The following is a 55,444-nucleotide window of genomic DNA, read 5'->3' as shown; positions in this document are numbered from 1 at the left end:
GACCGGCGCAGAGCGCCAGCGCCGACTTGCCCGTGCCGGCCCGGCCGCCGAGCGACACGATGCCGACGTCCTGGTCGAGGAGGAGGTCGAGCGCGATCCGCTGTTCGGCGCTGCGGCCGTGGATGCCGAAGACCTCCCGGTCACCGCGCACCAGGCGCACATTGCCGTCGGCGGTGACCCGGCCGAGCGCCTTGCCGCGTTCGGACCGGAGGACCAGTCCGGTGTGCACGGGCAGTTCGGCGGCTTCGGGTACGTACAGCGTCTCCTCTCCGTAGAGCAGGTCCACCTGCTCGGCGGCGAGGGGCAGTTCCGACATCCCCGTCCAGCCGGAGTCGGTGATGGCGAGTTCGGCGCGGTACTCCTCGGCGAGGAGGCCGACCGAGGACGCCTTGATGCGCAGCGGCAGGTCCTTGGAGACGACCGTGACGTCGTACCCCTCGGCCTGGAGGTTGCGCGCGACCGCGAGGATCCGTGAGTCGTTGTCCCCCAACCGGTAGCCGGCGGGCAGTACGCCGGGATCGGAATGGTTGAGTTCGACGCGCAGGGTCCCGCCCAGATCCCCGAGCGGGATCGGGGCGTCCAGCCGGCCGTACCTGGTGCGGAAGTCGTCCAGCAGGCGCAGGGCCTGGCGGGCGAAGTACCCCAGCTCCGGGTGGTGCCGTTTGGCCTCCAGTTCCGTGACCACGACGATCGGGAGCACGACTTCGTGCTCGTCGAACCGGGCCATGGCGTTCGGATCGGCCAGCAGGACGCTGGTGTCGAGAACATAGGTGCGCCTGTCGAGCATGCGGCGCTTCGTGCTGGTCACCACGGAAGGACGTACCCCCTCGGACGAGGTTGGGGTGCGACGGCGTCGCGGAGCATCCCAATGGGAGAGGACGGACCGGGCTGCGACCCCGATGCACGAGCCGAGCGCCGGCCCTCCGCGTCGGACGCACTGTATGTACGGTCCTTCGTGTGCAAAGGGCCTCCCGGGCGAGCGGACTCCATGCCGCTCACTTGGACACGACGTCCGCCTGGTTGGTGACCGGACGTCGACCTGTCTGGGGTATTCCCTCGAACACGCGAAGCCATGCCGCCCTGGGGCGGACGGGTGAGCTGGGAGTGGTGCCCCGGGCACACGGGTTCGGGCACACCACCCGCACGGTTCCGTCCTCAAACGCCGGACGGGCTTGATAGGGCCACGACGGGGGCGGGCGTCCTGTGAGCCCGGCGGGCGGCGTCAGCCGCCGTAGCGGCGGTGGCGGGCCGCGTAGTCGCGCAGGGCGCGGAGGAAGTCGACGCGGCGGAAGGCCGGCCAGAAGACTTCGCAGAAGTAGTACTCGGAGTGCGCGCTCTGCCAGAGCATGAAGCCGGACAGCCGCTGCTCACCGCTGGTGCGGATGACCAGGTCCGGGTCGGGCTGGCCCCGGGTGTAGAGGTGCTCGGAGATCAGGTCGGTGGAGACGATCTCCGCGAGCTCCTCGAAGGACGTCCCCTTGGCGGAGTGGTCCAGCAGCAGCGAGCGGACCGCGTCGGCGATCTCCTGGCGTCCGCCGTAGCCGACGGCGACGTTGACCAGTATCCCGTCGACACCGATCGTGGCCTGTTCGGCCTCCTTGAGGACGGTCTGGGTGCGGGCGGGCAGCAGATCGAGCGTGCCGACGTGATGGACGCGCCAGCGCCCGTCCGCTGCGAGGTCGCGCACGGTGTTCTCGATGATGCCGAGGAGCGGCGTCAGCTCGGACTCGGGCCGGTCGAAGTTGTCTGTGGAGAGCAGCCAGAGTGTGACGACCTCCACATCGGTCTCGCTGCACCAGCCGAGCAGCTCCTGGATCTTGTCCGCGCCTGCCTGGTGCCCCTGCGCGGCCGTACCGCCGGACGCCTTCGCCCAGCGCCGGTTGCCGTCGAGGATGACACCGATGTGCTTGGGCACCTGGGTGAGGTCGAGGCGGGCCTCCACCCGGCGCGCGTAGAGCCCGTACACCAGGTCGCGCAAGTTCACTGAGTTCACCTCTCGGTTCTGTGCGGGCCCGCCCGCCCCATGGCCCGGGGGCCCGGGTCGTCCCCCTGGGGGATCGCCGCACCGTTCCGCAGAGTCCATCGCCCCGCCGTGCCGTGGCAGTCCCCGAGGCCGCCACATTACTGCGCAGGCGGCACACCGGCCCAACCGAGCCTGTCACAAGTCCGTGATAGGGAGAGAAACGTGACTGATTCTCCCTACCTCTACCGGGCCGCCGATTCGCGCTACGACTCCATGGAGTACCGCCGAACCGGCCGCAGCGGTCTCAAGCTCCCGGCCATCTCCCTCGGCCTCTGGCACAACTTCGGCGACGACCGCACGCTGGACTCCCAGCGGGCGATCCTGCGCCGCGCCTTCGATCTCGGGGTGACCCACTTCGATCTGGCCAACAATTACGGGCCGCCGCCCGGCTCCGCCGAGCTCAATTTCGGCAAGATGTTCCGGCAGGACTTCGCCCCTTACCGCGACGAGCTGATCATCTCCACCAAGGCCGGCTACGACATGCACCCCGGCCCTTACGGCGAATGGGGCTCCCGCAAGTACCTGCTGTCGTCGCTGGACGCCTCGCTGAAGCGGATGGGGCTCGACTACGTCGACATCTTCTACTCCCACCGCTTCGACCCGGACACTCCGCTGGAGGAAACGATGGGGGCGCTGGCCTCCGCCGTGCAGCAGGGCAAGGCGCTGTACGTGGGTGTCTCCTCGTACAACGCGGAGCAGACCGCGCAGGCGGCCCGGCTGCTCAAGGAGATGGGCGTGCCCGCCCTGATCCATCAGCCGTCCTACTCGATGATCAACCGCTGGATCGAGGACGACGGGCTGCTCGACACCCTGGAGGCGGCCGGCATGGGCTGCATCTCCTTCGTGCCGCTCGCGCAGGGCCTGCTCACGAACAAGTACCTGACGGGCATCCCGGAGGGTTCGCGCGCCACCCAGGGCAAGTCCCTGGACCCGGGCCTGCTCTCCGACGAGGTGCTCCGCCGGCTGAACGGGCTGAACGACATCGCCCGCCGGCGCGGTCAGTCGCTCGCCCAGCTGGCGCTGAACTGGGTGCTGCGGGACAGCCGTATGACCTCGGCGCTGATCGGCGCTTCGAGCGTGAAGCAGCTGGAGGAGAACGTCGCGGCGCTCGCAGGACCGCCGCTGTCCGCCGAGGAGTTGAAGGAGATCGACGACTTCGCCGTGGACACCGCGGGCACGAACATCTGGGCCGGACGGAGCTGACGGGACCAACGGGGAAGGCCGACGGGGAGGGCCGACGGGGAGGGCCGACCGCGCGGGCCGGTGCGCGGTCGGTGCGGGGGCCGGTGCGCGGTCGGTGCGCGGTCGGTGCGGGGGCCGGTGCGCGGTCGGTGCGCGGTCGGTGCGGGGGCCGGTGCGCGGTCGGTGCGCGGTCGGTGCTGCGGCCTCGTGCGGGCCGGAGAGCCTGGGCACAAAAAACGGGCCGGTCCGTGGGGGGGATACGGACCGGCCCGAGGGGGGGCTTCCACCATAACCCTTCGTAAGTGATGCTGCGTGCCACGCCACTCCAAAATTACTCTCCGGATTCATCGGACTCCGGTGCGAGCACGGTTCTCCGGTTGACGTCCCGCCGATCGCTCAGTGGCCGCCGACCGGCTTCACGCAGCCGGTTCCTTCGAGGTACCGGCCGTGGGCCTCGGCCGTGACCAGCCCGTTGACCGGGCCGTCGAGCGCCCCCTCCAGACAGATCGGGCCGAGTTCGACGATGAACGTGCTGCCGTGCGGGCCGAAGATTCCGGTGGTGATCGCTCGGGGGGCGTATCCCAGACCGGTGAGCGCCTCACGGAGCTGGGACTCGGTGGTCTTGCGGCCCTCCGCGATCCCGGCCAGACCGGCCTTGACCTTCTTCACCTCGGCTTCGCCCCTGGCCCGGTCGGCCGGGGTCAGCTCGGCGGTGGACTGGAAGGCGTGGTTCTCCCGGTATTTCGAGGCGTCGCCGCCGTCGACCGGTTCGTCGTAGGGGGAGGCGACCCCGGAGCGCGGGCCGCTGCTCGCGCCTGGCCCCTCCGCCGCCCCGGACCCGGCCCGCTCCGTGCCGCAGCCGGCGAGCGCGGGGACGAGGACGAGCGCCGCCGCCGCCGCGGCGAGGATCCGGGCGGTACGTCTCGCAGAGGTCATGGGCCGAGTATGGGACAGAACCTGACCTGACGGGGCGCTAGTTTCACCGTCATGACGAGCCGAACCGCAACCGTGACCTGGACCGCCGCGAACGCCCGCCGGATGGCGCGCCAGGGACTCACCGCTCCCGGCCGCCTCGCCCCCGCCGACGTGGTCGGTACGCTGCCGGCCGCGCACGCCCAGGTGCTGTCGGCCGCCGAGCTCTCCGTCGGGCTGCGGACGACGGGCGTGACCCGTGCCGATGTACGCGAAGCGCTGTGGAAGGACCGCACCCTGGTCAAGACCTTCGGGCCGCGCGGCACCGTCCATCTGCTGCCGATGGCCGAACTCCCGCTGTGGACGGGCGCGTTGTCCGCGCTGCCGACCGGGCGCAACCCGTTCGCCAAGGACGCCCGGATGACACCGGAGCAGGTCGAGGCGGTGCTCGCCGCGATCGAGGAGGCGCTGACCGGGGCCGAGCTGACCGTCGACGAGCTCTCCGCGGCGGTGGTGGAGCGGGCCGGGGCGTGGGCGGGGGATCCGGTGATGCCCGCGTTCCAGGGGATGTGGCCGCGCTGGCGGCAGGTGATGCATCTGGCGGGTCACCGCGGCGTGCTGTGCTTCGCACCGGATCGCGGCCGCAAGGTCACCTACACCCGCCCCAACGTCGTACCGCTCGACGGACCCGAGGCGCTCGCCGGTCTCGTACGCCGCTATCTGCACGCGTACGGACCCGCCACGCCCGCGCACTTCGCGAAGTGGCTGGCGCTGTCTCCCGGCTGGGCCGCGGAGCTGTTCGCGGGAACGGCCGCGCGCGGGGAGATCGAGCAGGTGACGTACGAGGGCGGGCGGGCCTGGGTGGTGGCGGGCGACACCGACTTCTCGGCGGAGCCGGTCCGGGGGGTGCGGCTGCTCCCCTATTTCGACGCGTTCGTCATCGCGTCCCGGCCGCGCGAGAAGCTCTTCCCCGGTGCGGCGAACACACGGGCGCTGGCGGGCGGCCAGGCGGGGAACTTCCCGGTGCTGCTGGTCGACGGCACGGCCGCCGGGGTGTGGCACCAGCGGCGTTCGGGCCGCCGGATCGCGGTCACCGTGGAGCCGCTGGCGCCCCTGACGGCCGGGCAGTTGCGGGAGCTGGAGGCGGAGGTGGCACGGGTCGGTGAGGTGCTGGAGGGGAACGCGGCGCTGACGGTGGGCGAGGTGACGGTGGGGGCGCACGCGTAGGGCGGATGCGTAGGGGACGGCGCGCTCAGGTGGTCGCCGGTGCGCCACGGTGGCCCCTGGTGAAGCGGATCGCCACGGTGTCGCCGCCGACGACCACGAAGCTGCCGCCCTCGCAGCGGATGACGGCCTCGTACACCTCGCCCCGCCCGTCCCCGCGTTCCTCGGTGCGGGTGACGGTCCAGCCGCCGTCGGGGGGCTGCGGCAGGTTCGGCACGGCGGCGAACTCCCACTGTCCCGACGGTACGCACCAGCCGGGCAACCGGGGCCAGGTGCCGGCGCCGACATGCAGGGTCCCGTCGGAGGCACAGGTCAGGAGCACCGACTGGCCGTCGGCCAACAGGAATTCGACCGCCTCCGGCTCCCCCATCCGCCCTTCCGGCCGGTAGAAGACACCGAGCACTCCGACGATCCGTACGCCTCTGAGCCAGTCGGCCCTGCCGTGCTCCGGGACACACGGCGCCTCGTCTTCGTTCCCCACCCACATGGCCGGTTCCCTCCCGTGCGCTCACAGCCAAGGGTCGCACTCTTCGGGCGAAAACAGAGGGGCGCGGCCTACTCCGGTTTGCGGGCCTCGATCAGGAATCGGGTGGTGTGGGCGACGAACGGCCCCTCGGTCTCGATCCGGTGGTGGAGTTCGGCCAGTCGCGACCGGTACTCCTCGACGGTGAAGCCCGGCACCATCCAGATCACCTTGCGCAGGAAGTAAACGACGGCGCCGATGTCGAAGAACTCGGTGCGCAGGGTCTCCGCCCGCAGATCGACGACGTCCAGCCCGGCCGCCTCGGCCGCCGCCCGCGCCTGCTCGGGGTCGCGGGAGCCGCGTACCTCGGGGGGCTGCGGGCCGAGGAAGTGCTCGACGAGCTCGAAGACGCTGGCCGGGCCGACCTGTTGCGAGAAGTACGTGCCGCCGGGGGTGAGCACCCGCGCGATCTCCGTCCACCAGGTGGTCACCGGGTGCCGGCTGACCACCAGGTCGAAGGCGTTGTCGCCGAACGGCAGCGGCGGCTCGTCCGGGTCGGCGACCACGGCGACGCCGAGCGGGTGCAGGAGCGCGGTGGCGCGGGCGATGTTCGGCGGCCAGGATTCGGTGGCGACGGTGAGCGGCGGCAGCTTCGGCACGGACTCGAGGACCTCGCCGCCGCCGGTCTGGATGTCGAGCGCGGCCCCGGCCCGTCCCATGCGGTCCGCCATGGCGCGGGCGTAGCCCCAGGAGGGGCGCTGTTCGGTGGCCCGGCCGTCGAGCCAGGAGAAGTCCCAGCCGTCGACGGAGACGGTGGCCGCCTCCGAGACGAGGGCTTCGAATCGTGCACGTTCTGCTTCGGCTGCCGCTTCTTCGGGTGCTCCGGACATACGGGAATGGTGTCAGCCGGATGCCGGGCGGCGCGACCGCATTACGGCGGGCCGCATTGCGGCGGGCCGGAGTGCGGCAGGCCGCATTGCGGCAGGCCGCATTGCGGCAGGCCGGAGTGCGGCAGGCCGGGGTACGGCAGGCCGGAGTGCGGCGGGGTCAGGCGGCCAGTGCGCCGAGCAGCATGCCCAGCAGCGCGCCCGTGATCATGAACGGGCCGAACGGGATGCCGGTCTTGCGCCCGGCCCGCTTCAGGACCATCAGCCCGAACCCGTACACCGCACCGAGCAGGAACCCGGCGAAGCCTCCGGCGAACACCACGGCCCAGCCGTACCAGCCGAGGGCCATGCCCAGCGACAGGGCGAGCTTGACGTCCCCGAAGCCCATTCCGTTCGGGTTGACGAGGAAGAGCAGGAAGTAGAAACCGCCGAGGGCGGCTCCGCCGAGCAGGGCGGACAGCCAGGATCCGGCGTGCTCGGGGAGCAGCGCGGCGGCACCGAGGAGTACGGCGACGGCCCCGGCGGCGGGCAGGGTCAGCCGGTCGGGCAGCCGGTGGACGCGGCGGTCGATGGTCGCCAGGAGTACGGCGACGGGTGCCAGCAGCAGCCAGACGGCCAGTTCGGGGCGGAGCCCGGTGGCCGCCGCGAGGAGCGCGCAGGAGAGTGCGGTGACGACGGGGGCGAGGACGCCGGGGGCGTAGCGCACGGTGGGCGGCGTGCGGTCCGGCGCGTCGCCCGGGTCTCCCGGCGCGTCGCCCGGGGTGGTGGTGACCGGCACCGCCGCACACTGCGCGCACCGGGTGGAGCCGAGCCAGCCGCGGACGGCCCCGGTCAGGGCGTGGCCCTCGGGGCAGGCGTCACGCCAGGGGTCCTCCGGTTCGACGGAGAACCGGTAGGCGGCGCGCGGGACCAGCAGTCCGGCCGCTGCGCCCCAGAGTGCGGCGAGCACTGTCAGCATGGCGTCCACGGAGCCGACCCTAGGCGGGCGCCGGGCACGGGTCATGGGCCCTGGGGCCCACTGCGCACCGTTCCGGACCCAGCGGCCGCCACCTGGCGCTACCTTCATCGCCATGGGTCAATGGCGCAATGGCAAGGGGACGTTGACGGTCACCGACGCGCAGGGTGGGCAGGGGGAGGAGAGACCGCTGCGGATCGCGGCCTCGTACCGGACCCGGAGTCGCGGGCTGCTCGGGCAGGACGGGATCGACGGCGCCCTGCTGATCACCCCGTGCGGGAGTGTGCACAGTTTCCGGATGCGGTTCACCATCGATGTGGCCTATCTGGACCGGAAGTTCAGGGTCGTGGCGGTCCACACGATGAAGCCCGGCCGGCTGGGCATGCCCCGGCTGCGGGCCCGGCATGTGGTCGAGGCGGAGGCCGGGGCGATGGAGAAGTGGGGGATCCGGCCGGGGGTCCGGGTGGCGATCGTCCAGACGGAGGAGAGCCGGGGCTGAGGGCGCCGGGCGGCCGGGGTTCGCACTCACGGCCTCACCCGCGGCAGAGAGCGGGTGAGGTCGTTACGGCGGGCCGGAGCCGAGCAGCGTCCATGCCCCGTAGGCCGCCGAAGCCACCGCGAGCACGGCGACGACCGTCACCGTGCGGGCCGTGGCGCGCAGCCGCAGCAGCGCGACGGCGGCCGGGAGGAGCAGCGGGAACGCGGGCATCATCAGCCGCGGCCTGGACCCGAAGTACCCGGAGCCGATCAGCGCGATGACGACGACGGCTATGCAATAGGCGAGTACGGGGAGCGGCTGGCGCTGCCGTACGCACAGGGACACCACCCATCCCAGTCCCGCCAGCGCGGCGCCCAGCCCGAGCGCGCCGGGCAGCGGCAGTCCGAGGATGAACGAGGCAAGCGCCACACCTCCGTCGATGCTGTTGCCCCACTGCGCCTGGACGTCGAAGTACGCGAACGGGCTGCCCTCCCGTACGGCGACGAACACCACGTACGCGAGCCAGCCCAGCGGCGCGAGTGCGGTACCGGTCAGCATCCGGGCGTTGCGGCGCACGATGCCGTCCGACCGGCCGGCCCGGTATTCCCGTACGAGCGTGACCGCGGCGGTGATCGCGAGGGCGGCAATGAGTGCCGCGGCGGAGGGCCTGGTCAGTCCGGCGAGGACGCACAGGGCGCCCGCCACGATCCAGCGCCGGGTCAGCACGGCGTACAGCGCCCAGGCGGCGAAGGCGGTGAACAGGGTTTCGGTGTACGCCATCGACTGGACGAACGCCGTCGGGTACACACCCCACAGCGCGGCCAGCACCACCCCGGTCCGGCGGCCGTACAGATGCGCCCCGACGGCGAAGATCCCCCAGGCTGCGAGGAGCGCGGCGGCCCAGGCGACCAGCAGTCCGGCGCCCGCGAGGGAGAGCGGGGTCAGCTCGGTGAGGCCGCGCTCCAGAGCGGGCAGCAACGGGAAGAAGGCCAGGTCGGAGTGGATGCCGCCGTCGGGGAGGGTGGCGGTGAAGCCGTAGCCGTTCTCGGCGATCCGCTGGTACCAGACGGAGTCCCAGCGTTCGCCGAGGAGGTGGAAGGCGCTCTTGTCGGCGTTCGACGCGGCGGCGGCGAGGACGACGAGACCGATCAGGCGCACGGCCGCGTACGCCCCGAGGGCGGGTGCCGCTGCCGTGAGGGCCGCGGCGAGACGGCCTCGGACGGGAGGCTGCGGCGGTTGCGGCTGCGTTCGGTGGCCGCCCAGCCGCACGAGCCGCGGTGCGGGAGCGGTGGCCTGAGCGGCCAGATCGTCGTCGGGCATGCTGCCGATTATCTCCGCAGCGGGTGACCTCGGCCGTCACGGGGCGGGCAGCGGCACCGGGCTGCGGCCACGGACCGCACCGGCTACGGCCGGAGCGGTGACCTCGGCCGTCACGGGGCGGGCAGCGGCACCGGGCTGCGGCCACGGACCGCACCGGCTACGGCCGGAGCTCGGCCCCGCGGGCGGTGCGCGGCCTCGCCCGTTGGGCCCGGGTTTGGGGCCAAGGACCCAGGTCACCCGGCTCGTACACCCGTACGCTCACGCCACACCCGAATTGCGGAACTGCGGGCAAAGGCATGTCAAGTAGGCGTCGGAGAGGAAGAACCGTGAGTGGTGGCGGGGGCTGGGAGAGCGGAAGCGCGGGCCGCATACCGCCGGGCGGCGGGGGTGGTTCCGGCGCGAGCAGTGGCGTGTTCTTCGCCCTGACCCGTAGTTGGGCCGCCGGTGCTCTGGTCTACATCGCCGCCGGATATCTGGTGTCGCGCGGGCTCGTCGAGATGCTCGCCACCGACGAGCGGCTGGCGAGCTTCGGCTGGCGCCTGGGCCTGCTGCACGTGCCGAACGTCATCACGACCGTGCTCACGGTCCTGGCCTCGGCCCGTGTCCTGCCCGACGAGCAGCGCGAGTCCCGGCCGCTGACCCTGCTCGCCTCCCTGGGTGTCCCGCTGGCCGCGCTCGCCTACGGATTCGCCGTGTCCTGGCATCTCATGGGCCTGGAGGGCACGTTGATGCCGGTCGTCACGCTGGCGACCGGTTCGGCCGCGGGGCTGGCCGTCGACCGGCTGCTGGACGACCGCGACGAAGAGCCCGCCCCGGCGCCGTACCACCCGTATTCCTGGCGGGACGGCGGGGCCACCGCCACGGAGTACCTCGGGGTGATCGTCCTCGTCGTCACGATGATCGGCGCGATGGCCATGGCGGGGGTAGGCGGGCAGATCGGCGAACGCATCCGCTGTGCGATCAGCTCGCTGGGCGGCGGCGGTGGCGGCTGCTCCACCGGCGGCAGGGACACCACCGCGAAGCCGAAGACGGACGCCGACTACGAGCCCAAGATGTGCCAGGTCTCCAGCATCTCCGAAACCGTCGGCGACAAGGTCAAGATCGGCTGGTTCGAGTGGGGCAACGAGTACGGCTTCCAGCAGAAGGTCAGCCAGGCCAAGACAGACGTGAACAACGACGGCAAGGTCGACGAGAACGACAAGCTGGTCTACATGACGTTCACCGACGCCGCTTCGGCCGGCGTCACCGCCAGCACCCCCGGCGTCAAGCTCGGCAAGCTGGGCAAGGCCGATGTGGACGTCGGCGGCGGCATCAAGATCACCAACGGTGACACCTGGGTCTTCAAGAGCGAGGAGGACGCCCAGAAGATGCGGGACGACATCGCGGAAATGAAGATGTGGGAGACCTCCACCAAGTACAGCGGCGGCTACGGCGGCGGCTGGTACTCCGGGATGAAGTGGGCCGACAAGAAGAAGGACGTCGAGGACAAGATCGGCGACAAGAAGATCTCGTACTCGACGATCGGCCTCAACGCGTACGCGGACGGCGGCCTCTCCATCAGCGCGGGCGACGAGACGAAGCTCGGCGCCAAGCTCGGCGGCAAGGCCAAGTTCTCCCCCGAGGTGACCATCACCAAGGACGACGTGAGCGGCAACGAGTCGTACACGTACACCGCCAAGCTCGACCTGGAGGGCAAGGTCAGCGGTTCGGCCGGTCCGCTCGGCGGTGGGGCCTTTGCGAAGGACAGCCGGACCGGGGCGGTCACCGTCACCCGCGACCAGAAGACCGGCAAGATCGTCCGCATCGACATGACCCAGACCATCGAGAACAACTCGACGTCCGGCAAGGGTGACATCAGCGGCGACAACGGCAAGAAGGGCAAGGACAAGCGCGGCGGCAAGGTCAGCGGCTCCGACTCCTCCGGCGAGACCGGCATCGAGGTCAGGACGAACTCGATCGTCTTCGGCAAGGACACGGACAAGGCCACCGAGAACAAACGGGCCGTCGCCGAACAGTGGCTGGACGGCTCCGGCAACAACACCGCCCCGTTCGAGTACATGTTCGGCGACCACTCCCTGCAGCAGAAGCCCACGGGAACGGACCCGTTCGATCAGCTGATGTTCGAGGACGGCCTGTCGAGCACCATGAAGTACCACGGCGAGACGGATGCCCAGGAGTTCGGCTTCGAGGTCTCCCTCGGCATGAGTCTGGGATTCTCCATCTCGGACGAGCACAAGGAGCAGACACTGACGGACGCGCAGTTCCTCGGGGCTCCGCAGGGCGACAAGCGCTCGTACCTTCCGTACAGCTACTGCGCGAAGTAGTCCGTACACCGGGTACGGCTACGGTGCGCGGCAGCACGCACGGCATACCGGGTTACGGCTACGGTGCGCGGCAAGCACGCACGGCATACCGGGTACGGCTACGGTGCGCGGCAAGCACGCACGACGATGAGGCGATAGGCGATGACGACGATGAAGATGTCCCGGGCAATCGGCGCAGCTGCTGCCGCCGTCATGGGCCTCGCCCTGCTCACCGGCTGCGGCGGCGACGACGCCGCCGCGCTCCCGGACGGCTGGGACAGGCTCGACACCAGCAGCCTCTCCGTCGGCTACCCGGCGAACAAGGGCTACAAGGAGCAGCCCGCGGCCGACCGCGCCGAGGCCAACGCCGCCGTCGCGCTCAAGGAGGAGGGCGGGCTGCGCACCGGCATGGTCTCGGTGCAGCTCGATTTCGCCTCGGGCGTGGACGACGCCGATGAGGCGGCGGCCGCGGCGGGCGCGGGTATCGGGCTCGGGGCGACCCGCAAGGAGACCTCGGACGTACAGCTCGCGGGCGACGACGGTGCCCTCGGCGCGCGCAGGATCGATTACGAGTTCACGTCGAGCGGCAAGGAACAGACCCCGGCGCAAGGCACCCGGATGACCGCGGTCCTGGTGGCGGGTATGGACTCGAAGGACGTGCCGTTCCTGGTCCGGATCAATGCGGTGAAGGGCTCGCTGAGCCGGTCGGACCTCGACGCGTTCGTCGAGTCGATCACGCTCAAGTAGCGGATCAGGGGCGCTTGTTCATGCAGATCCTGCCCGGTGGCACGGCCACGTTCCTGCTTCTGTTCGGCCTCCTCCTCGGCGCGTTCGCCGTCCGGTCGGCGCTGCGGCTGGGCCGGGTGCTGCGGCTGGTCCGCCGCGGCGAGCGCGCCGAGGGCCGGTGCGCGGACCGCCGGACGGTCGACCGGGGGCCGGGCACGGAGCGGAGTTACGTCACCGAGTACGTCTTCGCGTTCCGTACCCGCGACGGCCGCGAGATCGAGTTCACCGACCACGCCCCGGGCCCGTTCGGCTTCGAGGTCGGGGCGCCGGTCCGGGTCAGTTACGACCCGGCGGACCCGGCGAAGCACGCCACGGTGGCGGGGCCGGGGGCGTGGGGGCCGGTGGTGATGCCCGCGGTGTTCGCCGTGGTGCCGGGGGTGTTCGCGGTGGGGCTGCTGCTGGGGTTCATGGCGCTGCGCGGATGGCTCTGACCCACTGGCGCCCCTCCCGGCAGGCCTTGTCCGGGCACGGCCCCTAGCGGCTGGGGACCTCGCTCCCGAACAGCATCCACGGCGACTGGTCGAACGACGCCACTTTGGACAACTGCGGCTGCCTCGCGGCGATTTCATGACGCACGGCGAGCGTGTCGGGCCAACTGTCGAAGAACGTCGTGCCGTTGATGACGACACCGCTCCAGTCGGTCGCCGCGGAAGCGCCCTCCCGGTCGACGACGAAGCCGATGCACAGCACGGAGGCCCGCCCTATCGCCTCCCTGATCGCCCGGGCGGCCACCTCCTGCTCGTCCCGCGTCAGCAGCCCGAATCCGAATTCGACCGCGACGACTCCCTCCCTCATCCGCCGGATGCGCGCCGGGACGTCGGTTCCGCTGCTCACCCACAGCAGGAAGTCGACCGTGTCGATCCGTTGCAGGCCGGCCAGGAGGACGAGCTGTTCCCTGGTCACCCACGAGGGAGTGCCCCACGGATCGGGCCCGGGGCCCAGGAGCGTGACCCGCCGCGTGACGGGGTGGCTGAGCCGCAGCCCCGCAGCGTCGAGATCGCCGAACAGCGACTCGGCGTCCGGACGGCTCCAGCCGAGGTGGTACGAGTAGAAGAAACCGTTACTCATCGATACATCACCCCAGGGAACGGATACAGGTGGAGGGTGCAGATCAAGGTGCTTATGGGCGCGCCGGACGGACGCCCGGGACAGGCGCCGGGTCGGATGTGCTCACGATCGGTCACGTACGAGCGTAATGAGCCCCACCTGCCCGGGCGTGGGCCCACGGACCCAGGATCGGGCCCCAATGAGCGGGGCCCGCCGGTCGCGGGCGCTGGACACCACGGCCTGCGCTGTCCGTGACCACCGCGGTCCGCGCGGGGAACTCCTCGGCGGCCCCAACCGCGTCGGGGCCACCGGCCGGTGTCCGTCGCCCTTGGAATATCCGATGGACAACGGCCAGTGAATCGCCCATGGTTTACGGCGATGACACGCACCGATTCGCCTCCCGCATGGGACGAGCGCACCCAGTTGGTCACCTTCCTCGACTACGTACGCGACACCGCACGCGCGAAGTGCGAGGGCGTCTCACCGGACGATGCCCGCCGGGCCCCGCTGCCCGGCTCCCCGTTGATGACGATCGCCGGGCTGATCAACCATCTCAGCTGGGTCGAGTACTACTGGTTCGAGGTGGCCTTCCTCGGCGGTGAGGACGAAGGTCCCTGGACGGACGAGGACCCCGACCGCGAGATGCGCATCGCGGTGGACATGCCGCTCGCCGATGTGCTGGCGCAGTACGAGGCACGGACCGCCCGCTACCGCGAACTGGTCGCCTCCCACGACTTGGACACCCTGGCCAAACGTCCACACGGGGACGGCCGTTACCCGGATCTGCGCTGGGTCGTCCTGCACCTGATCGAGGAGACCGCCCGGCACAACGGCCACCTCGACATGATCCGGGAGATCGTCGACGGCACCACCGGGAGCTAGGACGCGTCCGCCTTGCGCAGTGCCGGTCCGGGCTGCTGCCGCTGACCGCCTTGCCCCGGCAACGAGCCGCGATCGAACCCGCGTCGCGCGGCGTTCGGCTACCCGATCCCGGCGATCGCGGGTGCGAGGTGCTCGGCAACCTGGTGGGTGAAGCTGACCGGGTGCCGGTCCGGCAGCACCTGGATCTCGCTGATGCCCAGGCTCGCGTACGCCTCCGCGTCGGCGAGGAACACGTCCGGCCGGTCCAGCACCGGGCCGTTGTACATCACGGTCTTCGTAATGGCGTCGTAGTCCCGGTCCTCCGCGGCGCAGTGGGCGCGCAGCACATCGAGTTTGTGGGCCACTTCCTCCTGGTCGGTGGCGAACAGGTTGCAGGCGTCCGCGTACCTGGCGACCAGGAGCAGCGTCTTCCGCTCGCCCCCGCCGCCGATCATGATCGACGGGCGCTCACCGATCGGCTCGGGCACGCACAGCGTTTCGGCGAGCCGGTAATGACGGCCGTGGAAGGGGCCGTTGTCGTCGCTCCACATCTGCAGGCAGATCAGGATCGTCTCCTCCAGCCGCTCGAAACGCTCGGCGACCGGGACCACGGGCACTCCGAGCCCGTACTGCTCCCGCTCGTACCAGGAGGCGCCGATGCCCAGCCTGGCCCTGCCGCCCGACAGCACGTCGAGGCTGGTGACGATCTTCGCCAGCAGTCCGGGGTGCCGGTACATCACCCCCGTGACCATCAGGCCGAGCGTCATGCGCTGGCTCACCGCCGCGACGTAGCCGAGCGTGGTGTACCCCTCCAGCATGGGTTCGTCGGCGACGGTCTGCCCGGTCTCCATCTGGAAGTAGTGGTCCATCACGGTGAACGACGCGATCCCCGCCTGCTCGGCGATGCGCACCGATTCCGCGAGGGTCGGCGCGATGAGGGCGGGGTCGGCCGGTGTCGAGTAGTTCCAGTAGTGCAGACCGAGCTTCACGTCCGGCCTCCGCGGGTCGAGGGGGCACGGGGCGGGAGGCCGCCGCCCCGGCCGGGGTGTTCAGCCGGATTCGTATTCGGGATTTCCATCGGTGTCCGTCTCCCGCCCGACGCGCTCGACCACCTTGCGTAGCCGACTGTCACGCTATGCGAGACTGCGCCCCGCCTGCCATCCGAGCGGGGCATACAGGTCAACCGCTCCGCCCCGGCCGGAGGCAGCCGCGCCGCGCCGCCCATGCGTACGCGTACGTCCCGCACGACATCCTTGGTTCGGCGCTTTCCGACCGGTGCTCTCGCGGGCTGCCGCTCGGATCGGGGAGAGGCTGTCGTCCCCGCCCTCGGGATCGAGTACCGGGCTCTGCTCCAGCAGCCGCGCGTGCCAGCGCTGCGCCGTGCTGTCCCGCCACCCGGCGAGGCCGAACACCCACGCCGGATAACAGGTGAGCCAGGTTTCGGGGAACACGACGAGCGTCGCGCCCGCCTGTGCCGCCTCGGTGATGTGGCCCGCGGCAAGACGTACCGATTCCTCCAAGTCGAGCAGCGCGGGCGGCTGCTGGACGATCGCGACCGTCGTCTGCGTCATGGTTGCTTCGTTCCTCGGTGTGCGTACAGTCCGGGCCGGCGGTCCGCGTGCACATCGTTGTGTTCGCTGATTGCCTTGCAGCGCGCCTCGGCAAGTTGGAGCGTCGCGGTGACGATCGCCTCCTCGCCCAGACGCAGCGGGGTGACGGGATAGCCGTCGGCGTCGACGATCACACTGCCGCCGAGCCAGTCCTGACCCCGTTCGGTGCCGGTGCGGTCGGCGACCGCGACGAACATGCGGTTGACCGCGGCGTCCGCCTGGATACGGACGATCTCGCCTGGACGCTCGTTCTCCGGCCGCGGGTACAGCGGCCAGTTCACCGGTCCGCACAGCAGCTCGGCCCCGTCCAGGGCCACCAGTCTCACCCACTCGGGGAATTCGAGGTCGTAGCAGACCATGACCCCGATACGTCCGTACGGTGTGTCGACCACGGGCGGCCGCGCGTCCCCGGGCGTGAAACCCCAGGTCTTCTCGCCGTCCCACAGATGGGCCTTACGGTACGAGGCGCGCAGTCCCGTCTCGTCGACGAGCACGGCGGAGTTGTACGCGCGGCCGTCGGCACCGAGTTCGGCGAAGCCGCTGACGATGACCAGCCCCAGCCGGGCGGCGAGCGTCTCCCACTCCCTGATCGTCTCGCCGTCCAGTGGCTCGGCCACCGAGAGCAGTTCGTCCGCGGCCTCGAAGACGTAGCCGGAGTTGGCCAGCTCGGGCAGGACCACGATGTTCGCACCCCGCCCGGCCGCCTCCTCGATCGCCGCACGGATCCGCCCTCGGTTCTCCTCGACACGGCCGACGCGCGGAGCGATCTGGCAGCTCGCAACCGTGACCGTCGGGCGCGCTGGGGATGTGGGCTGCGGTGTCACCGGGCAGCTCCCTCCAGTTCGGCTTCGCTCTCCGCACGGGCCTCGGCCTCCGCGTCACGGTCCAGGTTCCGTGAGAACAGCCGGTAGAACACGCCGGAGACGATCAGACCGATGACGAACGAGAAGTCCGCGCCGCCGAGCGCCTCCGCCACGGGGCCGACGTAGAAGCTCGTCGAGAAGAAGGGGATCATCGCGATGAAACCGACGATGTATGCCGTGACGCCGCGCCATGCCCAGCGGCCGTAGATGCCGTCCGGCTCCAGGATTTCGGCGATCGCATACTTGCCGCGGCGAACGAAGTAGAAGTCGACCAGGTTGACCGCGGTCCACGGCACCAGGAAGTAGAGCATCAGCAGGACGAAGTTGTTGAAGCTGCCGATGTAGTCGTCGGGGATCAGCAGGGCAACGACGAGTGATCCGGCTCCGACCATGACGAGACCCATGACCCGCAGTCGCACCGTCGGGCGCACCTTGCGGAAGCCGTCGATCGCGCTGGTGCCGGTGAGCATCGCGCCGTACGCGTTGACGCCCATGATCGAGATCAGGGCGAGGACCGAGGTGATCACGACGATCAGGCCGAAGCCGGGGAAGAGCAGGTCGCCGACCTCGCGCAGGGCCAGGATCGGGTCGGGGTTCGGCAGATAGCTGGCGAGGATCGCGCCCAGCGACATCAGCCACACGGCGGAGAACGTGGCGCCCGAGTAGACGGCGGTGATCAGCTTGCGTGCGGGGGCGTTCGCCGGGAGATAGCGCGTGTAGTCGGAGACGTACACCGAGTAGCTGATGTTGTAACCGGCAGCGAGGGAGAACTGCACCAGGAACGCCTTCGAGTCCCAGCCGGCCGTCGCGGCAGGGGCGTCCACGGCGATCGGGTTCGAGGAGAAGTGGACGATGGCCACGATCGTGAGGATCGCGAAGACGACGATGAGCAGATACGTCAGCCAGCGCTGGACGAAGTGGAGCAGGTCGTGCCCCACCACGGCGATGACGATGGAGACCGCGATCAGCAGCGGGTACCAGAACAGCTTGCCGCCGGGCAGAACCAGTCCGATGCCCTGCTCGGCGAGGACGGTGTCGAAGACGAGGAACCCGACGTAGACGAACACGGTCGCGGCGAACGGCACGGTGGAGCCGCGGCTGCCGAACTGCGCTCGCGACTGGATCATCTGGGGCAGGCCCATGCGCGGCCCCTGGTTGGCATGGAACGCCATGAAGAAGGTGCCGAAGCCGACGCCCAGGAGGATGGCCAGCACGCTGTAGCCGACGCTCAGGCCCATCGAGGCACCGACGAAGCCGGCGACCATGGTCGGGAGCACGAAGTTGCCGGTGAACCAGAACGGTCCCTGGTGCCACACCCTCCCGTGGCGCTCGGAGCTGGGCACATAGTCGATCGAGTGCTGCTCGATCGCGCTTTCACGATGCGGCGCGATCTCTGATGAGGACATCGTCTTCGTCCCGTCGCTGGGGAGGCCGGATATCCGGCAGGAGCAGGGGTTCGACCGGGGTCTTCGGACCCCAGGATCTATGACTCGGAGAGTTACCTATAAACAACAAAGAATGCTTAGGGGGCAACTTTCATTCCGGGTAGTGTGGCTGCGGGTAACCACCCTGTCAAGAGCCATCTGTGAGCCGGCCGAGCGAGGCGAGGACTTCATGAAAGCGCTGCACCCGACGCCCTCCGCCAGCCCGGTCCGTGTCGGAGCGCGCCTTCGGGCATGCCGCAAGGCGCAGGGGCTCACGATCGAACAGGTCGCCGCCGCGACCAGCCTGACCAGGGGTTTCATCAGCCGCGTCGAGCGCGACGAGACCTCGCCGAGCGTCACGACCCTGGTGACCCTGTGTCAGGTGCTCTCCCTGCCGGTGGGCTCCCTCTTCGAGGACGCCGACACCGAGGTCGTGCGCCTCGAGGAGGCGCCGAACATCAACATGGGTGGCCACGGCGTCGTCGACCGCCTGATCACACCGCGCGCGCAGTCGAAGGTCCAGGTCCTGCGCTCGCACCTCGAACCCGGCGCGAACGGTGGCGACGACCTCTACACGATCAACTGCGACGTCGAGGTTCTCCATGTCGTCACCGGCGAGGTCTCCGTGCAGTTCACGGGGCGCACGGAGACGCTGACGGCCGGCGACACCCTCACGTTCCCCGGCCGCGAGCCCCACAACTGGCGCAACTCGGGCCCGTCTCCGGCCGAGGTCCTGTGGACCTTCGCCCCGGCCCCCTGGAGCGGCTCCCGCTGAGTGCGAGCCGTTCGAGCCGCGCACTCCTGCACCAGCTCCTGCCCGGCGTGCCGTACGTGACGCGGGGTCGTGCATCCACAGGTTGTCCACGACGTTGACCGAACGTCAACGTACGCCCTGCCGCCGGAACACGGAACCGCCGATGCCGGTGGTTCAGGCGGGCGCCGGCCCCCGGTGGCGTTCCAGCGGTGCCGCGGTGGCGGAGTTGTCCCCGGCGACGGCGTCTACGCCCAGTACTACTGCCAGGCCATCAACAAGGAGGCCCCGCACCCGGCGGCCGCCCGCCTGTGGATGGAGTTCCTCTACAGCGCCGAGGGCCGACCGGGTCGCCGTGCTCGACGCCGGCCGGCTGGAGCAAGCGGACCTGCGCCGCTGCGTGGAAGCGGGCCGGCACTATCCCGATGGGGTCGCCGAGCCACCCGTCGCCGGCCACCCGGCGTAACGTCGGCCGGTACCGGGTCGACTGTTCGGCCTCGGCCGCTACGGCTGGGGGCCGGCAGCCGCGGCGGTCGATGAGCCCGCGGGCCCGAGACCGAGCGGTGGTGAGGGAAGCCCGAAGTGGTCGGCAATGATCCGCACCGTGTGGGTGCCGTCGGCGTTGAAGCCGGGATCGGTGTCGTACTTCGGAACGTCCCGTCCGACGATCCCGGCGTCCAGCAGTTCGCGTACGAGCAGGTCGGCCGTGCCTCCGGCACGCCGTGATTCACGGCGTCGGCCGAAGTTGAAGTACGTCATCTCGAACCCGCCGCGGCTGTAGATGAACTGGAACGGGTGCTCGGCGCAGTGCGGGACCATGTAGTTCTGCCCGTGCGGGCACTCGCATGCGGGCGTGGATGCCAGGAACACGGTTTCCACGCGATCCGGATGGCTCACCCGGTCCGCATAGCGATAGCCGGTGATGTCGCGCGCCAGACCCCAGCCGGACGCCCCGCCCGGGGCGCTGTACGCGTCGTGTGTCGCCCATGCCCAACCGGACGATTCGCCGGTGGCGAGGGCAGGAAGCCCCGCTTCGGTGAAGATGGCGGACATGGTGGGCAAGGTCAGGCCCTTGCAGAAGGTGGCGAACGTGTTCGGGGCCAGCCAGCTCATTTCGACGTCACCTCCGGTGACAGGGGCGGCGAGGGCAGGGCGAAGTAGTCGGCGATCACCTGCACCAGACGTTCGCGATCGTCGTCATCGTGGTCGCAACAGTCGTGACCGGGGTCGTCTTCTTGTCCGCATTCCGCGCGGGGGCCGATGAGGCCCGCGGCCAGGAGTTCCGGAGACAGATGGTCCGGGTTCGCCCCCACCCGCTGCTGGATGTCCTCGAAGTTGAACCCGAGGGTCAGGCGTCCGTCCCGGTAGTACTCGAAGGCGGGCGGGAAGCCCTTGGCACTGCAGGGTTCGGTAACGAACACGACGATTTCTGCGCCGTCCGGGCACAGGGCGCTGTAGTCGACGTCGTCGTAGTCCTCCGCGTCGTAGTCCTCCGTATCCCAGGTGAGCATGTCGTGCACCGCCCACGCCCATCCGTCCGCTTCGCCGGAGGCGAGCGGTTCTCGCTGCCGGTCGCGAAGGCCTTGGGTGAGCGTGTCGAGGGGGATGCCGCGGGCGAGGACGACATTCACCTCGTGGCCGCGGAACGAGCCCTGTATCCAGCTGATCATGCGAGCACCCTAGGCGCGGGGACTGACAGCCGGACACCGACGAGCGCCGCGCGCTTCGTCGCCCTCATCCCACGGACGCGGAAAGCGGCTTCGAAATGCCGCCGGGGTAGGGGCCCTTGTTCTGGAACGTGACACATGGGCCCCGGAGTGTCACGTTTGTTCTTGACCCCCGTGCTCCGGTGGCGTGCCATGAAGCTCGGCGAGAGGCCGCGCGCGGAGCGGCCCTTGGAGCGCAGACAGGGCTGCGGGAACCGCGGAAGCTGCGGCAGTTGCCGGTACGGGTGCGGCGGTACGGCGGCGGCGGATTCATTCACCGTGAATCGACACCGGGGCCAGGGCTCCTCAACTACTTTGTTGCCGTGGACCAATTGATCACCGAGGATCCAACACACATCGGCCCGTATCGCCTGATAGCCCGTCTGGGCGCGGGCGGTATGGGGTTGGTGTACCTGGGCCGCTCGGAAACCGGACGGACAGTGGCCGTGAAGGTGGTGCAGGCCGAACACGCCCAGCACCCGGAATTCCGTAAGCGGTTCGCCCGCGAGGTGGCGGCTGCCCGGCGGGTGGGCGGGACCTGGACAGCAGCGGTGCTCGACGCCGACACCGAGGCCCCGGTGCCCTGGGTGGCGACCCAGTACATCCCCGGGCCCGATCTGACCACCGTGGTCGCCAAGGACTTCGGGCCGTTGCCCGAGCACTCGGTCCGCACCCTCGCCAACCGCCTGGCAGTGGCTCTGCAGTCGGTCCACGCGGCGGGCCTGATCCACCGCGACCTGAAGCCGTCCAACGTGCTGGTGACGGTGGACGGCCCGCGCGTGATCGACTTCGGAATCGCGCGGGCCATGGACAGCCTCGCCGAGGACAGCCTGCACACCCGTACCGGAATGCTCATCGGCTCCCCCGGCTTCATGTCCCCCGAGCAGGTACGCGGCCTCGAACTCACCCCGGCCAGCGATGTGTTCTGCCTGGGCGCCGTCCTGGTCTACGCCGCCACCGGCCGCCTCCTCTTCGGCGCCACGGAAACCGGCCTGAACGCGCACCTCTTCCGGATCGCGGAGGAGGAGGCGGACCTGACCGGCGTACCGGAGTCGCTCGTCGATCTCGTACGGGAATGCCTGCACAAGGACCCGGCCCAGCGGCCCACACCCGCCGACGTGGCCGCCCGCACGGCCACCGACCAGGACGGCGAATGGCTACCCGGCTCGGTGCTCGCCCAACTCGGGCGCCATGCCGCCCAGTTGCTGGACTTCGCCCCGGAGGTCCGGGTCACGCAGTCGGACCCGCGCATCCCTGCCCAGGCTCAGCGTCCCGCGCAGCCCCAGCCGCTTCCCCCACCTCCCGCGTACACCCCGACGACCCCGGCGGACCATCGCCCGGCGCCGCCGGCGTTCGCACCGTCCGCGGGCCCGGTGCCCGGCGGCCCGCCCATACCCCCTGCCCCGGGCGATGCCCGGATCCCCAGGAGATGGTGGGGACTGACGGTGGCCGCGCTGGCGCAGCTGCTGGTGCTGATCGGCACGACGTCATTGAACCTGGCGCTGCCGTCCATCTCTGCCGATCTGAACCTCTCCACCGGCGACGGCAGCTCGCTCATCACCGCCTTCGGGCTGGCATTCGGCATATCGCTGCTGCTCGGCGGACACATCACTGATCTCCTCGGCCGCAAACGGACGTTGATCATCGGTTCGGCGGGCTACGCGGTGGCGTGCGCGATCGGCGGATCGGCCCCTTCCCTCGGCGTACTCATCGGGGCCAGGGTCCTGCAGGGCGCGTCCGCCGCGCTGATCTCATCGGCCGTGCTGGCCCTGGTGTCGGCCGGCTTCACCGATCCGAAGGCGCGGGGCAGGGCTTTCGGGATCTACGCGGCGATCGTCGGCGGTGGGATTGCGATCGGCACGTTCGCGAACAATTGGCTGGTCGTCAATCTGAGCTGGCGCGGGTGTCTGTACGCCGGGGTCCCGCTCGCCGTGATCGCCGCGATCGGTGCGGCCGCCCTGGTGCGCGACACCCAGGTCCGCACCCCGGCCCGCCCCGACGTACCGGGGGTGCTGCTCGGCTCCGTCGGGCTTGCCGCCCTCGTCTACGGATTCCACCAGGCCGAGTCGCGCGGCTGGGCCGATTTCCTGGTCGTGGTCCTCCTCGTGGGCGGACTCGGCATGCTCGTGCTCTTCGCCTGGTCGCAGACCAGGACGACCAGGACGACCAGCCCGCTCCTGCCGCGGTACGTCTTCGAGGACCGCAACCGTGTCGGTTCCTGCCTCGCCCTGACCTTCATCAGCTCGGGCGTACTCATCCAGTACCTGGTCCTGACCCTGTATCTGCAGGGTGCCCGCGGCTATGCCCCGTCGCAGACCGGCGTGGCCCTGCTACCCATGGCCGGTGCGGTCGCCATCGCCTCCACCCAGGTCTCCGCCCGCCTGTACCGCCGACTGGCGCCCCGGAGCATCATCGTGCCCGGGCTGGTGCTGACGGCGATCGGCCTGGCGCTCCTGACCGGCATCGACACCGACAGTGCGTACGCCACCCAGGTGCTGCCCGGCACCCTCCTCATCGGCTTCGGTCTCGGCCTGGCCTTCGTACCGCTCTTCGCCACCGCGACCGGCGGCATCTGTCCGCAGGACTCCGGCGGGACCTCGGCGATGGTCAACGCGGCCCAGCAGTCGGGCAACTGGGCCGCCTCTCCCCTGTTCGGCAGCATCCTCACCTCGGCGGTCGCCGCCCGGCTGCATCACACGTCAGGCGCTCCTGAAGGCTTGAACAAAGCAGCCGAACAAGGCGTCCTGCTCGGCCAACAGAACCTTCCGGCAGCGCTGTCCGACACCGTAAGGGAAATGGACAGGGCGGTCCTGGGCGGCTACTCCGTCGCCCTTTGGTGGGCGGTCGGCCTCACACTGCTCGCGGGCCTGCTCGCCGGCCTCCTTGTCACGGCCAAGGCCCCGACCGACGGCGCCGGCCCCCGGTGAGCCCGTACGCCCCAGTACGTCCGCCAGGGCCGGTGCATCGGGGCACCGATCATTGATCGTTTCGGTGGTGACCGATGAGTTTCTCCACGATCGGCGGTCAGCTCGTCATAGACAGTTGGTGCACCGCAGCCGCGAAGCCGGTCGACGTTTGCACCGTCCGAACTGCTGCGAACCAACCGCACGACATTGGGAGATCTCAGATGCGCACCCTGATCAGCACCGCCTTCGTCTCGCTCGACGGCGTAGTGGAGGCCCCGGGCGGGGAGCCCGGTTATCGGAACTCGGGGTGGACCTTCAAGGACATGGAGTTCCTCCCGGAGGCATTCGAGATCAAGGGCCGTGAGCAGCAGGAAGCCACCGCGATGATGATGGGCCGGGTCAGCTACGAGGCGTTCAGCCCGGTCTGGCCGGGCATGGAGGACTTCGTCGACTACAAGGCGATGCCGAAGTACGTCGTCTCCACCACCCTCGCCGAGGACGCCCTGGTCTCGAACTGGGGCGACACCACGATCCTGCGCTCGCTCGACGAGATCGCCGCGCTGAAGGAGACCGAGGGCGGCCCGATCATCATCCACGGCAGCGCCACCCTCAACCGGAGCCTCTCGGACGCCGGCCTGATCGACCGCTACCACCTGCTTGTGTTCCCGCTGCTGCTCGGCGCGGGCAAGCGTCTGTTCAGCGACACGGACAAGGACACCCAGAAGCTGAAGCTGGTCGAGCACGAGGCGTACTCCAACGGTCTGCAGAAGAACGTCTTCGACGTCGTCCGCTGACGCGGGCTCCCGCGCTCGCCCTGCCGCTCCGCAGGGCGAGCCTGCCTGCGGACGTGGCACCCATCGGACCGATCCGCACCAGCAGGTCGCCCACCAAGGCGAGTGCGACGGTGACCGGGATGGGACAGGGGAAGTCCTCACTCGGCGCCGGCCGAGCAGCTGCACGCCGCGGCGGGGACGGGGCGGCGCCGATGTCGGCCGGTCAGGCGTACTCGGGCGTCATGACGGCAGCCACCTTCAGGTGCGGAACAGCCTCGTCCTCCCTTCCCAGACGCTGGAGGGTGCGGCCCAACATGAGGCGCGCGTAGGAGTCGTCCGGCGCATCGGTGATCAGTTGTTTCAGCACGTCGTGGGCGCGCGCCAGCTGGGCGGAGTGGAAGTAGCAACGTGCCGCGATCCGACGGACGTTCAGGTCGTCCGCGTGTCCGTCGAGCAAGGGCTTCAGCAGAGTGAGGGCGCCGAGCGGGTCGCGTTGGTCCAGCAGGGACTCCGCCCAGCGCAGGCGCCGGACCTCCTCGGGCACCGTACGACCGCGATCGCCCCCGGCGAGCAATTCCGTGATCGCCTCGGGCGGCTGGGCGCCGGCCAATGCCCGGTCGCCGACCACGATCGTCGGTGAGGTCGTGATGCCCCGCGCCTTGCCGATCAGGAGAAGTTCTCGTACTTCGCGGTCGCCCGCGTCCGTGTCCAACAGCTCCGCCCCCTCGGCGAATCCGGAGCGGACGGCAATGGCCTCGAGGCGGTGGCGGTCGCTGATGTCTTCGCCGTCGATGAAGTACGCCTTCATCACCTGCTCGGCCACCTCGTTCTGGAGCACGGCGCCGCCGCGCTCCAAGGCCAGCTGGAGGAGCCGGTGGGCGTCGTGGCTACTGGCCCGCCAGGCCGCTCCCCACTTCGGCCCCAGCCCTTCATCCGCCGCGACGCGCGAGATGCGGACCCAGTTCTCCGCCGGTGACGGACCCGGCGCGCACTGCCGCAACGCGGCGTCGACCATCGGATCGCGCCAGGCTTCCTCGATGGGACTCGCCTGGTCCGGTGTGGTCGGGTCGGTCCTGAAGGGACGCCAGACCACCTCGGCCCGGGCTTCGGCAGGCTCCGGACCGGACAGCGCGTTCTCCAGGCGCCGCTTGCCGATGTATGCCCACGCGCAGACCACGTCTGCCCAGATCTCGATTCGCATGCCAGGAACACTAACCAACATCTATCGATTAGAAAAGCGACAGATGTCGGCTAGTGTTAGCCGCATGAACCTGGACGACCCTCGCGCCCAGCGCAGTCGGGCCCGGCTGCGGACGACGATCCTGGAACTGGCCGCGGTCAAGGACCCCGCCGCGATCACCATGTCGGAAGTCGCCAAGCGCGCCGGCGTGAACCGGGCCACCGTCTACCAGCACTTCCCCGACGTGAACGCGCTGCTGACCGACGCCATGGAAGAGGCGATGACGCATGTGGCGCGCGCGGCGGCACTGTGTCCGCTCGACGCGCGCCGGGACGATGCACCCCAGCCGCTCAACGCGCTGTTCCGACACATCGCCGACAGTGCGACCCTGTATCGACGCATGCTGGGCACTCAGGGATGTGCGCTGTTCGCGGCGCGCATGCGGGAACGACTGACCGCAGAACTCGCCGCCTCGTTCCGGGAGGGGCGCCGCCCCGCCGGGTTCAACGACGTACGGGCCGAGGTGCATGCCGCGTATTTGGCGGGCGCCTTGATGGGAGTGATCGCCACCTGGGTCACCGACGAGTCCCCTGCCCCTGCCGAGGAGACCGCCCTGGCGTTCTGGCGGCTGTTCCGGCACTGACAGGAGGAGCTGACCACAAGGTTCGCCTCCCACCGAACAACCGGCATGACCGACGCCATCACGACGAGCCTCAATTAAGCGCTCCCGCCCCACTCGGAACACAGCCATATGGGCGGGAGTTCAGTACGACGCGATACCAATCACCAGCGAAACGACAGCGCAGGGCCCGACGCTGACGGGCGCCCGGCGCACGTCCTTCGAGTCATAGCCCCCACTGCCGAGTCACCCCGCGTCACCAGGTCGTCGACCGGGGAACCCGCCGCAGGACGTCACCACTTGTACGCCACAGCGGGGCAGATTCTGCATCCACCCCGCCAAGCGCGGCACCAACCGCCGATCGCGGACGTCAACGAGGCAGCGAAACCCAGGACTTGATACCTCGCTGCGGCGGGGCTGCCTCACACGCGCCCCACTCCCCACCCCAGTCGTCCACAACAGCGGCCAGCAGCCACAGCGCCCGCCGACGCCGCGTCTCGCAGAGCGTGGCCAGGTCCGGGTCGGGGTGCTGGGGATGCTGGTCCCAGACGAGGAGGCGGAGCGCGTCGCCCCGGTGACGCAGGGACACGTACAGCTCCTTTCCCGGGCTCATCCTCGCCGTGACGGCGATGAGTTCGGCCGCAGCGTGCGTGACCGGCCAGACGTACGGCGCGAGCCCGTGCGCCTCCAGAGCGGAGCACGCCCGCGCCGTCTTCGAGCATGTCATTCCGCAACTCGCCCCCGCCGACGTTGATGCACGCATGGCCTTGCGCCTGGATCGCTGCCAGGTACTGGACAAGGCTGATCCGCCTCCGATCGAACTGGTCATGTACGAGGCTGCCCTGCGCACCCAGTTCGGCGGGCCGAAAGTAGCCAAGGGACAGCTCCACCACATCCTCGAAATGTCTGAACGATACGACGTGACCATGCACGCCATTCCGTTCAGTGCCGGAGGCTTCCCCGGTGCCGGACAGTCGGTGATGTACGCCGAGGGCCCTGTGCCGGAGCTCGACACCGTGGAACTTGACAGCACCCACGGACCGGAGTTCTACGACTCCGAACAGCAGCTTCGCAAGTACCGGGCCCAGCTTGAGACCATGCGCGCGGTGGCCTTGAACCCGGTCCAGTCCCGCGACTTCATCCTCACCATTGCCAACGACCTTTAGGGGAACCCGCTATGCCTGAGATCACCTGGGAGACCCCGTACTGCGGAGAGGCAGCGAACTGCTACCGGATAGGAACCGACGAGGCGGGCAACAGCTACATCGCCATAGTCGGCGCCGAGGCGCACTACCTCACCGACAGCCGCGAGGCGCTCCAGCAGATGATCCGCGACATCAAGGCCGGCAAGGCCGACCATCTGCTTTAGCAGGACACCAGTCGACCACCGCCCCCGGGGCGCTCCCTCGCGCACTGGGGCAGTAGACGCCCGGCGAGAGATTTACCACATCAATTGCTACCATCGGACTCATGGATACCCCTGCGGAATACGGTCCCGACGAGGGCCCCGCCCAGAAGGTCAGCGTTTCCATGCCTGCCGGCCGGATCGCCGCCGTGAAGGCACGGGTCGGAGCCCGCGGCTTCTCGGCCTACATCAGTGCGGCCGTGGAACGGCAGATACAGCGCGATCTGCTGGAGGAGCTGCTCCAGGCCAAGGAAGCGGAGATCGGTCCACCGAACCAGGAAATCCAGGACTGGGCTGCGGAAATCTTCCGGGAAGCCGAAGGTCTGTCGATGCAGGAACGCGTCGAGTCGGCAGCGGAGGGGGAATCCGGGTGGGACGTCCACAAGGCCGGCTGAGCCACGGCATCCTCCTCCTCGACTCCGAGGGGCTGAACCGGTTCATCGACAATGATCCCCGGATCGTCGGACTCGTCCGGGCTGCTCAGTCCAAGGACACCTTGGTCGCTGTCAGCAACCTGACGCTGATCGAGACCTGGCATTCAAAGGTCCGAATGGACCGCTTTCGGTGGCACGTATCCCGTCTCGAAGTGCTACCTGTGACCGAGGCGATCACGTGGCAGGCCATCGACCTGCTTCGCAATGCGAACCTCCACGGACACAAGTACGCCATCGATTCCGTCGTGGCCGCGACGGCATTGAGCTACGCGGGTCCGCGGGTCGTCGTCACATCGGACGTGGACGACATCAACAAACTCTGCGGGGACCGGGTGCGAGCCGTGGGCGTCTGAGGAAGGGCATGCGAAAGGGTCGGGACCGCAGGAACCAAGGTCCCCGACCGGTGGTCGACGGCCAGGAAGAGCTTCCGCGCGGGCCTGATCGACCGGAGCCGTACCTGCCCGACCCCCTGGCCGCCGACCGCGAACGCTCCCGCGCGGCCGGGGTCGGTGACGCCGTTCGGCCGCTTGCCGATGAAGTCCGAGCAGACGAGTGTGACGCTGCTGGTCCTCGCAAAGGTGTTCACCGCCGGGTGTCGGAAGGTCCTCGCAGTGGAATCTGTATGACAGACAGGAGTGAGGGGAGCCTGCATGTCGCGTCTGGTGCGGTGGCTGGTGGCGGGGACGGCGTCGGTGGTCACGTTCGTGTTGTGCGTGTGGCTGGTCAGGGCGGTCCCATTCGGGTGGTTGCCACCCGCGGAGGATGACCGGTGGGTGGTGGCGCTCGCCTTCGGTGGCGTCGCCGCGGCCGCAGTCGCTGGGGCAGTTAACTGGTGGGCGGGCCAGGGCACCACACCACCAACAGAGAGCCCTCGTCGGCAGGTGCGGCAGAGGGCGAAGGCAACCAGCGGTGCCCAGGTAGACCTGGCCGGCCGTGACCTGCGCTCTGGAGGTGGTGGAACGGCAGACGGAGAGGAGGTTTCCGAGGAGATCGTCCAGCGTGCCAAGGGGTCTCGCAACGCGCGCATCACCCTGGCTGGTCGCGACCAGGACACCCGGGGGCAGCAGTGACCGGTCAGGATGTCCCGGGGAGAAACGACCAGCGAGCCAAGGCAACGGACGGCGCGCACGTCGACCTGGCCGGCCGCGACATCAACAAAACCTACAACGCGCCGGTCACATACAACGACCCGGGCGGTCGTGGGCGCGGCACGGTGGTCTTCGGCTCCTTGGCGGTGGCGGTGGCGGTGGTAGCGGTGATTGTCGTCGTGTGGCAGAGGCAGACGCGGGAACCCGGCAATGGGGCCGAGTCCTCTTCGTCACCGTCCGCTACCCAGGTCTCGCCGACCGCGTCCTGTAACGGCGCATCCTGCGTGCACGTGGAGCCGACAACCACGGTCTGCCAGAACGACGCCGTCAGCGCCTTCACCGGCCGTGGCCACGGAATCCTGGTCGAGCTGCGCTACAGCGGCCGATGCCGCTCGGCCTGGGCCAAGATGAGTGGCACCTCCGAGAACGATCGGGTTCAGGTAATCGACAACGGCGGACACACTGAGGAGTATCGCCAGCAGTCCGGCCATGATGCCCACACCAAGATGGTGGGAGCACCCGAACCCGGCGACGCCAAGGCCTGCGCGATCGTCGCATCCCGTGGCACGGTATGTGCCACCGCGTCCGCGAACCCCAGCCCCAGCCCCAGCCCCAGCCCCAGCCCCAGCCGACAGTAACCGCAGCCCCGACTCTGCTGCTCAACCGTTCCCCATCAGTGCGGTTGGCGGAGTCCCGCGACGAGGAGTGCGACCAGCCGGCGGGCGTCGTAGCGGGGTCACTGTCGGCGCCGACGCCGAGGTTTCCGATGCCGCGCATGAGTTGGTAGGCGTCGAGGCCGGAGCGGATCTCGCCAGAGGCGGCGGAGCGTCGAGGAGTTGGGTGCACACCGGCAGGAGGCGGTCGAGGAAGTAGGTGTGCAGTGTCTCGAAGCCAGTGCTGTCCCCCTGCATCGCGGCGGCCAGGCCGTGCTGGTGACCAGGCCATGTCCGGTTCGGGGTGGTGGGGGTGCTGGTCCCAGACGAGGAGGCGGAGCGCGTCGTCCCGGTGACGCAGGGACACAGAGAGCTCCTTTCCCGGGCTCATCCTGGCCGTGACGGCGATGAGTTCGCCCGCTGCGTGCGTGACCGGCCAGACGTACGGGGCGAGCCCGTGCGCCTCCAGCGCGGCGACCATCGTAGTACGCCCGATGAGCGCGCTACGGACATCGCCCGGCAGCGTGAAGCTCAGCGCGAGGCCAGGCGCGGAGCGGCCCTTGGAGCGCAGACAGGGCTGCGGGAACTGCGGGAGTTGCCGGTACGGCCGCGCGGTACGGCCGAGCGCGGATTCATTCACCGTGATTCGACACCGGGGTCCGGGCTCCTCAACTACTTTGTTGCCGTGTACCAATTGATCACCGAGGACCCTATGCGCATCGGCCCGTATCGCCTGATAGCCCGTCTGGGCGCGGGCGGCATGGGGTTGGTGTACCTGGGCCGCTCGGAAGCCGGACGGACCGTGGCTGTGAAGGTGGTGCAGGCCGAGCACGCCCAGCACCCGGAATTCCGTAAGCGGTTCGCACGCGAGGTGGCGGCTGCCCGGCTGGTGGGCGGGACCTGGACGGCAGCCGTGCTCGACGCCGACACCGAGGCCCCGGTGCCCTGGGTGGCGACCTCATCGGCTTCGGTCTGGGCCTGGCCTTCGTTCCGCTCTTCGCCACCGCGACCGGCGGGGTAGACCCGCAGGACTCCGGCGGGACCTCGGCGATGGTCAACGCGGCCCAGCGGTCGGGCGGCTGGGCCGCCTCGCCCCTGTTCGGCGGCATCCTCGCCTCGGCGGTCTCCGCCCGGCTGGATCACACGTCAGAGGGCTTGACCAAAGCAGCCGAGCAAGGCATCCGGCTCAGCCGACAGAACCTTCCGGTGACAATGTCCGGCGTCGTCAGGGAGACGGACAGGGCGGTCCTGGGCGGCTACTCCGTCATCCTTTGGTGGGCGGTCGGCCTCACGCTGCTCGCGGGCCTGCTCGCCGGCCTGCTGGTCACGGCCAAGGCTCCGCGTGGTGGCCCCGGCTCCCGGTGATCCTGTGGACATCGTGGCGTCGCAGGGGATCGCTGCCGAGCGTGGCAGGAGAGCCTGTTCAACCGGTGATCGCGGTGGCTTCGACCTCGACCAGGAGGTCGGGTCCGGCCAGTGCGGCGACGCCCACCCCCGTGAGCGGCGGGGCCGAGGTGGTCTTCAGCTTCGTGGCCGCCCTGGCGACCCCGTCCAGGAGCAGGGGCATCTTGTCGGGGGTCCAGTCGACGAGGTACACCGTCAGCTTCACCACGTCGTCGAAGGAGGCTCCGGCCTCGGCCAGGGCCGTGCCGACGTTGAGATAGCACTGCTCGACCTGAGCGGCGAGATCCCCTTCGCCGATCGTGACCCCGTCAGCGTCACAGGCGACCTGTCCGGCGATGAAGACCAGTCTCGTTCCGGATGCGATCGACACCTGCCGGTAGAGGTCGACTTTCGGCAGTCCTTCGGGGTTCACCAGGGTGACGGCCATGCTGACTCCTCGCCATGAAAGCCCGTGGGCTCGGTTTCACCGGACCAAGACCCTCTTGGTCTCTTGTGGTTACTCAGTAACCGTAGGAGAGTGGCCGCTGACATGGAAGAACGCACTTTTCAGTGACTGGGGAACCTCATGGTGACCAAGCAGCTCAACGACTCGCCGGACGAGGCGGACCTGACCCGCGCGGATTCCCTGGCGCGGGAGATCTTCTCGGACGTCGCCAACAAGTGGGCGTTTCTGATCATTGAGTCCCTCGGTGAGCGCACCTTGCGTTTCAGTGAGGTGCGCGGAGAGGTCGAGGGCATCAGCCACAAGATGCTCACCCAGAATCTGCGCATGCTGGAGCGCAACGGTCTGGTCGAGCGCACCGTGCACCCCACCGTGCCACCGCGGGTCGAGTACACCCTCACCGAGCCGGGCCGGGCTCTCCGGTCGACCGTCGGGGGAATGTGTGACTGGACCCGCCGGCACTTCCGTCACATCGAGGCATCCCGCCACCGTTTCGACGGGTGACGGGCCAGGCTTCGCCCGCGGGCCGGGCAGGCGAGGCAACGGCCTGTATGGTCACGCGATTCCGACCCGGGCGCCATCTCGGCCGGGCGCCCGGCCACCGCTAGCAGGCCAAGCCGGATGCCGCTCGGCCCGCTACCCGGTGGCCTGCCGCAAGCACCCTGCCTCTGGGTGGTGGCCCAGGCGGGCCGGGGAGCCGGCTCACGGCGTGGGGATGTCCTCGAAGAGCCCGCCGTGTGGAGCCTCCTCGGCTGGACGGACCTGGAGCACGATCCCGGGTACGACCCCCTGCTCGCGGCGGCCATGGAGGAGTACCTGCGCTCGCTGTTCACTTGGGCGGTCCCTCGGCACCCAATACGTACGCCAACCCGGCACGCGTCCACCCCTGCTCGATCCGCTTCAACGCGTCGATCCAACAGGGAAGACGACGCCGGGCACCTGTCGATGACCCGGACGGCCCTGCCCCCGTACGGCAGACACCCATCCCAGCCGAGCGTCGGGACCATCGTCGCGAGTCTCATCGGGGCAGCTCAACCCACGACTTGATGCCTCGCTGCGGTGGGCTGGCCTCGCAGGCGCCCCACTCCCCACCCCAGTCGTCCACAACAGCCGCCAGCAGCCACAGCGCCCGCCGACGCCGCGTCTCGCAGAGCGTGGCCATGTCCGGTTCGGGGTGCTGGGGATGCTGGTCCCAGACGAGGAGGCGGAGCGCGTCGTCCCGGTGGCGCAGGGACACGTACAGCTTGAAGCGCACGCGCTGCGTACGCCCGAGGACTGCTGGAGGTTCACCATGTCGGCAAGCTTCCAGACCAGCATCTTCGGCTCGACGCAGGAGTACTCGGCCTCGGTCACGCCCGGCCATGCCTCGTGCGCGACGGCATGCTCCTCGCCGATGAGTATGCCGTGGTGCAGCTTGCCCTGCCGGCCGGCGGCCTCCAGCGAGATGACCACCCCCGGGGTGAGGACCGTCTTCATCAGCGGCAGCAGTAGAGGGGACAGCTTCCCGTCCTCATCGATCAGACCGCAGTCCAGCAGCTCCTTCCGGGTCGCCGCGAACTCGTCGGGTACCTCGCCCCCTGCCGCCAGTTCGGAGAGCACGATCACATGCTCGTCGGCCAGCCGGAAACGGGAGCGGGAAATGTCGAACGAAGGCACACAGACTCACTTGGTAGTCGCTCAGGACTGGGACTCGGCCCAGAAGTTGAAGATTCTCGAGAAGCCCGCCCGTACAGCGCCGCGCCGGGTGAGCACGGACCGGTCGACCCCGGAGAAGAGAGCCGCGAGGGAGACGTCGGCGGGCAGGACCCGGCCCACCGCCTGCACAGTTACCTTCCTGCCGCTTCCGAGGCCCGACTGCCGCACCGTGATAACGGCACCGGGGTCTTCGGTGTCGGGCTGTCGGGACAGCTTGTACGCCCGGCGGTTGATCGCCGTGAGCCTGTACGCGTCGCCCAGATACGTCATGTGCAGGGAGCGCCCCCGGTGCGTCGGCGCCCACCGGTTCCGGCTCATCCGCACGAGTCCGTCGCCCACCCGGAGCGTTGCGCGGTTAAGGGTCGGCATCGACAGCACGTCCGTGTGCGCACCACGCGTCTCGAACGTGGCCGTGGGAATCAGACCACCGCGCACATCCGTGACGATCACGTTCGGCACGTCCCGACCCGCCGGGTACACCACCTGGATGTCGCCGAGCTCCGGAGAAGTACCCCGCCAACCGAATTTCGTGCGCCCGGCAGGCTGTTTCTCCTTCCAGTACACGAGCGTGAACGGGCTGATGGTCGTGTGCATGTCTTTCCCTAGCTAGGAGCGCGTCTCACTACGCGGCGAAGACGGTGCCTGCGGCGAGTGGCGAGTGCTGGCCGCCTGCCACAACCTCCGCAAGATCTTCCGACACGCCGACGCTGCCGCGCTCGCCACCACGATCGCCTGACCAGCGGGGCCGACCGGCTCCCCAAGGCCGAAATCCCAGCCCAGGCCAACCGCCCCACTCGCCAGTCCCGAAGCCACCAGCCGGGCGACTGCGATCGACCCACCGATCCGGCCACCCGGCCAGTTGCCCGTTACTGACCCACGCTCCTAGGGGCATCCGCTGCTCAGGTGCTCCTGGACGCGGCCTCGGCGGTGCTGGCCGGGGCCCGCTCGTACGCGGCGATCGGGCAGTGGGCCACGTCCGCGCCGCAGCACTGCGGGTGCCGATAAGCCATCCGCCCAGGTCTCAGCCTTGCTTGGCGATCTCCGATACAGCTGCTGGCACCCGCTGTCTTCACCTGGACAGAGGCGGACGGCATCGTGATCGGTCGTGCTGCTGCGCCTGGCCTACCTCGCTGCCACCAACACCTTCGCCCTCCTGCGCCTGCTACCGACGAGCGACCGGCACAAGGACATCGAGATTCTCACCCTGCGCTACCAACTGCTCGTTCTGCAACGCCAGGTAGGCAAGCCCACCTTCACCGATACCGACCGCGCGGTGCTCGCCGGCAACAGGAGAGGCCCCTGGCCAGCGGTGACGCCTGTCAGGGGCTCCTTTTCGCGATCAGCCTATGTCAGCCGTCGTTCTCCGCCGACGGGATGTAGGCGCCCGGCACGTCCTTCGGCGCGAAGATCTTGTTCTCGCCGGGGTACGGCTTGGTCCAGTTGTGCGTTTCGTACCACGTGAAGTGGTTCATCTGCTCGGGGTTCGCGTAGTCGAGCACGGCGTTGGGCCCGGTCAGCCGCTGATGCGACTTCCAGTCCTCCCACTTCGCCGCGACCTCCTGCTTGTCCGCCGGCACCTTCGCCGACGGCGCGGCCGCCGCACTGGGGTTCTGCGGCGCCGGGGTGTCCAGGCCGCAGGCAGGCGGGGTCTTCAGACCATCAGTCAGCGAGGTCCGGTTGGGCAGAGCGGTGAACGGCGTGAAGTCCGCGTGCTGGGTGAACGCCCCACGCATCGGGCTGGCCGCGCTGTCCTTCTGGTTCATCGGGTGGATCCCGAGGATCTGCTCGATGGTCCGGATCATCGTGATCTGGGAGTAGTAGTGGCTGTCGACCTTGCCGTGCTGCGCCCAGGGGCTGATGATCTGGACCGGGGCACGGTGGCCGTCGACGTGGTCGAGGCCGGCCTGGGTGTCGTCCTCGACCACGAAGATCGCCGAGTCCTTCCAGTACTTGCTGTGCGAGATCGTGTCGACCATCTTGCCGACCGCGAGGTCGTTGTCCGCGACCGCGGCGGCCGAGCTCGTCGGACCACCGGTGTGGTTGTTCGGGAGCGCTATCAGGTTCAGGTTCGCCGGAGCGTTCTTCTCGAAGTCCTGCTTCCAGATCTGGTACTTGTAGACGTCCGGGACGCTGATGTCGGACGCCATCGGGTAGCCGGGCACCGACACCTTGTTGAGCGACGGGATCGCCGAGCCCGCTTGAATGTGGTAGGCGCTCTGCTGCCCGGTCGCGTCCATGTTCTTGGCGTCGCAGTACGTGTTCTGCCAGGACGCGCCGGACGGCTTGCTCTGGAACGACTGGAACTCGCCGAAGTCCTTGACGGACTTCCCAGCCGCCTGCGCACTGGTCCAGATGAAGCCGGACTTCTGGTGGCCGAGAGCGTCGTTCTCGGAAGCGTAGCTGCGCGTATACTCACCGGCCGAGGACTCGGTGTACTCCGGGTTGTCGGCCTGCATCAGCCAGTTGTGACCCTCGGCGGAGTTCGTGCCGATGTCGTACGTGTTGTCGTACAGCCCGAACTGCTTGGCCAGCGCGTGCTGGTTCGGAGTCACGTTCTCGCCGAACTGCGTAATCGACGGGTCGCCGTTGCCCTCCGGCATGTCACCGAAGACCTGGTCGTAGGTCCGGTTCTCCTTGACGAGCAGGAAGACGTGCTTGATCGTCGAGGGGTCGCCGAGCTTCACCGGGACCGGCACCGGCTTCGCGTCGCCCGTGCCCCGGGTGACCGAGCCGCCGTGCCAGCCGTTCTGGGTAAAGACCTTGCCGGTCTCGGACTTGATGACGCCGTCGTCCGGCAGCGTGAACTGCGTCAGGCTCGACGTCGTGTCGTAGACGCTGTGCCCGCCGGGGCGGCCGGGGCGAAGGGCGTCGATGCCACGGGTGTTGGAGACGACCACGTTCTTGCCGACGGTGGTGATCTCCGCGGGGAAGTAGTCCGTCGGAAGCAGGCCGACGTAGCTGGCCGGCTCCTGCGGGGAGGTGTACCGGTAGACGGCGACCGCGTTGGCGCGGCCGAGCGTCACCAGCAGGCGACCGTCGTCGGTGAGCGTCACCGCGTTGGGCTCGTAGCCCACCGACGCCTCCGGCCACGGCCGGGTGGCGATGGTCTGCACGACCTTGTCGTTGGCGGTGTTGATGACCGACACGTTGTCGTCGGCGGTGTTGGTGACGAACACCGCCCCGTTCTTGGCGTACACCGCGGTCGGGTGCAGACCGACGTCGATGCTCCCGACGGCGGCGGACGGGTCCGCCAGGTCGATGACGCTGACCGTGCCGGTGGTGGTGGCACCGGTGTCCGGGTCGGCCGGCACCTGGGTGCCGTAGGAGTTCATCGTGGTGTCGCCGGCCTTGGCCGGACGCCCGCCCTCGTTGCTGACGTAGAGCTTGTTGCCGACCATGGCGATGCCACGGGGGGCGTTGCCCACGGTCCAGCTCTGCTTGATGGTCCCGGTCGCCCCGTCGATGGCGACCACCCGGTTCTGACCGTTGACCGCGGAGTACACGGTGGAGCCGTCGGCCGAGAACACCGCCGCACCCACCACCGCGCGCTTGGAGCCGTCGGCCGGGATCTTGATGGACGTCGGGTTGGCGACGCTGCCGTCCGGGTTCACGGTGAACTTGGTGTAGCCGTCGGTCTGGCCCAGCCACAGGTGCGAACCGTCGGGCGAGTACGTGGGGCCTTCCTGGCCCACGTCGTTGCCGCTGATGCGCAGGTCCGCCGCCGCGTTGTTACCGACGCGCTGCTTCACCTGCCCGGTCTTGAGGTCCATGACGACCAGCGCCGGCGCACCGGAGGCGACCGAGGCCGCGAGGTGGGTGCCGTCCGGGCTGACCGAGGACGACATGATCTTGCCGTCGTTGATGACGGTGCGGCTGCCGTACGGGGCGATGTACTGGTCGGCGGAGACGACCTGGCCGTTAGCGGTGACCTGGCCGACCTGGTCGGTGCCGAACTGGTGCGTCTGGGCAACAGCGGTGCCCGTGACGGCGAGGGCGACAGCGATGCCCGCCGTTACCAGAGTGGTCCGGCGGCCGACGCGCCTACCGAAAAGGCTGATCTGAGCCTTCTCGTTGATCCGACGCTGCCGTGTTACCTGCATGAACTATCCCTTCGGGGTGGTGGAGAGCAGTTCGACGTTGCCGTCGAACTGCCATAGCGGGTTCGGTGCGTCCCCGATCGGGGTCCGCACCAGGAAGTAGCCGTTGACTTCCTTCGGTCCGTCGCCATCGGCGACGAACCGCCCGTCTGCGGTGACGTCGAGCTGGTAGATGGCCGTCCCTGTGGCCTTGACGCCGGGAAGATGCCAGGTGACGACGCAGCGCCAGTCGTTGCCCGGCCCCTCGGGGGCGACCTGGCCGCCGCCCTTGTTGCACACCGCCGTGGCCCGCAGCTGCGCCTCGGTGACGGCGGGGCGGTTGAGCTGCTTGGTCTGCATGCGGTAAAGGTGCGCGAAGGCAGTGGCGACCGACCGCTGGACCTTGTCCTGCTCGATTCCCGAGCCCATCGACGGGGTCGCCACGGCGACCACCGCGACGGTGAGGGCGCCCAGTCCGACCAGCGGCAGGACTCCGGCGGTGACCGCGCGGCGACCCGAGCCGTCGTAGCTCAGGTTGGTGAAGTCGCGCCGCAGGAAAAGCAGGTAAGCCAGCGCGGTCGCGGTCACGGCCCACACCAGGCTGACCACGATGCCGATCAGGAGCGGGCCGAGCTGTGCCGGGCTGGTGAACAGACCGTTCCAGGCGATGAAGGCGTAGCCGGGCAGGGCGAGGCGCACGGCAACGGGCAGCGGCAGCATCTGGGCGAGCTGCATCGCGAGCGCGACGAGCGCGGGCAGCAGCAGTCCCATCGGGGACCGCCCCAGCATGACGGACCCGAGTAGTCCGATCGCGGCGAGGGCCAGGGTCGGGGCGAGCACGCAGACCCAAGCGAGCAGGACCTTCCCCGCGGCGTCCGCCGGTGTCAGCAGGTGGCCGTCGAGGCCGACCAGCGGCTGGTTGCCGACCGCCACGACCCCGCCGGCCACGCTGGAACAGGCCAGCCCGGCCACGAGCAGCAGGATGACGGTGAGGCTGGCCAGTGCCTTCGCGGCGAAGATCCGACTGGGCGACCGGACCGCCACGAGCAGGTGGCGCCAGGTGCCGAGCCGGTCCTCGGAGGCGAACACGTCGCCGGCGACCACCGAGGTCAGCAGCGGGAGCGCCAAGGAGCCCGCGAAACCGAGCATCACCAGCGGTCCGGCCCACCCCGTGGCGTGCATCCAGCGACCGAAGAGGGTGTCGGTGGGGAGCGTGCTCTGCTGGCTCACCGCGGCGACGAAGAGAGCCGGCGCGATCCAGCAGGCGAGGACCAGCAAGCGGATCCGCCATTGCGAGACCAACTTGACCAGTTCGAAGCGGTAGGCGCGCGAAACCGAGACGCGGCGGGCACTGTCAAGGCTGTTGGTGGCGATGGTCGCGGTCATCGGCCGGCCTCCTGCTGCTGCTCGGTGAGGGCGAGGAACGCGGCCTCGAGCGGCGACACCACGGGTGCGAGCTCGCGCACCGCGATGCCCGCGTGCACGAGCCGCACCACCAGTTCGTCGAGGGCGGGCACCACTGCGCGCACGACGAGCACCTCGGCGTCGTGCCGTGCCCCAGCGTCGACGACGCGGATCCCGGCCAGATCGACAGCGAGCCGGCGGGCGGCCTGCGGGTCGGAGGTCAGCAGCCGGTAGTCGAGTTCGCGGTTCTCGGCGGCCAGCTTGCTCAGCGGGCCGGAGAAGACGACCCGTCCGGTGGCGACGATGGTGACCTCGGAGCACATTGCCTCGAGGTCGTCCATGCGGTGGCTCGAGAGAACGACGCTGGTTCCCTCCGTCGCGAGCCGGGTGAGGACACCGTGTACGTGTTTTTTGCCGGCCGGGTCGAGGCCGTTGGAAGGTTCGTCGAGCACGAGCAGCCGGGGCTTGGTGAGCAGGGCGGCGGCGAGCCCGAGCCGCTGACGCATTCCAAGGGAGAAGCCGCGGGCACGGTCATCGGCGACTTCGGCGAGCCCGACCTGGTCGAGCACGTCGTCGATCCCCGTTGTCCGCGCGTCGTAGCCACGAAGAGCGGCCAGCGCGGCAAGGTTCTGCCTGGCGGTGAGCGAGGGGTAGAGACCAGGCCCGTCCACGAAACCGGCGACACCGTCGGGAACGGCGAGCGCCCGCCCGACCGGAGTACCCAGGATCTCGAGGCGGCCGCTGTCGGCGACGGCCAGGCCCAACAGGAGGCCGAGCAATGTCGTCTTGCCGGCGCCATTCGGCCCGACCAAGCCGTGAATCTGCCCCTGCGCCACATCCAGATCGATGCTGTCGAGTGCGACGACGTCGCCGAAAACCTTGGTGATCCCGCGAGCCCGGATTGCCGGGAATATGTCCATGAGACCCTTCTTTCGAAATCTTCAAGGACCTTAGGGACGGCACACGATGCAGGCAGGGACCGCTGGTTGAACGTTTATGGAACGGGAGACGACCGACATCCTTTGACTGAACCCCTGACGCCGGGGTTCCACAGAAGCGAGGCAGCCCTAGTCCACGAAAAGGGGGCCTGATCTGCGGGAATGCGCGGCGGTATGGCGACGGGGCGTGCCACTAGGCGCTGACATAACTGCAGGTCAGCGGCCCTGGACCCGTCAAGTCCACTACTGGGGCGTTGCGTTGCAAGGCACCACGCTACCGGCCGTGACCGGGTTGGGCGCCACGGTCAGCGCGGTCATCGACGCGCTGAACGCCGTTCCGCTGAGGTCGGCGGGAGCGCCGCCCCTCTCGTCACCCTCACCCCATGCACACCGGGAGCGGCTTCGAAACCCGCCGGGGTAGCCCCCTTGTTCTGCAACGTGACACCTGGCCCCCAGAGTGTCACGTCCGTTCTTGGCCCCCATGTTCCGATGGCGTGCCACGAGGCAACCGGCCGGACCGGCCCCATGGTTTGAGCGGGGCCGGGCCAGGGCGTCACATCCGGCAATTTCAACGGGGCAGCCGCGCCCACGACTTGGTGCCTCGCTGCGGCGCGTTCGCCTCGCAGGAGCCCCACTCCCCACCCCAGTCGTCCACAACAGCCGCCAGCAGCCACAGCGCCCGCCGACGCCGCGTCTCGCAGAGTGTGGCCATGTCCGGGTCGGGGTGGTGGGGATGCTGGTCCCAGACGAGGAGGCGGAGCGCGTCGTCCCGGTGGCGCAGGGACACGTACAGCTCCTTGCCCGGGCTCATCCTGGCCGTGACGGCGATGAGTTCGGTGGCCGCATGCGTGACCGGCCAGACGTACGGGGCGAGCCCGTGCGCCTTCAGGGCGGCGGCGAATGACTCCCCTGATACGGGTGGCGAGTTGGCGGCGTCTCTCTTTCGCGTGGGCGCGCACGGGTGGCTCACGTTGTTGTGTTGCACACGAGCAGTGGCCTGTCTCCCTGACGCGGGACCGCCCCTCCCTCGGCACCGATGAAGCGGGGAACAGCTATATCGCGGTCACCGGCGCCGAGGCGCACTACCTCACCGACAGCCGCGAGGCACTCCAGCAAATGATCCGCGACATCAAGGCCGGCAAGGCCGACCACCTGCTGTAACAGCAAGGGCCCGGCACCGCGACGCGCTCGCGGTGCCGGGCACGACATCACACAGGCCCCATTCAGGGGGCCGACCCCGTTGCCTCGCTCGAGGTCAGCCCTGCTCTGCGGCGCTCACCCGACGCTGCGCCAAAGTGCGTTGCCGATGCAGCCGCAGCCCCGCCTTGGCCATCTCCGCACGGCCTCGCTCAGCGAGTTGGTCGGCACCACATCGGTCCGCCAGCTCGATACCCTCGAACAGCAGCTCGGCTACCCTGTCGGTGCGGCCGTCGCGCCTGAGCTCCGCGCCGAGGTCAATCAGCGCCTCAGCGTACGCGTGCCGGTTGGGGGACCGGCTCAGTACCTTCACCGCGCGCTCTCGCTGGGGCAGCGCCTGCCCGTCCTCGTTCACCGCCGCGCCGAAGCACAGCGCCTCACCGATGGCGGTGGGCGTGCCATAGCGCTCTGCCCGACGCAGCATCTCCGCTGCGAGGGCGCGGGCGCCCTGGGGGTCCTCCTCGGCGATGGCGATGGCGAGGTATCCCGCCCAGGGACACCAGGTCGGGTTGAGGATGCCCTTGGCTTCCAGCCGTTTCCCGGCCGCGGTGAGTTGTGCCACGGCCTCCTCGCGCAGACCACGGGCGAGAAGCAGTCGTCCGTAGACGGTTTGGGAGTCGGGAAAGGCCACCGCGTTCGGGTAGGGGGGCGCGAAGTCGTACGTCTCGGCAACGCGAAGCGCCTCCTCGACGCGGCCCCGGGACAGCAGGACGTCCAGCAACAGTCCGACGGCATACCATTGGGCGGGCACCCGGGGGCCCACCCGCTCGGCCAGGCGCACTCCCTCACGCGCGCAGTCCTCTGCTTCGACGAGCATCCCGCGCCGGAACCAGACCAGGCCGAGGAGAGTGAAGCCGAAAGAGAGGTGGGCACCACTCCACCCGACCTGCTCGCACTCTGCGATGGCCGAACTGAACAGTTCTTCCGCGCGGTCGCACTCGTCGGCGTACATGTAGCTGAGCGCGGCCAGGCTCGGGAGTTCGAAACCCCAGTCCGGGTCGGTGTAGCTCAGTCCCAGGGCACGTGCGGCGATGGCCAGCGTGTTCGCGGCCGGCTCCCCGCGCAACATCGCGTCCCAGGTTCGAACGCACAGCAGGGCCCGCTCCTCGATGTCCTTTCCGGGCACGTGCTCGGCAAGCCGTACGAGCCGACGGGAGCGCTCGGACGCCTGCGCCTCGTGCGCGTCGAAGGCCAGCCACAGATAATGCGCTGCCTGCAGGCGCAGCCGCGCTCGAGCGGACTTTGCCTGTGCTGCCTCGGCGCCCGCGACGGCGGCCGCTCTGGCGGGCTGGTCGTTGTGGGCGAATGCCTGAGCCAGCCGGAAGGTGGCGTCCTCCCTGAGCGCGGGGTCCAGGAACGGCTGCTCCAGGGCTGCCGTGAGGTGATTGACGGTGACGGCCGGGGCAGTGAGCAGGGCAGAGCAGCCGAGTTCGTAGAGCACGCCCGCGCGATCCTCGGGCGCCGGCGGTTCGCGCAGCGCACGTTCCAGACAGCGTCGAGCCGCGTCGGGCGCGCCAAGACGGAGATTCTCGCGCGCGGCAGCGCGCAGTTGAAGGACGGTGTGCGGGTCGTCCTCGGGATGGGTCTCGAGCAGATGCCGAGCGGCGGCCGTGACGCCCAGGCCCGCGTCGGCCACCGCCCAGGCGGCCTGACCGTGCAGCGCGGTGCGGGTGGTCGGCGGGATGGCCTGGTACACAGCGGTGGCGACGAGTGGATGGATGAACTCGAGTGTCCGGCTGCCGGTGAGAATACGGGCGACGCGTAGCCGGTCCACGGCGTCCTGGGCCTCGGCCGGTGGCAGTCCGGCCACTGCTGCGGCCAGCTCCGGGGAGATCTCGGTGCCGAGCACCGCGGCGGCCCAGGCAAGCCGGACAGAGGCGTGGCCGAGCCTCTCCAGCCGTTTGACCAGTCCGGCGCCGCGTGCGCTCGCAGCGAGTTCGCGCAGCAGGGAGGCCGACTCCGCGTTCGGGACGAGGCTGCGGTCCTGGACCTTGGCGATGAGCTCGACGGCCTCGTAGGGGTTGCCGCCGGTGACCGCCCAACACTCGCGGCAGAAGAGGTCGTCGGCTTCCGCTCCTAGCGAACTTCGCACCAGTTCGCCCACTGCCTCCGGGCTGAGAACGTGCAGGGGGATCGGGCGTCCGCTGCGGCCGTCAATCAGTTCGCGGAACGTCGCGGCCTCGGTGGGCACTTCGTCCGGGCGGTAGCCGAGGACCACCAGCACGGGAAGTTCCTGCGCTCTCACCGCGAACGCGGCGAGCCAGGCGAGTGACTCCAGATCACCCCAATGGGCGTCGTCGAGAACGATCACTATCGGTGCCCGTCGCACGGCCAGCTGGGTGACGACCCAGTCCAGACCGTCCCGGACGCCCTGCGGGTCCGGGGCGGCGGTACCGGTCTGCTGAGCGAACAGACCAACGGCCGGGCCGGCGATCTCGTACCACCCGCCGAATATCTCGCGACGCTCGGCCTCGGTGCAGGAAGCGAGGACGGGCTGCAGCAGCTGGCGTACGACATGGAAGGGGACGGTTTGCTCCTGCTCGCCGCCTCGGGCAGACAGTACAGTGCAGCCGCGGGCAGTGGCGATGCGCCGGACCTCGGCCAGCACGGTCGTCTTGCCCAGCCCGGCGGCAGCGCTGAAGAACAGCAGCCCACCGTGCTTGCCTTCGCCGTCCCCGCCGCCTGCGCAGATCCCCTCCACCGCATTCCGAGCAGCGACCACCTCGTTTTGGCGCTCGTACAGGGGCTTACCCACCCGATCGCGTCCGTCCACGACGGCGGTCCTCCCGGTGCGGTAGCGTTCCGACACTTTGTTCCCCCTGCTCTGCCAGCATGCGGGGAAGCCTAGCGAAACACGCATATACACGGCAGAGATGTGGGGGGATTGGATGCGGGCGATCGTGCGGTGGCATCTCGCAACGCCGGCGCGGGGTTCGGCTTCACGGGCCATCGTCGCCGGGGATTCCGGGGCGTATCGCCAGCCGGTGAAGGGTCGGCAGCAGGACCGGGGGCGGTCCTGCTGCCGGTGCGCTCAGGACGCTTCCCGAGCCGGTCGGGCGGACATCGATCAGTCGCCCGTTCCAAAGTAATCCTGGCTCACAACCGCAGCCCCGCCGTTGCTGGGGGAACGGAGGCCTCGGCGTACCGTGCCGATTCCTGGCTGTATTCGAGAAACCCACGCGCCCATGCGCGGATCCCGTCCACGTACCGGTCAACTGCGGCCTGTTCCTGCACCGTCAGGTTCATGGCGAGGGCGGTGGTCTGCAGACTGACCATTGCGGCAGGCAATTCGGTGATTCGCAGGGAAAGCCGGCGGTGCACCTCGTTGACAGCGTCCTGCAGCGTCAAGTGGTGATGGTGCTGCAGTATCACGACGAGGTTGCTGGTTTCGCCGGTGCGTAGTTCTTTGCCTAGGGAGTACAGGTCGTTGGTCCAGCAGATGATGTCGGCGGCGGTATCCCGCAGCTGTCGGCAGGCCGGCGAGGACCACACCGGCTCGGTGAGTTCCGCGTCCTGTGCGTATTCGGTGAGGTCGAAGCACCAGCCGACCGCTCCGGAGACCCGGCGCCAGGCGACGTAGGCATGAGGCGTGGGTACGCTGCGTTCCTCCCGGCGCCGGATCATGTCCCGGTTGGTGCTTATCCATTCCGCCAGATGCCGGCGGAAGCGATCGCTCCATGCGGGGCTCATCTGATCGGCCAATCGGGGCACGATCTCCGCCAGGACGCGTACGGTCCCCGGCGCCTTTTCGGGCACAACGTCCTGTGCGCAGGTGACGATGCGCATCATGGCTTGCAGCTCTGTGTCGACCGCTCCGGAATCGTCCCCGCGGGCGTCACTGCGGTCATCGACGACGAACATCCACAGGGCCAAGCGAGACAGCTCTGCCAGCCGCTCCGGGGGTGCCCATGGCCAGACCCGTCCGGCGAAGGCAATATGACGCTCCCTGCGGGCCTGCTCAGCCGCTTCCGCAGACAGCAGCCCCACTTTCTGCGCCCACGCCGTGACGTGCGGCTCTACGTGGGGAAGGCCGGGGTTGAGCAGCGAGAGGTCCCGGGTTTTGCACTGCAGGGGGGCAGACCATTGCCCGCTGTCCCCTGGGATGGCCCACCCTACGATCTCGGTGCCTGCGTTTACAGGCGTTCGTCTCACGAGAACTTCCCTCCAGCCCGCTACAGCACGGGTATAGACCGCGCCTTGTCATCTTTCCCTACGGACCGGCTTTTACCCACCCCGCCGGGACACGGCGCCCTCTCTTCATGCATCGCGCCCTCGACGCGAAACCCAACGACGCGACTCTGCTGGTGATGTTGGGCAGATCACGCGGTGGCTGAGCACAGAGTGCGCAAGCGCGTGGCCCGGCGTCGTGTTCCGGGTGCGGTGTCGATCCAGTCGGCGACGCGGGCGACGTTGCAGGGCCGCCGAGTTCAGCTGCCACTGGAGTGAGGTCAGTGCGGCTGTTCACCACCATCAGGCTGACCGAGAGTGCGGCTCCCAGGTGCTGCCGGACGTGCGGCACCGGACTCAGGCGCGCTTCCCACAGCGGCCAGATGACGCCCGGTGTCTTGGCGGCCCGGCGGGTCACTGTCTGTGGGGTGGCCGAGGGGAGCGAGGGCACCGGCGCCGCGGTGCTATGGCGGAGCTGGTCGACGGAACGAAGGGTCGGGGTGATGGCTGCGAGGTGGACAGCCTGAAGCCACGGGCGGGCATACCTCGCCCATGGTTTGAGCGGGGCCGGTCCAGGCCGTCACATCCGGCAATGTCAACGGGGCAGCCGCACCCAGGACTTGGTTCCGCGCTGCGGCGCGTTCGCCTCGCAGGCGCCCCACTCCCCGCCCCAGTCGTCCACGACAGCCGCCAGCAACCAGAGCGCCCGCCGACGCCGCGTCTCGCAGAGTGTGGCCATGTCCGGTTCGGGGTGGTGGGGATGCTGGTCCCAGACGAGGAGGCGGAGCGCGTCATCCCGGTGGCGTAGGGATACGTACAGTTCCTTTCCGGGGCTCATCCTGGCCGTGACGGCGATGAGTTCGGCCGCAGCGTGCGTGGCCGGCCAGACGTACGGGGCCAGCCCGTGCGCCTTCAGCGCGGCGGCGATCGCCGTACGCCCGATGAACGCGCTACGGACATCGCCCGGCAGCGTGAAGCTCAGCCAGAGACCGTGCGCGGAGCGGCCCTTGGAGCGCAGGTAGGGCTCCGGGAGCTCTGGGAGTTGCTGGTGCGGGCCGCGGGGTGCAGTCGAGCTCGGGTGCGGGTGCGGATGCAGGCCCGTCCTACGCGCCTCGGCGAGAACCGGGCAGAGTGCGGTGAATGGAGATGAGTGCATGGCTGACTCCCCTGATACGGGTGACAAGTTGGCGGTATCTCTCTTTCGCGTGGGCGCGCACGGGTGGCTCACGTTGTTGCGCTGCGGACGAGCAGTGGCCTGTCTCCCTGACGCGGGACCGCCCCTCCCAGGGAAGAAGGTTGCGGGCAGGACCGCGTGATGCACTTCAGCTCGTCGCTGCGTGAGCGGTGCATCACTCACTGTAGGTCATCCAGGAGTACGTGTACTACGCTTTACCGGCTCGGATGAGCGTCGGTGGACCTTCAACTGGCTTGGGAGGCAGACTGTTGGCAATTCCGGGCAGCAGGGGAGAGAAGGATGCCGCCGAGAATCGCACCAACCGAGCGTCAGCGACGCCTGGGAGCAGAGCTCCGGAAGATGCGCACAGCCGCCGACATGACCACAGAGGTGGCGGCTCGCGCCCTCGGCGTGCCACGCACGAACATCCCGAACATGGAATCCGGACGCTCCGGGATCAGCGCTGAGCGTGTCCGCACCCTGGCCGAGACCTACGGCTGCCGGAACGAGGCATTGATCGATGCCCTGACTGCCATGACGTCTCGACACCGTTCGCCCTGGTGGGCCGCCTACCGGGACCTTCTTCCTGCCAGCTTTCTCGACGTGGCCGAGATGGAGTGGTACGCCCATCGGTTGCAGATCTCCCTAACCGTGCACATGCCGGGCCTCTTTCACACCGAGGAGCACGCCCGCGCCGTCTTCGAGCACGTCATTCCGCAACTCGCCCCCAGCGACGTTGATGCGCGCATGGCCTTGCGCCTGGATCGCTGCCAGGTCCTGGACAAGGGTGACCCACCATCGATCGAATTGATCATGTACGAGGCTGCTCTGCGCACCCAATTCGGCGGGCCAAAAGTGGCCAAGGGGCAGCTCCATCACATCCTTGACGCGTCTGAACGGTACGACGTGACCGTGCACGCCATTCCATTCAGTGCCGGAGGATTCCCTGGCGCCGGACAGTCGGTGATATACGCCGAGGGCCCTGTGCCGGAACTCGACACCGTGGAACTCGACAGCACCCACGGGCCGGAGTTCTACGACTCCGACCAGCAGCTTCGCAAGTACCGGGCGCAGCTTGAGGCCATGCGAGCGGTGGCCTTGAACCCGGTCCGATCCCGCGACTTCATCCTCACCATTGCCAACGACCTTTAGGGAAACCCGCCATGCCTGAGATCACCTGGGAGACCCCGTACTGCGGAGAGGCAGCGAACTGCTACCGGATAGGAACCGACGAGGCGGGCAACAGCTACATCGCCGTAGTCGGCGCCGAGGCGCACTACCTCACCGACAGCCGCGAGGCGCTCCAGCAGATGATCCGCGACATCAAGGCCGGCAAGGCCGACCACCTGCTGTAACAGCAAGGGCCCGGCTCCGCGACGCGATCGCAGTGCCGGGCCCCTACGCGGGCGCAGGTACCTCAGGAAGAGGTGCCGCGGGGGAAGGAGACCTCCACTCGGCGGTTCTTCTTGCGGCCCTCTTCCGTGCTGTTGTTGGCGATCGGGTACTGCTCGCCGTAGCCGCGGATATCGAAGGTGACGTTCGGGCCCAACTGCTTGACCAACACCGACTGCACAGCGTTGGCGCGCTGCTTGGACAGCACGTCACCATGGGCCGAGGAGCCGAGATTGTCGGTGAAGCCGAAGACGCGCACCTTGGTGGAGTTCTGCTTCTTGATCTCGGCGGCGATGGCCGCGATACGCGCGTTGGCGGCGGAACTCAGCTTGGCGCTGTCCTTACCGAAGAGGACCTCTGCCTGGAGCGCGAACTTGATGTCCGCGTTGCTCTCCTCGCGACGCTCGTCGCCGCCCTCGTCCTCGACGACCTGGATGATGTCGAGGACCTTCGCGGGGGCGAGGGTGCCACCCTCAGCCATCCTGAGGTCGGGGTCGTTACCGTCCACCTCTACCGGGGGCTCGGCGGATGACTCAGTCCCCGGTGGCACGCTCGGTCCGTCGTCGGCCAGAGCAGTCGAAGCGCCGAAGGCGGACGTGGCGGCCATCAGTACGGCTGCAGCAATAGCCATGCCGGCCGCATGCGCCGGCCTACACCTGGTACGGGTGTATGTCATGTCGGCCCTCACCCAGAGATCTTCACTGAGGTGGTGGCAAACGTCGGCAGGGTGAGATCGACTTCAGTCGTCGTGCTCGGCGGCGCCGGGAACTGCATGAATACCGGGACCGACCTTCCGGGCTGGACCGCCGACATGCCGGTCGTACAGAGGCACCGGCCATCCGTATCGCGAAGGATGTAGTAGCGCTTCTTGCCGACCTTGTCCACCAGAGTTGCGCCGCCGACCGAGTTGAGATTCTTCCTGACGATGACGGTTTCGGAACCTGCCCATGCAGCCGGATTGGCGGCGGCGTCACCTTGGTTCTTCAGTTCCCCTTGAACGGTGACGAAACCGCCGGAGTCCCTCTTCACCTCGTTGACGACCAGCAGCATGCCCATTGCGCCCCTGGCCTCGGCGAGCTTCACATTCGGGTCCACGTTGTCCCCGGCTGCAGTGTCCTCCTGCTTCGCCCCCTTGTCCTCCTCGGAGGGCTTGGAAGGCTCGGAGGACGGTGGCGAGCTGGCGTCGTCAGTCTTCTTGCCACCACCGTCAGTTCCGCAACCGGTGACGACCAGAGCCAACGCCGCCGCCATCGAGACCGCCGCCACCACCCTTCGGGTCCTCGCAGTGCGCCGAATGCTCATGGATTCTGGATCCTTTACTCGTAGTTCGCCATCAATTGCCGACCAGATGCACGTCGTAGAGAATCTTGCTCACCTCGGACCAGGGCGGGAACTTGCTCGGCGCGATTTGGAGAAAGTCCTTGCCGCACCTGAAGAAGAACATGTCCCGAATGCTGTCGTCGTTGTAGTCCACGGACGTCCAACGGCAGCGAAACTTGATGACAGCGGTGGCGGTGGCCTTCGCGAATGTCCTCTCCGAACCGGGAAGCACTGACGAGTCCACCGGCTTGCGCCCCTCGACATCGACCTTGATCCGATCCGTATAGCCACCCCGCATCGGGTGGCAGTCTTCGACACGCGCATCGTTCGCGGCGGCAAGGCTGTAAGCCGCAGAGCACGCCCCCGGAGGAATCGGGTGAGCTTGGAGAAACGCATCCAGCAAGTCCTCAGGAAGCGAGGCGCGGAACGGACCCTCGAAGTCCTCACGAGCCTGCTGCGCTGCAGCCAGAGCCGCTGCATCCGCCGCCCCCTGGGCACCATTACGCAAGGCCGACGCCTTGCCGACGGCAAAGAACGCGAACACGAGGAAGAGCAGGCCCGCCACCATCACTACATAGATGGGGAAGGCCTGCCCTGCATCGCGCCGAGACTTCGCGATCACGTGCCAGCCGTGATCTGGTCCACCATGTCGGAGATCCGACCCGAGATCGCGCTGCCGATCCCCGTAGCCATGATCGCCCCGATGATCGCCACGACCACCAGGATGATGCCCAGGTACTCGAACGCCGTCTGACCCCGGTCCTTGGCCTCGTAACGCTTCTGGATCGCGCTGACCGCGGTGTTGGCCCAGCCGTTGACGCGCACGGCGGTCTTCAGGGTGATTTTCGACATGGAATTCCCCTCCGGGTTCGGCCGACCGGTGGTCGGCCGACTCGCACGTTTCCTGGGTGTCGCCCGCGGTTCCGGCTTCCTCCTGGCCGGAGCCGCCGGCGACGTGAGAAACATACGGCGGCACACCCTGCTCGCCGGAGGGTCCCAGGGCCCATTCCCGGGCCCAAAACGTCAGTTGGGCCTCCGGCACCGGTACGTGCGGGGCCCCACGCCCCGCACGTACCACCACGCTCCCGCTGCGACGCTCAGCCACGGCGACCACCAGTCCCGTGCGCCCCCGGGCCCGCCGTGGGGGCCGTGCCGAGCCAGCGGGCGATGGCCTCGCTGCGGGTGGCGCTGTGCAGCTTGGTGAAGATGCGGTTGATGTGGTTCTTGACCGTCTTCTCGCTGATGAAGCAGGTGGCGGCGATCTGCTGATTGCTCATGCCGGACGCGATCAGCTCCATGACCTCCACCTCCCGTGAACTCAGTCCGTACTGCCGTCTGTTGAGAGCCACTTCCGGGCCCCCGGTCATGGAAGACTGTGCCACAGCTGGTTGCAAATGCGAAAGACCTTGTGCGGTGTGGACCGGTCGCATCGCAGGTGGAGCCGGTTCGGGCTTGGGTGCGTGTGCAGGCGCACCGCGTTGCTGAGCGGAACTCGGGGCGTGGCCGTCGTAGCCGGGCCCCGGGTAGGGAACACCCGTGGTCAGGGCCGCGCCGAGGCCCTCCGGGAGCGCTCGTCCCTGCGGGCCGGGGCCCTGGCGCATGTGGGCCAGGAGGGCGTTGGCTGCTGTGGCGGTGAAGTGGGCCCGGCCGTTCCCGGCATCGCGTACGGCCTGCACCAACTCGTCGGCGGTGAACTCGCCATGGACCAGGTAGCCGCTCGCGCCCAGGCGCAGCGCCTCGTGGACGATCTCGCTCTCGCGGCTGTAGGTCAGCATCATGACCGGTGCGACCTGGACGAGGTGGGGCAGGGCGGAGATGCCGTCGACACCGGGCATGCGGACGTCCAGCAGGACGACGTCCGGGCGGTGCAGAACGGCCATGTCGTAGGCCTGGCGGCCGTCCGCGGCCTCGGCCACGACGTCGATGTCGTCGCGGCCGGAGAGCAGGACCCCCAGGCCGGCCCGGACCACCGGGTTGTCGTCGGCGACGACAACCCGCAGGGCACCGGGAACGGGCGGGGGCGCGGGGAAGGGATGACGCATGGACTCGGATGCCGCGGACTGCTGGGGGACGGGGACAGGGAACCCGTGCGAACCGGGCTCGGAGTTGAGCGGGGTGACGTGCGAGGTCGTGTGCTGGGACGCGTGGTGCTGTACGGCCCAGTTCTGGCCCGACGCGCGGGAGACGTCGTCCGGCATCTGCGACCTCCTCTCAGGGTTTTATGGGGGGTGAGGGTGGAGTGGGACGTTGTGCGGTTGAGTCGGGTTGCTGCGGTTGCGGAGCGGTGGTGAGAGCGGCGATCGGGAGTTCCAGGCGGACTTCGGTTCCCCTGGCCGCCTGGCCCTTTCCGATCCGGATGCGGGCGCCGATGGACGCGGCGCGTTCGACCATGCCGACGAGGCCGAAGTGTCCGGCCTGCCGGAGGTCGTCGAGCGTCGTGCCCGCGGGCAGACCTTGCCCGTCGTCGTAGACGCTGACGCGCAGGACATCGCCCTTCACGCCGACGAGTACGACGAGGTAGGTGGGGTGGGCGTGGCGGTGGGCGTTCTCCATCGCCTCGGAGGCGACGGTGAGCAGCTGGCGCGCGACGACCTGGGGGACGTGCGGGATCGGCACGTCGTCGAGGAGTCGGAAGGTGGCCGTGAGTGCGTGGCGGCGGGAGAAGTCGTCTGCGCGGGCGCGGAGTTCGCCTACGACGTCCACGCCGCCGTCGAGTCCTGACTCGCGGCGCAGGTCGGAGAGGAGCTCCCGGGATTCGGCCGCCGCACGGCGAGCGGCGCGGGCGACCAGTTCGGCCTGGTGCTTGACGGTGAGCGGGTCCATCCGGTCGGAGGAGACCGCCAGGCCGTCGGCGGCCAGTGCCAGGCCGTGCAGGGTCTTGGCGACCGAGTCGTGCATCTCTCGGGCGAGCCGGGTGCGTTCGCCCTCCACGGCCTCGTTGACGGCCAGGCGGGCCCTGGTCTCGGTGAGTGCCTGGCTGGCCGTCCCGAAGCGGAGGAGCAGATTACGCAGGGTGACGCCGACGGCGCCCGCGATCACGCAGAAACCGGGGAGCAGGAACGCCGTGGCGTCGGCGGGCTGCAGCTTCGGGTCGGTGCCGTACACGCCGACGACGATGACGATCTGGAGTGCGGCGAAGACCGCAGCGCCTCGCCAGCCGTACACGAGTCCGGCCAGCAGGGGGGTGCACACGGTGACGTACGCAAGGGTGGACTCGGGGCTGGCGGTGATCAGCAGCAGGGCGCCGAAGAAGGCGTCTATGCCGAGCAGCCAGGGGTGGCGCAGGAGTACGGGGCCGAAGCGTTCCCAGTCGCGGAACAGAACGTAACTGCCCATGAAGGTGACGAGGATGGCCGAGCCGATCAGCCAGGAGGCCAGTCCCTTCGCGGTGTGGCCGATCGCGAACGGTGTGGCCATGGCGATCATCGCCAGCCGGAAGCCGAAGACCTGGCGGCACATCGCCTGGAGCGCGTTGACCTGGATCGCGAACGCCGGACGCGCTCCAGGATCGGCGATCGCCTGACGCACCTCGGCATTCAGTCCCGTCTGAGTTCCACCGAGTTGGAACGACATGTGCCTGTCACCTCCTTCCGACCGTCCTGCCCAACCGTCCGCCTCGTTCACGTCATCCGCCCGTGAGGAAACCGAAGTCGATGTCGGCTCCGTAGACGAAGCCGACCGTCAACAGCACCAGCGTTCCGGGAAGCAGGAAGGTGGTGACGGCGAAGGTCGCCTTGGGAACGGCCCTGGCCGCCTTGCGGCGGGCGTTCTGGGCGTCGGTGCGGCGCATGTCGTTGGCGATCTGGATCAGCGTCTCGACGATCGGCGCACCGAGCTCCTCGCCCTGCTGGAGCGTGGTCACGAACATCGCCACCTGCTCCGAGTCATTGCGCTTGCGCAGCTGCTCGAAGGCCTCGCGGCGGCTGACGCCCATGTCCATCTGGCGCAGGGTGATGCGGAGTTCGTCGGCCCACGGGCCCTCGTACTTCTCGGCGACGCGTCCCAGTGCCTGGCGAAATCCAATGCCTGCCGAGACGACGACGGCGAGGACGTCGAGGAAGTCGGGGAGCGTGCGGTCGATGTGGTCGCGGCGCACACGGACCGCCGACCAGATGCCGACCTCGACCCAGAAGATGCCGAAGGCGATCAGCAGCAGCGCGAAGAAGATCTGGCCGCGCAGGAGCATCGTGAAGGCGCCGAGCGCGCCGAGGCCGCCGTAGACGGCGCGGCGGGCGGCGTAGCGGTCGATCGTAAGACCGCCGGGGTTGCCCGCCAGGTCGATCTGGCGGCGCTTCTTGTTGACGGCCTTGGGTCCCATCATCCGCAGGACCGCGGGGGCCCAGCGCATGCCGAGCCGGTCGATGCCGGAACCGACCGCGCTGGTGCGGGTGGAGCCGACCTCCAGGGCGATCGCGAGATCGCCGGGGAGCTTCGCGTCGCGCCGGTACATGCGGAATCCGGCGAAGACTCCGTACACCGCGAGACCCATGACGCCGGCGAGCAGCAGGCCCATGTGCGCCCCGCCCATCAGACATCGATCCGGGACATGCGGCGGATCACGATGAATCCGATCGTGTACAGGGCGATGGAGACGACCACCGCGACCTGGCCGATGAAGGCGCCGGTCATGCGGTCGAGTGCGCCCGGCATGACGGCGTTCATCAGGAGCATGGCGCCCAGGCCGAACATCGGGACGGCGTAGGCGGTGACGGTGACCTGGGAGAGCTGGGTCTTGACCTCGCGCCGGGTCTCCTTGCGCTCCTCCAGCGTCTCCGTGAGGTTGCGCAGCGAGCTGACGACCATACCGCCGGCCCTGTTCGACAGGATGAGGGTGGTGACGAGGACGACGAGTTCGCGGGAGGGCAGCCGGTCGGTCAGCTCACTCATCGCGTCCTCCAGGGGTTCGCCGACGGCGAGGCGTCGGGAGACCCGGGCGAGTTCCTCGCCCGCCGGGTCCTCCATCTCGTCGGCCGCCATGCTGATGGACGTACGCAGCGCGAGGCCCGCCTGGGTGGCGTTGGCGAGGATACGGGAGAGTTCGGGGAGTTGGTTGATGAAGCGTTCGGTGCGCTTGGTCCGCTGCCAGTTCAGGAAGGCGTTGGTACCCCAGAGGCCGATGAGTGCGGCGACCGGACCGAAGAAGCTGGCGAGCATGGACGAGGCGATCATCCACAGTCCGGCCATGGCGAGGAGCGAGTAGACGAAGAACTCGCCCGGTGTGATGTCGAGGCCGGTGGCGGCCAGCTTCAGTTCGAGCTTCCGGCCCAGACCGGTGTTGCGCAGCCTGGCGTCGAGTGCGCGGAATCGGCGATGGCGCCCGGTCTCCGGGATGTGGCCGGTGTACGAGAGGCGGTCCACCAGGGCGTCCCGGTCGGCCTTCCCGCCGGAGTAGGCGTGCAGGCCCGCGACGCCCGTGACGCCGCAGAGCAGGGTGACGCCGATCGTGAGCAGAGGGAGATTCGTCATGGCACGGTACCTAGTTGGCCTCTCGGGTGGCGAGCTGTTCGGCGGATGCGGCGACCCCGAAGGCCTGCGGGATGGGCTGGCTGGCCATGTAGAGGCGGTCGGCGATCTTGCGGGGGATCGGGAGGTACCTGAACTCGCCGTTGATCCGCCCGTCGGCGTCCATCGGCTGGGCATCGAACCGGGCGACGGTCACGATGCGGTACGGATCGCGGCCGTGCGAGTCGAGTACCGCGATCTCGGTGACCTTTCGCGAACCGTCGGCGTGCCGGGTGAGCTGGACTATGACGTCGACGGCGCTGTTGATCTGGTCGTGCAGAGCCTCGAACGGCACCTTGATCTCGGACATCGAGGCCAGGGTCTGCAGACGCATGAGCGCGTCCTCGGCGTTGTTGGCGTGGACGGTGGCGAGCGAACCGTCGTGACCGGTCGACATCGCCTGGAGCATGTCGAGCGACTCGCCGCCACGGACCTCACCTACGACGATCCGGTCGGGGCGCATACGCAGGGAGTTGCGGACCAGGTCGCGGATGGTGATCTGCCCCTTGCCCTCGACGTTCGCCGGACGGGACTCCAGCCGGATCACATGGCTCTGCTGGAGCTGGAGTTCGGCGGAGTCCTCGATGGTGACGATGCGTTCGCTGTTCGGGATGAGGCCGGAGAGCGCGTTGAGGAGCGTCGTCTTCCCGGTGCCCGTGGCGCCGGAGACGATCACGTTGAGCTTGGCCTGGACGAGTCCGGAGAGCAGGATCAGCATCTGCTCGTCGAGCGAGCCGACGCTGATCATTTCCTGGAGCGTGAAGGCTCGGGGGAACCGTCGGATGGTGAGCGTCGCGCCGGTCAGTGACAGCGGCGGGATGATCACGTTGACACGCTCGCCACTCGGCAGACGCGCGTCGACCATGGGATTCGACTCGTC

At 69.1% G+C, this 55,444-nt stretch carries 56 protein-coding genes and 3 pseudogenes (2 of these 59 running past the window's edge); 23 read left to right on the top strand and 36 right to left on the bottom strand.

Features of this window, described 5'->3' with window-relative positions:
- A protein-coding gene (locus OH735_RS24345) for a PhoH family protein (RefSeq protein ID WP_406383651.1) crosses the window boundary here: on the bottom strand, positions 1-811 show its 5' portion. Its footprint begins 512 nt before the window's first position; the window shows 811 of its 1,323 coding nt (coding positions 1-811); its start codon is at positions 809-811; the stop codon falls past the left edge of the window.
- Positions 812-1,222: 411 nt separating this feature from the next.
- Complete coding sequence (locus OH735_RS24340; protein ID WP_389982654.1) at positions 1,223-1,984, bottom strand: isoprenyl transferase; 762 nt, start codon at positions 1,982-1,984, stop codon at positions 1,223-1,225.
- A 201-nt stretch (positions 1,985-2,185) separates the two neighbouring features.
- Here OH735_RS24340 and mgrA point away from each other — a divergent pair, with 201 nt between their 5' ends.
- Positions 2,186-3,226: an L-glyceraldehyde 3-phosphate reductase gene (gene mgrA / locus OH735_RS24335; RefSeq protein ID WP_406383650.1), complete on the top strand. Its 1,041-nt coding sequence runs from the start codon at positions 2,186-2,188 to the stop codon at positions 3,224-3,226.
- 375 nt (positions 3,227-3,601) lie between these two features.
- Here mgrA and OH735_RS24330 read toward each other — a convergent pair whose 3' ends face one another.
- Complete coding sequence (locus tag OH735_RS24330; RefSeq protein WP_406383649.1) at positions 3,602-4,141, bottom strand: hypothetical protein; 540 nt, start codon at positions 4,139-4,141, stop codon at positions 3,602-3,604.
- A gap of 51 nt (positions 4,142-4,192) precedes the next feature.
- Between OH735_RS24330 and OH735_RS24325 the strand changes: the two genes are divergently transcribed.
- Positions 4,193-5,344 carry a winged helix DNA-binding domain-containing protein gene (locus tag OH735_RS24325; RefSeq protein WP_406383648.1) on the top strand — a complete coding sequence of 384 codons (1,152 nt, stop codon included), beginning with the start codon at positions 4,193-4,195 and terminating at the stop codon, positions 5,342-5,344.
- A gap of 25 nt (positions 5,345-5,369) precedes the next feature.
- Here the strand turns inward: OH735_RS24325 and OH735_RS24320 are convergent, their stop codons facing one another.
- The 3 genes from OH735_RS24320 to OH735_RS24310 all read right to left on the bottom strand — a co-directional run bounded on the left by OH735_RS24320 (position 5,370) and on the right by OH735_RS24310 (position 7,658).
- Positions 5,370-5,828: a hypothetical protein gene (locus OH735_RS24320; RefSeq protein ID WP_406383647.1), complete on the bottom strand. Its 459-nt coding sequence runs from the start codon at positions 5,826-5,828 to the stop codon at positions 5,370-5,372.
- A gap of 68 nt (positions 5,829-5,896) precedes the next feature.
- Complete coding sequence (locus OH735_RS24315; RefSeq protein WP_406383645.1) at positions 5,897-6,694, bottom strand: class I SAM-dependent methyltransferase; 798 nt, start codon at positions 6,692-6,694, stop codon at positions 5,897-5,899.
- A 157-nt stretch (positions 6,695-6,851) separates the two neighbouring features.
- Complete coding sequence (locus OH735_RS24310) at positions 6,852-7,658, bottom strand: prepilin peptidase (protein ID WP_406383644.1); 807 nt, start codon at positions 7,656-7,658, stop codon at positions 6,852-6,854.
- 103 nt (positions 7,659-7,761) lie between these two features.
- Between OH735_RS24310 and OH735_RS24305 the strand changes: the two genes are divergently transcribed.
- On the top strand, positions 7,762-8,145 hold the full coding sequence (locus OH735_RS24305) for a DUF192 domain-containing protein (RefSeq protein WP_406383642.1): 384 nt from the start codon (positions 7,762-7,764) through the stop codon (positions 8,143-8,145).
- Between the two features lie 63 nt (positions 8,146-8,208).
- On the opposite strand, the gene OH735_RS24300 is transcribed toward OH735_RS24305, so the two are convergent.
- Positions 8,209-9,444: a hypothetical protein gene (locus tag OH735_RS24300; protein WP_406383641.1), complete on the bottom strand. Its 1,236-nt coding sequence runs from the start codon at positions 9,442-9,444 to the stop codon at positions 8,209-8,211.
- A 326-nt stretch (positions 9,445-9,770) separates the two neighbouring features.
- On the opposite strand from OH735_RS24300, the gene OH735_RS24295 reads away from it, so the two are divergent.
- From OH735_RS24295 to OH735_RS24285, 3 genes are all read left to right on the top strand, one after another.
- Positions 9,771-11,768: a hypothetical protein gene (locus OH735_RS24295; RefSeq protein WP_406383640.1), complete on the top strand. Its 1,998-nt coding sequence runs from the start codon at positions 9,771-9,773 to the stop codon at positions 11,766-11,768.
- 141 nt (positions 11,769-11,909) lie between these two features.
- A complete protein-coding gene (locus OH735_RS24290; protein WP_406383639.1) occupies positions 11,910-12,494 on the top strand; it encodes a hypothetical protein in 585 nt (194 codons plus the stop codon).
- Between the two features lie 20 nt (positions 12,495-12,514).
- The gene (locus OH735_RS24285; protein WP_406383638.1) at positions 12,515-12,964 is read left to right on the top strand and encodes a DUF3592 domain-containing protein; all 450 of its coding nucleotides are present in this window, start codon (positions 12,515-12,517) and stop codon (positions 12,962-12,964) included.
- A 43-nt stretch (positions 12,965-13,007) separates the two neighbouring features.
- On the opposite strand, the gene OH735_RS24280 is transcribed toward OH735_RS24285, so the two are convergent.
- Complete coding sequence (locus tag OH735_RS24280; protein WP_406383637.1) at positions 13,008-13,601, bottom strand: hypothetical protein; 594 nt, start codon at positions 13,599-13,601, stop codon at positions 13,008-13,010.
- Between the two features lie 357 nt (positions 13,602-13,958).
- On the opposite strand from OH735_RS24280, the gene OH735_RS24275 reads away from it, so the two are divergent.
- Complete coding sequence (locus OH735_RS24275) at positions 13,959-14,462, top strand: DinB family protein (RefSeq protein ID WP_406383636.1); 504 nt, start codon at positions 13,959-13,961, stop codon at positions 14,460-14,462.
- Between the two features lie 98 nt (positions 14,463-14,560).
- On the opposite strand, the gene OH735_RS24270 is transcribed toward OH735_RS24275, so the two are convergent.
- The 4 genes from OH735_RS24270 to OH735_RS24255 form a co-directional block, all read right to left on the bottom strand.
- Positions 14,561-15,430, bottom strand: a complete 870-nt coding sequence (locus OH735_RS24270) for an LLM class F420-dependent oxidoreductase (protein ID WP_406383635.1) — start codon at positions 15,428-15,430, stop codon at positions 14,561-14,563.
- Between the two features lie 144 nt (positions 15,431-15,574).
- The gene (locus tag OH735_RS24265; RefSeq protein WP_406383634.1) at positions 15,575-16,012 is read right to left on the bottom strand and encodes a nitrilase-related carbon-nitrogen hydrolase; all 438 of its coding nucleotides are present in this window, start codon (positions 16,010-16,012) and stop codon (positions 15,575-15,577) included.
- Positions 16,009-16,875 carry a nitrilase family protein gene (locus OH735_RS24260; protein WP_406383633.1) on the bottom strand — a complete coding sequence of 289 codons (867 nt, stop codon included), beginning with the start codon at positions 16,873-16,875 and terminating at the stop codon, positions 16,009-16,011. The genes OH735_RS24265 and OH735_RS24260 overlap by 4 nt, the downstream gene beginning before the upstream one ends.
- Complete coding sequence (locus OH735_RS24255; protein WP_406383632.1) at positions 16,872-18,320, bottom strand: purine-cytosine permease family protein; 1,449 nt, start codon at positions 18,318-18,320, stop codon at positions 16,872-16,874. Before OH735_RS24255 ends, OH735_RS24260 begins: the two co-directional genes overlap by 4 nt.
- Before the next feature lie 208 nt (positions 18,321-18,528).
- Between OH735_RS24255 and OH735_RS24250 the strand changes: the two genes are divergently transcribed.
- Together OH735_RS24250 and OH735_RS24245 are read left to right on the top strand one after the other, a co-directional pair.
- Complete coding sequence (locus tag OH735_RS24250) at positions 18,529-19,113, top strand: helix-turn-helix domain-containing protein (RefSeq protein ID WP_406383631.1); 585 nt, start codon at positions 18,529-18,531, stop codon at positions 19,111-19,113.
- A gap of 207 nt (positions 19,114-19,320) precedes the next feature.
- Positions 19,321-19,434: pseudogene (locus tag OH735_RS24245) on the top strand (ABC transporter substrate-binding protein); the annotation flags it as partial.
- 159 nt (positions 19,435-19,593) lie between these two features.
- On the opposite strand, the gene OH735_RS24240 reads toward OH735_RS24245, so the two are convergent.
- Together OH735_RS24240 and OH735_RS24235 are read right to left on the bottom strand one after the other, a co-directional pair.
- Positions 19,594-20,202 carry a hypothetical protein gene (locus OH735_RS24240; protein WP_406383630.1) on the bottom strand — a complete coding sequence of 203 codons (609 nt, stop codon included), beginning with the start codon at positions 20,200-20,202 and terminating at the stop codon, positions 19,594-19,596.
- Positions 20,199-20,759: a hypothetical protein gene (locus OH735_RS24235; protein ID WP_406383629.1), complete on the bottom strand. Its 561-nt coding sequence runs from the start codon at positions 20,757-20,759 to the stop codon at positions 20,199-20,201. The genes OH735_RS24240 and OH735_RS24235 overlap by 4 nt, the downstream gene beginning before the upstream one ends.
- A gap of 359 nt (positions 20,760-21,118) precedes the next feature.
- Here OH735_RS24235 and OH735_RS24230 point away from each other — a divergent pair, with 359 nt between their 5' ends.
- Together OH735_RS24230 and OH735_RS24225 are read left to right on the top strand one after the other, a co-directional pair.
- Positions 21,119-23,722, top strand: a complete 2,604-nt coding sequence (locus OH735_RS24230; RefSeq protein WP_406383627.1) for an MDR family MFS transporter — start codon at positions 21,119-21,121, stop codon at positions 23,720-23,722.
- Positions 23,723-23,922: 200 nt separating this feature from the next.
- A complete protein-coding gene (locus tag OH735_RS24225; protein ID WP_406383626.1) occupies positions 23,923-24,495 on the top strand; it encodes a dihydrofolate reductase family protein in 573 nt (190 codons plus the stop codon).
- A gap of 202 nt (positions 24,496-24,697) precedes the next feature.
- On the opposite strand, the gene OH735_RS24220 is transcribed toward OH735_RS24225, so the two are convergent.
- Positions 24,698-25,675, bottom strand: coding sequence for a DsbA family protein (locus tag OH735_RS24220; protein WP_406383625.1), 978 nt, complete (start codon positions 25,673-25,675; stop codon positions 24,698-24,700).
- Between the two features lie 64 nt (positions 25,676-25,739).
- On the opposite strand from OH735_RS24220, the gene OH735_RS24215 reads away from it, so the two are divergent.
- Positions 25,740-26,297, top strand: coding sequence for a TetR/AcrR family transcriptional regulator (locus OH735_RS24215; protein ID WP_406383624.1), 558 nt, complete (start codon positions 25,740-25,742; stop codon positions 26,295-26,297).
- 346 nt (positions 26,298-26,643) lie between these two features.
- Here OH735_RS24215 and OH735_RS24210 read toward each other — a convergent pair whose 3' ends face one another.
- Positions 26,644-26,862: a hypothetical protein gene (locus tag OH735_RS24210; protein WP_406383623.1), complete on the bottom strand. Its 219-nt coding sequence runs from the start codon at positions 26,860-26,862 to the stop codon at positions 26,644-26,646.
- Between the two features lie 40 nt (positions 26,863-26,902).
- Here OH735_RS24210 and OH735_RS24205 point away from each other — a divergent pair, with 40 nt between their 5' ends.
- The 5 genes from OH735_RS24205 (at position 26,903) to OH735_RS24185 (ending at position 29,838) form a co-directional block, all read left to right on the top strand.
- Entirely contained in the window at positions 26,903-27,439 is a 537-nt protein-coding gene (locus OH735_RS24205) for a DUF5753 domain-containing protein (RefSeq protein ID WP_406386707.1), read from the top strand.
- 11 nt (positions 27,440-27,450) lie between these two features.
- On the top strand, positions 27,451-27,642 hold the full coding sequence (locus OH735_RS24200; RefSeq protein WP_406383622.1) for a hypothetical protein: 192 nt from the start codon (positions 27,451-27,453) through the stop codon (positions 27,640-27,642).
- A gap of 101 nt (positions 27,643-27,743) precedes the next feature.
- Positions 27,744-28,073 (top strand): hypothetical protein, encoded by a 330-nt coding sequence (locus OH735_RS24195; RefSeq protein ID WP_266748221.1) that lies wholly within the window; start codon positions 27,744-27,746, stop codon positions 28,071-28,073.
- Positions 28,049-28,465 carry a type II toxin-antitoxin system VapC family toxin gene (locus OH735_RS24190; RefSeq protein WP_406383621.1) on the top strand — a complete coding sequence of 139 codons (417 nt, stop codon included), beginning with the start codon at positions 28,049-28,051 and terminating at the stop codon, positions 28,463-28,465. The genes OH735_RS24195 and OH735_RS24190 overlap by 25 nt, the downstream gene beginning before the upstream one ends.
- 713 nt (positions 28,466-29,178) lie before the next feature.
- Positions 29,179-29,838, top strand: a complete 660-nt coding sequence (locus OH735_RS24185; RefSeq protein WP_406383620.1) for a DUF2690 domain-containing protein — start codon at positions 29,179-29,181, stop codon at positions 29,836-29,838.
- A gap of 35 nt (positions 29,839-29,873) precedes the next feature.
- On the opposite strand, the pseudogene OH735_RS24180 reads toward OH735_RS24185, so the two are convergent.
- Positions 29,874-30,132 (bottom strand): annotated as a pseudogene (locus tag OH735_RS24180) (TetR family transcriptional regulator); the annotation flags it as partial.
- Between the two features lie 433 nt (positions 30,133-30,565).
- On the opposite strand from OH735_RS24180, the pseudogene OH735_RS24175 reads away from it, so the two are divergent.
- Together OH735_RS24175 and OH735_RS24170 are read left to right on the top strand one after the other, a co-directional pair.
- A pseudogene (locus tag OH735_RS24175) lies at positions 30,566-30,814 on the top strand (serine/threonine protein kinase); the annotation flags it as partial.
- Between the two features lie 89 nt (positions 30,815-30,903).
- On the top strand, positions 30,904-31,218 hold the full coding sequence (locus OH735_RS24170) for a hypothetical protein (RefSeq protein WP_406383619.1): 315 nt from the start codon (positions 30,904-30,906) through the stop codon (positions 31,216-31,218).
- A gap of 58 nt (positions 31,219-31,276) precedes the next feature.
- On the opposite strand, the gene OH735_RS24165 is transcribed toward OH735_RS24170, so the two are convergent.
- Positions 31,277-31,684 (bottom strand): RidA family protein, encoded by a 408-nt coding sequence (locus OH735_RS24165; protein ID WP_406383618.1) that lies wholly within the window; start codon positions 31,682-31,684, stop codon positions 31,277-31,279.
- Positions 31,685-31,822: 138 nt separating this feature from the next.
- Here OH735_RS24165 and OH735_RS24160 point away from each other — a divergent pair, with 138 nt between their 5' ends.
- Positions 31,823-32,203, top strand: a complete 381-nt coding sequence (locus OH735_RS24160; protein ID WP_406383617.1) for a winged helix-turn-helix transcriptional regulator — start codon at positions 31,823-31,825, stop codon at positions 32,201-32,203.
- A 514-nt stretch (positions 32,204-32,717) separates the two neighbouring features.
- Here OH735_RS24160 and OH735_RS24155 read toward each other — a convergent pair.
- The 6 genes from OH735_RS24155 to OH735_RS24130 form a co-directional block, all read right to left on the bottom strand.
- Entirely contained in the window at positions 32,718-32,954 is a 237-nt protein-coding gene (locus OH735_RS24155; protein WP_406383616.1) for a hypothetical protein, read from the bottom strand.
- A 422-nt stretch (positions 32,955-33,376) separates the two neighbouring features.
- On the bottom strand, positions 33,377-33,988 hold the full coding sequence (locus tag OH735_RS24150; RefSeq protein WP_406383615.1) for a hypothetical protein: 612 nt from the start codon (positions 33,986-33,988) through the stop codon (positions 33,377-33,379).
- Between the two features lie 755 nt (positions 33,989-34,743).
- Positions 34,744-37,494, bottom strand: coding sequence for a bifunctional YncE family protein/alkaline phosphatase family protein (locus OH735_RS24145; RefSeq protein WP_406383614.1), 2,751 nt, complete (start codon positions 37,492-37,494; stop codon positions 34,744-34,746).
- 3 nt (positions 37,495-37,497) lie between these two features.
- Complete coding sequence (locus tag OH735_RS24140; RefSeq protein ID WP_406383613.1) at positions 37,498-38,856, bottom strand: ABC transporter permease; 1,359 nt, start codon at positions 38,854-38,856, stop codon at positions 37,498-37,500.
- Entirely contained in the window at positions 38,853-39,794 is a 942-nt protein-coding gene (locus tag OH735_RS24135; RefSeq protein ID WP_406383612.1) for an ABC transporter ATP-binding protein, read from the bottom strand. Before OH735_RS24135 ends, OH735_RS24140 begins: the two co-directional genes overlap by 4 nt.
- Positions 39,795-40,380: 586 nt before the next feature.
- The gene (locus tag OH735_RS24130) at positions 40,381-40,599 is read right to left on the bottom strand and encodes a hypothetical protein (protein ID WP_406383611.1); all 219 of its coding nucleotides are present in this window, start codon (positions 40,597-40,599) and stop codon (positions 40,381-40,383) included.
- 113 nt (positions 40,600-40,712) lie between these two features.
- Here OH735_RS24130 and OH735_RS24125 point away from each other — a divergent pair, with 113 nt between their 5' ends.
- Entirely contained in the window at positions 40,713-40,973 is a 261-nt protein-coding gene (locus tag OH735_RS24125; RefSeq protein WP_406386970.1) for a hypothetical protein, read from the top strand.
- A 94-nt stretch (positions 40,974-41,067) separates the two neighbouring features.
- Here the strand turns inward: OH735_RS24125 and OH735_RS24120 are convergent, their stop codons facing one another.
- From OH735_RS24120 to OH735_RS24110, 3 genes are all read right to left on the bottom strand, one after another.
- Positions 41,068-43,782: an ATP-binding protein gene (locus OH735_RS24120; protein WP_406383610.1), complete on the bottom strand. Its 2,715-nt coding sequence runs from the start codon at positions 43,780-43,782 to the stop codon at positions 41,068-41,070.
- Between the two features lie 323 nt (positions 43,783-44,105).
- On the bottom strand, positions 44,106-44,996 hold the full coding sequence (locus tag OH735_RS24115; protein ID WP_406383609.1) for a hypothetical protein: 891 nt from the start codon (positions 44,994-44,996) through the stop codon (positions 44,106-44,108).
- Positions 44,997-45,771: 775 nt separating this feature from the next.
- Entirely contained in the window at positions 45,772-46,332 is a 561-nt protein-coding gene (locus OH735_RS24110; RefSeq protein WP_406383608.1) for an ATP-binding protein, read from the bottom strand.
- A 318-nt stretch (positions 46,333-46,650) separates the two neighbouring features.
- On the opposite strand from OH735_RS24110, the gene OH735_RS24105 reads away from it, so the two are divergent.
- Positions 46,651-47,502, top strand: a complete 852-nt coding sequence (locus tag OH735_RS24105) for a helix-turn-helix domain-containing protein (protein ID WP_406383607.1) — start codon at positions 46,651-46,653, stop codon at positions 47,500-47,502.
- 11 nt (positions 47,503-47,513) lie between these two features.
- Positions 47,514-47,705: a hypothetical protein gene (locus OH735_RS24100; protein ID WP_406383606.1), complete on the top strand. Its 192-nt coding sequence runs from the start codon at positions 47,514-47,516 to the stop codon at positions 47,703-47,705.
- 62 nt (positions 47,706-47,767) lie between these two features.
- On the opposite strand, the gene OH735_RS24095 is transcribed toward OH735_RS24100, so the two are convergent.
- The 9 genes from OH735_RS24095 to OH735_RS24055 all read right to left on the bottom strand — a co-directional run.
- Positions 47,768-48,418 (bottom strand): OmpA family protein, encoded by a 651-nt coding sequence (locus OH735_RS24095; RefSeq protein ID WP_406383605.1) that lies wholly within the window; start codon positions 48,416-48,418, stop codon positions 47,768-47,770.
- Positions 48,419-48,426: 8 nt separating this feature from the next.
- Positions 48,427-49,044 carry a hypothetical protein gene (locus OH735_RS24090; protein WP_406383604.1) on the bottom strand — a complete coding sequence of 206 codons (618 nt, stop codon included), beginning with the start codon at positions 49,042-49,044 and terminating at the stop codon, positions 48,427-48,429.
- Between the two features lie 31 nt (positions 49,045-49,075).
- Positions 49,076-49,684 (bottom strand): pilus assembly protein TadG-related protein, encoded by a 609-nt coding sequence (locus tag OH735_RS24085; protein ID WP_406383603.1) that lies wholly within the window; start codon positions 49,682-49,684, stop codon positions 49,076-49,078.
- On the bottom strand, positions 49,681-49,914 hold the full coding sequence (locus tag OH735_RS24080) for a hypothetical protein (protein WP_406383602.1): 234 nt from the start codon (positions 49,912-49,914) through the stop codon (positions 49,681-49,683). The genes OH735_RS24085 and OH735_RS24080 overlap by 4 nt, the downstream gene beginning before the upstream one ends.
- A gap of 245 nt (positions 49,915-50,159) precedes the next feature.
- Entirely contained in the window at positions 50,160-51,260 is a 1,101-nt protein-coding gene (locus OH735_RS24075) for a response regulator (protein ID WP_406383601.1), read from the bottom strand.
- A gap of 13 nt (positions 51,261-51,273) precedes the next feature.
- Entirely contained in the window at positions 51,274-52,635 is a 1,362-nt protein-coding gene (locus OH735_RS24070; protein WP_406383600.1) for a sensor histidine kinase, read from the bottom strand.
- Between the two features lie 52 nt (positions 52,636-52,687).
- Positions 52,688-53,575, bottom strand: coding sequence for a DUF5936 domain-containing protein (locus tag OH735_RS24065; RefSeq protein WP_406386706.1), 888 nt, complete (start codon positions 53,573-53,575; stop codon positions 52,688-52,690).
- Between the two features lie 14 nt (positions 53,576-53,589).
- Entirely contained in the window at positions 53,590-54,528 is a 939-nt protein-coding gene (locus OH735_RS24060) for a type II secretion system F family protein (RefSeq protein WP_406383599.1), read from the bottom strand.
- Between the two features lie 10 nt (positions 54,529-54,538).
- On the bottom strand, positions 54,539-55,444 hold the 3' portion of the coding sequence (locus OH735_RS24055; protein ID WP_406383598.1) for a CpaF family protein. 432 nt of this gene lie beyond the right edge of the window; the window shows 906 of its 1,338 coding nt (coding positions 433-1,338); its start codon lies off the right edge, out of view; it ends in the stop codon at positions 54,539-54,541.

It is taken from the genome of Streptomyces sp. NBC_01618, assembly GCF_045209435.1.
Classification (GTDB): Bacteria; Actinomycetota; Actinomycetes; order Streptomycetales; family Streptomycetaceae; genus Streptomyces.
Note: the sequence above shows the minus strand (reverse complement) of the source record. Positions and strands in the feature narration are given on the sequence as shown.

Excerpts from the sequence above, each read along its gene's own strand:
- OH735_RS24330 (WP_406383649.1), bottom strand. The coding sequence starts at position 4,141 with ATGACCTCTGCGAGACGTACCGCCCGGATCCTCGCCGCGGCGGCGGCG.
- OH735_RS24325 (WP_406383648.1), top strand. The coding sequence starts at position 4,193 with ATGACGAGCCGAACCGCAACCGTGACCTGGACCGCCGCGAACGCCCGC.
- OH735_RS24320 (WP_406383647.1), bottom strand. The coding sequence starts at position 5,828 with ATGTGGGTGGGGAACGAAGACGAGGCGCCGTGTGTCCCGGAGCACGGC.
- OH735_RS24315 (WP_406383645.1), bottom strand. The coding sequence starts at position 6,694 with ATGTCCGGAGCACCCGAAGAAGCGGCAGCCGAAGCAGAACGTGCACGA.
- OH735_RS24305 (WP_406383642.1), top strand. The coding sequence starts at position 7,762 with ATGGGTCAATGGCGCAATGGCAAGGGGACGTTGACGGTCACCGACGCG.
- OH735_RS24300 (WP_406383641.1), bottom strand. The coding sequence starts at position 9,444 with ATGCCCGACGACGATCTGGCCGCTCAGGCCACCGCTCCCGCACCGCGG.
- OH735_RS24290 (WP_406383639.1), top strand. The coding sequence starts at position 11,910 with ATGACGACGATGAAGATGTCCCGGGCAATCGGCGCAGCTGCTGCCGCC.
- OH735_RS24285 (WP_406383638.1), top strand. The coding sequence starts at position 12,515 with ATGCAGATCCTGCCCGGTGGCACGGCCACGTTCCTGCTTCTGTTCGGC.
- OH735_RS24280 (WP_406383637.1), bottom strand. The coding sequence starts at position 13,601 with ATGAGTAACGGTTTCTTCTACTCGTACCACCTCGGCTGGAGCCGTCCG.
- OH735_RS24275 (WP_406383636.1), top strand. The coding sequence starts at position 13,959 with ATGACACGCACCGATTCGCCTCCCGCATGGGACGAGCGCACCCAGTTG.
- OH735_RS24265 (WP_406383634.1), bottom strand. The coding sequence starts at position 16,012 with ATGACGCAGACGACGGTCGCGATCGTCCAGCAGCCGCCCGCGCTGCTC.
- OH735_RS24255 (WP_406383632.1), bottom strand. The coding sequence starts at position 18,320 with ATGTCCTCATCAGAGATCGCGCCGCATCGTGAAAGCGCGATCGAGCAG.
- OH735_RS24250 (WP_406383631.1), top strand. The coding sequence starts at position 18,529 with ATGAAAGCGCTGCACCCGACGCCCTCCGCCAGCCCGGTCCGTGTCGGA.
- OH735_RS24240 (WP_406383630.1), bottom strand. The coding sequence starts at position 20,202 with ATGAGCTGGCTGGCCCCGAACACGTTCGCCACCTTCTGCAAGGGCCTG.
- OH735_RS24235 (WP_406383629.1), bottom strand. The coding sequence starts at position 20,759 with ATGATCAGCTGGATACAGGGCTCGTTCCGCGGCCACGAGGTGAATGTC.
- OH735_RS24225 (WP_406383626.1), top strand. The coding sequence starts at position 23,923 with ATGCGCACCCTGATCAGCACCGCCTTCGTCTCGCTCGACGGCGTAGTG.
- OH735_RS24220 (WP_406383625.1), bottom strand. The coding sequence starts at position 25,675 with ATGCGAATCGAGATCTGGGCAGACGTGGTCTGCGCGTGGGCATACATC.
- OH735_RS24215 (WP_406383624.1), top strand. The coding sequence starts at position 25,740 with ATGAACCTGGACGACCCTCGCGCCCAGCGCAGTCGGGCCCGGCTGCGG.
- OH735_RS24205 (WP_406386707.1), top strand. The coding sequence starts at position 26,903 with ATGAGTTCGGCCGCAGCGTGCGTGACCGGCCAGACGTACGGCGCGAGC.
- OH735_RS24200 (WP_406383622.1), top strand. The coding sequence starts at position 27,451 with ATGCCTGAGATCACCTGGGAGACCCCGTACTGCGGAGAGGCAGCGAAC.
- OH735_RS24195 (WP_266748221.1), top strand. The coding sequence starts at position 27,744 with ATGGATACCCCTGCGGAATACGGTCCCGACGAGGGCCCCGCCCAGAAG.
- OH735_RS24170 (WP_406383619.1), top strand. The coding sequence starts at position 30,904 with ATGGTCAACGCGGCCCAGCGGTCGGGCGGCTGGGCCGCCTCGCCCCTG.
- OH735_RS24165 (WP_406383618.1), bottom strand. The coding sequence starts at position 31,684 with ATGGCCGTCACCCTGGTGAACCCCGAAGGACTGCCGAAAGTCGACCTC.
- OH735_RS24160 (WP_406383617.1), top strand. The coding sequence starts at position 31,823 with ATGGTGACCAAGCAGCTCAACGACTCGCCGGACGAGGCGGACCTGACC.
- OH735_RS24150 (WP_406383615.1), bottom strand. The coding sequence starts at position 33,988 with ATGCACACGACCATCAGCCCGTTCACGCTCGTGTACTGGAAGGAGAAA.
- OH735_RS24145 (WP_406383614.1), bottom strand. The coding sequence starts at position 37,494 with ATGCAGGTAACACGGCAGCGTCGGATCAACGAGAAGGCTCAGATCAGC.
- OH735_RS24140 (WP_406383613.1), bottom strand. The coding sequence starts at position 38,856 with ATGACCGCGACCATCGCCACCAACAGCCTTGACAGTGCCCGCCGCGTC.
- OH735_RS24135 (WP_406383612.1), bottom strand. The coding sequence starts at position 39,794 with ATGGACATATTCCCGGCAATCCGGGCTCGCGGGATCACCAAGGTTTTC.
- OH735_RS24125 (WP_406386970.1), top strand. The coding sequence starts at position 40,713 with ATGACTCCCCTGATACGGGTGGCGAGTTGGCGGCGTCTCTCTTTCGCG.
- OH735_RS24110 (WP_406383608.1), bottom strand. The coding sequence starts at position 46,332 with ATGCACTCATCTCCATTCACCGCACTCTGCCCGGTTCTCGCCGAGGCG.
- OH735_RS24105 (WP_406383607.1), top strand. The coding sequence starts at position 46,651 with ATGCCGCCGAGAATCGCACCAACCGAGCGTCAGCGACGCCTGGGAGCA.
- OH735_RS24100 (WP_406383606.1), top strand. The coding sequence starts at position 47,514 with ATGCCTGAGATCACCTGGGAGACCCCGTACTGCGGAGAGGCAGCGAAC.
- OH735_RS24095 (WP_406383605.1), bottom strand. The coding sequence starts at position 48,418 with ATGACATACACCCGTACCAGGTGTAGGCCGGCGCATGCGGCCGGCATG.
- OH735_RS24090 (WP_406383604.1), bottom strand. The coding sequence starts at position 49,044 with ATGAGCATTCGGCGCACTGCGAGGACCCGAAGGGTGGTGGCGGCGGTC.
- OH735_RS24080 (WP_406383602.1), bottom strand. The coding sequence starts at position 49,914 with ATGTCGAAAATCACCCTGAAGACCGCCGTGCGCGTCAACGGCTGGGCC.
- OH735_RS24075 (WP_406383601.1), bottom strand. The coding sequence starts at position 51,260 with ATGCCGGACGACGTCTCCCGCGCGTCGGGCCAGAACTGGGCCGTACAG.
- OH735_RS24070 (WP_406383600.1), bottom strand. The coding sequence starts at position 52,635 with ATGTCGTTCCAACTCGGTGGAACTCAGACGGGACTGAATGCCGAGGTG.
- OH735_RS24065 (WP_406386706.1), bottom strand. The coding sequence starts at position 53,575 with ATGGGCCTGCTGCTCGCCGGCGTCATGGGTCTCGCGGTGTACGGAGTC.
- OH735_RS24060 (WP_406383599.1), bottom strand. The coding sequence starts at position 54,528 with ATGACGAATCTCCCTCTGCTCACGATCGGCGTCACCCTGCTCTGCGGC.